We start from the raw sequence: 57,671 nt of genomic DNA on the forward strand, positions 1-57,671 counted from the left end.
GCAGGCTTTTTGGCGCATTTGCGATATCTTTCATGCAAAAGATGCCGCATTTTTCGAGCTTTAGCCTAGTTTGCTTACCGATACGCCAAAAGTCACTTAGCGGTTGATGTGTCCAGAGCTGCTTTTTGTAAAGCTCTTCGTCAAGATAGGCGATGCCGTCATCTTGGTGCTTTGCTAGTATATCAAGCGCGATCTTTGCGAGGTATAAATTTGTCCCCATGCCGCAAGTCGCCGTCACGCCAGTCGTTTTTAAGATCTCATCCATCATCATCTTCGCCATCTCTTTTGCGCCAAGAGCGTAAAATTTCAAGTAAGAAGTGAGGTCTATGAAGCACTCATCGATCGAATAGACGTAGATGTCCTCTTTGGAGACATATTTTAGATAAATTTCATAGATCCTTGCGGCGTAGTCGATGTAAAACTGCATCCTAGGCGGCGCGATGATAAATTTGATATCCCTTGGTATCTCAAAGAGCCTGCAGCGGTTTTTCACCCCTTTTGCACGAAGCGCAGGGCTAACAGCTAAGCAGATGCCGCCACTGCCACGACTAGCGTCAGCCACGACTAGATCAGCCTTAAATGGATCAAGCCCATGCTCTACGCACTCAACCGAGGCGTAAAAGGACTTTAGGTCGATAACGGCGTAAATTTTCTCTTGTAAATTTTCGTTTTTCATGAGAGGATTATAGATGAAATTTGGTAAAAGTTAGTTTGCAAATTTTGTTTGAAATGGTTTGAAATTTTTTAGAAAATAAAATAAAAAAGGCTAAATTTGAGTGCAAAAAACCACGCGCTAAAGATACCGCCTCCACTCTCAGCTAAGTAGCTTAGTGATCAGAAATTACGCTAAAGTATGCGCTAGAGAACCGATCGAATAAATGTAAATGAAGCTAAGCAAAAGGCATCGCAACTGGCGACGTGATGAGAGTATTTAAGATAGGGGAGAAATTTTAGTTGGTGCGCTAGTCACTCATCATCCCAGAGCACGTCATCACCATCTACGAAGGCGCATGGCATGATCCTGAGGTGTTAGGCGAGAAAAGCCTTTGCAAGCATGGCTGCGTCAATGTCCTAACTCGCAACAAAGACATATCTGGCACCACTCAAGGCAAGTGCGGACGCAGTGTCTTAGAAAATTTAGAAAAATATAAAAGCGAGGTCAAGCTGGTCGCTGCGTTTTCTAGGCCAAAATTTACGGCTGCTGTAAATTTCTAAATTTAGCCCTCGTTTTTTTGGGCTAAGTCAAATTTAGCCGTAAATTTTCTTTAAATTTTCAAGCTTTGTGCTTGCATTTAGTAGGAGCATATCAGCTAGAACTAGCCTTATCATTGCGGTTGCGACGACGCTGCCACGTATGCCTATGCAAGGATCATGCCTGCCTCGTAGTTCAAAATCCACCGCCTCGCCAGCTAAATTTAGCGTCTTTTGCTCTTTAAATATCGAAGGCGTTGGCTTAAAATGGCTCTTTAGCACTATTTCAGCGCCACTGCTTATGCCACCAAGTATGCCACCAGCGTTGTTGCTTAAAAAGCCAAGCTCGTCCATCTCGTCGTTGTTTGCTGAGCCAAGCATAGAGCTTACATTTACACCAGCGCCGATCTCTACGGCTTTTACTCCGTTTATGCCCATTAAGGCCGCCGCTAGAGCGCTATCAAGCCTATCATAAAGTGGCTCGCCAAGACCAGCTGGCACGCCTCTAGCTACGCTTAGAACCACAGCTCCCACGCTATCGTGCTCGCTTCTAGCTTTATTTACCGCCTCTTTCATCGCCTCTTCGTTGCCAAGGGCGTAAATTTGCGAATTTTTGGCAAAATCAAAATCAATCTTGTCGCTAATGGCCTTGCCAATGCCAAGCACGCCGCTTAAAACTTCTATCTTAAGCTCATTTAAAAGTAGCTGTGCAAATGCCCCACCAGCGACCCTAACTGCTGTCTCTCTGGCACTCGCACGCCCGCCGCCTCTGTGATCTCTGATGCCATATTTTTTAAAATATGTAAGATCAGCATGCCCAGGGCGGAAAATCTCACGTAAATTTTCATAGTCATTTGATTTTTGGTTGTTGTTAAAAATGGCAAAACCTATCGGCGCTCCAGTGCTTATGCCATCAAAAACGCCGCTAAAAATTTCTATCTTATCAGCCTCATCTCTTGCCGTTGTGAAGCTACTTTGCCCAGGGCGACGTTTGTCAAGCTCGCTTTGGATGAAATCCACATCGATCTTTAGCCCAGCAGGTAGGCCGTCTATCACGCCACCGATCGCCACCCCATGGCTCTCGCCAAAGCTAGTTAAGGTTAGTTTTTTGCCAAAAGTATTCAAAATTTATCCTATTTTTTGATTTTTTCTAGTGCGATTTTTGCTGCGAGCTGTTGGGCTTGCTTTTTGGAGCTTCCAACGGCACGTGAAATTTCTTTGCCATTTAGTAGCAAGGCTATCTCAAATTCTTTCTTGTGATCAGGGCCAAAAGAGCCAATGAGCTCGTATGTTGGTATGACGCCAAGGGTCGCTTGAGTGACCTCTTGAAGGGCTGTTTTGTAGTCCTTTTCAAGGTGCGCAAAGTCGATTTGCGGATAGCAAAGCTCAAGCAGGCTAATAGAAATTTCTCTTACTTTATCAAGTCCAGCCTCAAGATAGATAGCGCCCATCACAGCTTCAAATGCGTCACTTAAGATGCTATCTTTCTCGCGGCCGCCGTTGTTTTCTTCAGCTTGGCTAAGCCTTAAAAACTCGCCCATTTTTAGCCGCCTAGACATATTTGCAAAGCTTTTTTCATTGACAAGCGCGGCACGAAGTTTGCTCATATCGCCCTCTGCGATCTTGCTAAATTTCTTAAAAAGATACTCAGCCACGAGTAGATCCATCACCGCATCGCCCAAAAACTCGAGCCTCTCGTTATTTAACGCCTGCTTGGTGCTCTTGTGAGTTAGCGCCTCTTCTAAAAGCTCACTTTGTTTAAATTTATAGCCAAGATTACGTTCAAATTCTTCTAAATTTTTCATATCTTATTCTCATCTTTTATCTTTAATGCCTCGTCTCTTGCCATCTGGTCGCACTCCTCATTTTCAGGGTGCCCAGCGTGCCCCTTGACCCAGCTAGCTACGACTTTATGTGGCTTTGAAATTTCTAAATACTCCTGCCAAAGCTCGACATTTTTTACATTTTTGAAATTTCTCTTTTGCCAGTTTGCAAGCCACTCATTTATGCTATTTACCACGTATGAGCTATCGGTAAAAAGCCTTACCTCACAGGGCTCTTTTAGCGCTTTTAGCCCCATTATCGCAGCTTTTAGCTCCATTTGGTTATTTGTAGTATATGCCTCGCCGCCGCTTGCTTTTTTCTGCGCTTCGTTAAATCTCAATATATACGCCCAGCCACCAGCTCCAGGGTTTCCAAGGCATGAGCCGTCGCTAAAAAGTGTTACTATCTTCACTTGCTTTTTCTGTGATGTGGGATAAAATTTTGACACTTCCTAGCTCGTGACAGACCGGGCAGCGGTAAAAGTGCATAGGAAATGAGTTTTTACAGTTTTTGCAAACGTAGTTAAAGCTTAGCCCAGCTGCGTCAAATTTAGCGTCTTTTAGCCTTTTTATGACATTTAGCTCAAAGCCATAAATTTCACATGGACCTTCTATGTCGCCCTTTGCGTAAAAGAGGGATTTGTATTTTGCATCGTCTAAATTTATAGGCGTTTTTAGGTTGTAAAGTAGATCAAGCACATCTTCAAATTTGGCAAAATCTTTTAAATTTTCTAAATTTTCATTGTGCCTTATAAAAAGCGCTAAGATCATGCGCTTTAAAAGCTCAAAATTTTGGCTAAGGTGCGAGAGAATTTCTACCTTCTCGCTAAAGCTTAAATTTCTATCATCAAGCGTGCTGATCGCCTTTATATAGGCCTTTTGATCTTTTACATTTGTCCCTAGCTCTTCAAGAGAATTTAGCGCATAAAGCGCTTCTTTGTAGTTTTTAAGTTTCTCATCTATCATCGTTAAAAAGCGCAGTGCGAGGACATTTCTAGGGCTTAACTCAAGAGCTTTCTCAAAGATTTCACTAGCCTTTTTTAAAAATCCAGCCTTAAAATAGACCTCTCCAAGCTCGTTTAGGATAAATTCCTTCTCGTTTTTATCTTTTACCTTTTCAAGTGCGATGAGATAGACGCCGATTGACTTTTCAAAGTCGCCATTTTTAGCAAAGGTCTGACCTAGCATGCTAAGGCTTGGTATATCTACTTCTGGGCTTTTTAGCATCTGCTTGTGCTCGTCGCTTATGCCATCTTTACTGTCAAATTTCTTTATAAATTTTTCGATACGTTTTTTCTCATCTTTACTTGAAAATATGCCCCAAGCATAGCTTAAAGCAGCAATCATCAAGATGATACTAAATAGAATAATAAGGCTAAATATCGGATCTCTGTGTCCAATGAAAAAAATATCCACGCTAACACTTTGTAATAAAATTTTACTTTAATTATAACAAAGCAGTTGTATAATTTTGCTTATGATAGATCCAAAATCCATTGAAAAATTAAAAAACCAAATAGACATTGTTAATATCATCGAGCAGTATATCCCAGTTAAAAAGATGGGCTCAAGCTACAAGTGCGTCTGTCCGTTTCACGACGACAAAAACCCAAGCATGAGCATAAATCAAAACAAGCAGATGTATCACTGCTTTGCCTGCAAAGCTGGCGGAGATGCGGTTAAATTTGTGATGGATTATGAAAAACTAACCTACCCAGAGGCGATAGAAAAGATCGCTCAAATTTCAAATTTCAGCCTTGAATACACAAACGACAAGGTGCCAACGCAAAAAGAAAATAAGCACATTTTAGAAAAGGTAAATGCCTTTTATAGAAGCGAGTTTTACAAAAACGAAGCTGCCATTAGATATATCAAGTCGCGCGGCATAAATGACGCGATGATAGAGAAATTTGAGCTTGGCTGGGCTGGGGATAGTAAAAGCACCATTAGGCTTTTGCAAAATGAAAACATAGAGCCTAAAGAGGCGCTTGAAGTTGGCATCGTAAAGCAAAATGAAAAGGGAATTTACGCTAGTTTCATCGAGCGCGTAACATTTCCCATCTACTCGCACACTACAAGGCTAGTTGGCTTTGGCGGTAGAACGATCTCAGATCACCCTGCAAAATATGTAAATTCTCCTCAAAGTGCGCTCTTTGACAAGTCAAAGCTGCTCTATGGCTACCACCTAGCTAGACAAAGCATATTTGAAAAAAATCAGATAATAATAACTGAAGGCTATCTAGATGTCATCATGCTTCACTACGCTGGCTTTACAAACGCTGTTGCAGTGCTTGGCACAGCACTTACTATAAGTCACTTGCCGCTTTTAAAAAGGGGCGAGATAAGCGTGGTGCTTTGCTTTGACGGAGATGGCGCTGGTATAAATGCAGCCATAAAGTCAGCTCACCTGCTAAGCATAAATAAGATAGATACAAAAGTAGTCATCATAAGTAACGGCGCAGATCCTGCTGATATGGTCTTTGCAGGCAAGATAAAGGAGCTTAGTGAGCTCTTTGGCTCAGGCGAGGACGCGGTGAAATTTTATATAGAAAAGATCATGCAAAAGTATGACATCACGCGCTCAGTGCAAAGAGATAACTGCCTAAGCGAGATAAAAGCCTATATGGACGAGCTTGGAGAGGAGATAGCAAGCTCGTATGTGACAGAAGTAGCGGCAAGATTTAACCTCACTCCACAAAGCGTAGCAGATAGGTTTGGGCTAAAGCAGAAGCCAAAAAATGAAGCTAAATTTAAAAGAGAATTTAGAAAAAAAGATAAAGATGAATTTAGCAACTCTGTCATGGTAGATGAGGTGCCAGCTGTGATGAACAAAGACCCGCTTGAGTTTGCACTTTTTAAAACCATGCTAAACAACCCAAACTACAGAGATGAGATACTCTCAAAGCTTGGGGCTAGATACTTTATAAAGCATCCTGAGTATCTAAACGCCATCCTTTATAGATACGACGTGAGCGATGAGGAGATGGTTAGAGAAATTTTAATGGACGAAAAGATCCATGAGATTATCGATGCAACCACTTTGCAAAAGGCTATTTTAAATATGCAAATCGCATTTTACGAGAACGAACAGCAAATTTTAAAAGGCTCAGACAACCCAAATAAGATAGAAATTTTAGAAAAACTGCTATTTATCATCAAAGATCTCAAGACTCAGCTTTATAAAATTTAAGCAGAGCTTTTAACTAGCAACACAAAATCCTTGATACTCTGAAAGAAATGTAAAATAGCGTAAAACTGAGGGCATAGTAGAAGCTGACGAAACATTTGTGCCTATCTCGTGTAAATGTTGTCGCAAGGATTTTAATTTTCAACGCTCGGCAAAACATCGTGGCACAGCAAATACGAAGCGTGGATTATAAAAAGAATTAGTTTGTATGCCTTGCGTTGTTAATCTAAACGGCAAATCAGTAGCCAAAGTAGCAAATCTTGGTAAGCCAAATGTAAAGGCACTTAATAGCGTAATAGGTGGCAAAGTTGAGCGTGAAAGCGTATTTGTAACTGATAGCCTTAGAAGCTACCTAAGCTCTCAAATGAGATGAGCTTAAATCATATTAGAATACCACACAATAAATATTCTAATAGAAGTTTTAATATTCAAGTAGTTGATAACTATCATAGCTGTCTTAAATCAATCCTAGTGTATAATTTCAAAGATGTATCTAAAAAATATATTAATAATTATCTTGTTTATCACAACTTTGTAAATTTTGCAAAAGAAAGTAGAATGGATAAAGAGCAGATACTATTTAATCATATATTAAATACTGATTGTATTAGTAAGGTTGATAAACTAGGAGATAGACCAAGTGTGCCACTACTTGTGGTGTAATAAACCAAAAACATTTTAGAAAGGATATAAATGGCAAAAAATAAAAACTTACATCAGGCAAAAAATGCGAAAAAAGATGAGTTCTATACTCAACTTGGAGATATAGAAAACGAACTAAGACACTACGAAACACACTTTAAAGATAAAGTTGTCTTTTGTAACTGCGATGACCCCTATGAGAGCAATTTTTTTAGATATTTTGTCTTAAATTTCAACCGACTAGGGCTTAAAAAGCTAATTTGCACTTGCTATTATGATAGCCCTATATCTCAAACAAAAACAGGCAAAGACAAAGCACATAAAATAATAATCAATGAGATGAAAGATTTTGATAACAACGGAAGTATTGATTTAGACGATGCTAGGTTTATTATTGAAAAAGCCTTAAAAGATAGTGATGAAAATGTCTTATCGGTGCTAAAAGGCGATAAGACACAAACTAGCGACACTTCTCTCTCTCTCTCTCTCTCTCTCTCTCGCATAAGCCTGGCGACTTTCGCACTGCAGAGTGCATAGAACTACTAAAACAATCTGACATCGTAGTAACTAATCCCCCTTTTTCGCTCTTTCGCGAGTATGTTGCACAACTTATTGAATATAAAAAAGATTTTTTAATTATCGGCAATGTTAATGCAATAACTTATAAAGAGATTTTTAGTTTAATAAAACAAAATCGCCTTTGGATTGGCGCAAGTATTCATAGTGGTGATAGAAAATTTAATGTTCCTAATGATTATCCATTAAGTGCAGCAGGTTGTGGTATTGATGAAAAGGGAAATAAATTTATAAGAGTTAAAGGTGTTCGTTGGTTTACAAATTTAGATTATAAAAAACGCCATGAAAAATTTGAAACAATAGCAAGTTATCACAAAGACCCTAATCATTACCCAAAATACGACAACTACAATGCTATCAATGTGGATAAAACGATAGAAATTCCGCTTGATTATGACGGTGTTATGGGTGTGCCGATAACATTTTTAGACAAATACAACCCTGAGCAATTTGAGATTGTGGCTCTTGGAATTGTCGGCTCGGTCGATTTTACTTGCAATAAAAAAATGGAAATTTTAGATAAAAATGGCTTACCGACAGGCAAATTTACATTTAATGCCAAAGGAACACTTTATAGAAAATTTAATCCCAAAACAGACAAAACACCTGCATTTAAAGATTGTGAAACAGGCGAATTATATTCTAGTATTTACGCACGAATTTTAATAAAAAATAAAAACCCACAAAAAGGAAAAAAATGAAAATAGATTTGCAGCCTATAAAGGTAGTTGATTTAGTAAAGGATTATTTTCGTGATGATGAGAGTAGTCAAGTTAGCGGATATGGCGGCATACTAAATATCCGTCCAAAATATCAAAGAGAGTATGTCTACGATGATAAAAAGCGAAATGCGGTCATTGACACTGTTATAAAAGGCTTTCCGCTTAATACCATTTACTGGGCTAGACAAACAATGTCTAGCAATGAAGCAGAATTTGAAGTGCTAGATGGGCAACAAAGGACTATCTCAATTTGCGAATATGTAAAAGGAAGTTTTAGTATAGAAATAAATGGTCAGCCAAAACTATTTGATAATCTTACAAAAGACATACAAGAAAAAATCCTAAACTACAAACTAATGGTCTATATATGTGAGGGTAGCGATAGCGAAAAATTAGACTGGTTTAAGGTCATAAATATAGCAGGTGAGCAGCTAAAAGACCAAGAGTTAAGAAACGCTGTATATACAAGTGCGTGGCTGAGCGATGCAAAAGTGAAATTTTCAAAAAATAACTGCTTAGCGTATCAAAAGGGTTCAAAATACTTAACTGGTGCACCTATAAGACAAGAATACTTAGAAACTGCTATAAAGTGGATAACTGCTAAAAGCTACGATAAAGTAGGCGATGATAAAGATATATGCGAATATATGGCAAAAAATGCAAAAGATAGTAAAAACGCTGATGATTTATGGGGATATTTTAGTGGCGTAATAGACTGGGTAGAAATGAAATTCCCTAGATACCGTAAGGAAATGAAAGGATTGCCTTGGGGAGCCTACTATAATGAGTTTAAAAATAGCAATTTAGACAAAGATGAGTTAGAAACAATCATAAGTGAGCTAATGAAAGATAGTGATGTAGGAAGCAAGGGAGGAATTTATCCTTATTTATTGAGCGGCAATGAGAAGCATCTAAATATAAGGGCATTTGACAATAATCAAAAGCGTGAAGTCTATGAAAAGCAAAATGGAATTTGTGCGATATGTAAAAAGTATTTTGAGATAGAACAAATGGAAGCCGACCACATAATACCTTGGAGCGAGGGCGGAAAAACACAGCCTGATAATTGTCAAATGTTGTGTAAAAATTGTAACAGAACAAAATCAAATAAATAGCTATCTATCCAAAAGTGCCATTTTTGGCACTTTTGTTTTTTCCTTATCTAGCAATACTTTTAGCACACAGAGCCTAAAATTTAAAAACTCACACTTTTTCAGCTTCAAATCATAAAACAAAATGTAAAATGCTTAAAGTAATAAATCTTTTTAAGATTGGCTTTATATTTTAAGGATTTATGATGATAGACGCTAAAAGATTTGAGAGAAATTTTAACGCTATAAGCGAGTTTGGAGCGCTAAAAGGTGGAGGGCTAACAAGGCTAGCTTTTAGTAAAGAGGACCTTGAAGCAAGAAAATTTCTTATAAATTTGATAGAAAAAAATGGCTTTAAACTTAAAATTGACAATGTTGGCAATATCTTCGCTATCTATGATAATGGTTGCGAGGCGGACGCGAAGCCAGTTTGCGTGGGCTCTCACATAGATAGCGTGCCAAATGGTGGCTTTTATGACGGCACACTTGGCGTTATGGCTGGTCTTGAGGCACTAAGCTCTATAAAAGAGGCTGGTATCAAGCTAAAGCGCGCACTTTGGCTCATAAATTTTAGCTGTGAGGAGTCAAGCCGCTTTAAGACAGCCACTATCGGTAGCAAGATAATAAGCGGCAAACTAAGCCAGCAAAGGCTTCATGAGCTAAAAGATGAAGATGGCATCTCGCTTTTTGAGGCGATGAGTGCGGCTGGGTTTAAACCACAAAATTTAGACGAAGCCATCCTAAAAGAAAACTCCCTACACGCCTATCTTGAGCTTCACATCGAGCAAGGCCCAGTGCTTGAGCGAAGCGGCATAAGCGTTGGCGTGGTAAGCGGGATCGCAGCACCTATTAGATTTGAGATCACAATACAGGGCAAGGCCGATCACAGCGGCGCAACTCCGATGAATATGCGTAGTGACGCTCTGCTTGCCGCTTCACACATTATAATCGCTGCAAATAAATTTGCCAAAAACAAAAAAACAGCCGTCGCAACCGTTGGCTACGTGCATGCAAAACCAGGCGTTTTAAACGTCGTGCCAGGAGAGGCGAGGCTTGGCGTTGATCTAAGAGATATCGATAAGGCTAGCTTAGAGGAGTTAAATTTAGAGCTTAGAAATTTCGTAGACACGCTAAGCGATGAGCTTAAATTTAGCTACGAGATAAGAGAGCTAAGTAGCGACGAGCCAGTAAAACTAAGCGAGCACGCCATAAATTTACTTGAAGATGAAGCCAAAAAGCTTGGCGTAAAAACGCTTACTTTGCCAAGTGGGGCAGGGCATGATGCGATGAATTTAACAAAGCTTGCAAGCAGTGTTGGCATGCTCTTTATCCCTTGCGTGGATGGCATCAGCCACAACATTGCAGAGGCGATAAATTTCAAAGATGCAGTAGCCGCAACTAAAATTTTAACAAACGCACTAATAAGACTTTCAAACGAGGAGTAGTCATGGACAAAATAGCAAATTTAGCACTATCTTTAAAAGAGGACATGATCAAAGATCGCAGATACTTTCACTCGCACCCAGAAACTGGCTGGTTTACCTTTTTTACGACCGCAGTTTTGGCAAAAAGGCTTAGCGAGCTAGGATATGAGGTGAAGCTTGGCGAAGAGGTCGTAAAGAGCGATGCAAGGCTTGGAGTTGGCAGTAAAGAGCAGTGTCAAAAGGCTATCGAGCGGGCAAAAAGTCTTTTAAATCCTGACGAGGCAAAATACCTTGAATGCATGAAAGATGGCCTAACTGGGCTGACAGCCTTCATCGACACAAAAAGACCTGGTAAATTTAGCGCATTTAGATTTGACATCGATAGCGTTGATGTGACAGAGAGCGCAGAGGCTGCTCATAGACCTTGCAAAGAGGGCTTTGGCTCAGATATCGCTGGTATCACGCACGCTTGTGGGCACGATGGACACATGGCGATGGGTCTAGCGCTTGCAAAACTGATCGCTAAAAATTTAGATGATTTTAACGGTAAATTTAAATTTATATTTCAAACCGCAGAAGAGGGTACAAGAGGCGCTGTGGCTATGGAGGCTGCTGGGGTGCTTGATGGGGTTGAGTATCTACTTGGCGGACACATCGGCTTTCAAGCAGAAACAAATGGGGGCATAGTTTGTGGCACAAACAAACTGCTTGCAACTTCTAAATTTGACGTGCATATCACTGGCCGCTCAGCTCACGCAGCAGGAGCTCCAGAAGAGGGAGCAAATGCCCTTTTAGCCGCTGCTCAAATGGCTCTAAACATGCATGGCATCACAAGGCACGCAAAGGGTGTGACTAGGATAAATGTAGGCGTTTTAAGAGCTGGCGAGGGCAGAAATGTCATAGCACCAAACGGCTATCTAGCCTGCGAAACAAGGGGCGAGGATACAAATTTAAATGAGTTTATGTATAAAAAATGCATGGATATCGTAAAAGGTGTGAGTGAAATTTATGATGTGGAGAGTAAGGTCGTGATGACTGGTGGCACAAGCGGGGCAAACAGCGACAAAGAGGTGACTGAAATTTTCTATGAAGCAGCAAAACAAAGCCCATTTATAGATGATGATAAGATCGTTAAAGAGCTTGACTTTGGCGCTTGCGAGGACTTCGCTCACTTTATGAGAGCTTTGCAAGATAGGGGCGCAAAGAGCGGATATATGATGATCGGTACAAATTTAAAAGCAGGCCATCACAACAGCAAATTTGACTTTGACGAGGATTGTTTGGTCGCTGGGGTTGATATCTATCTAAGGGCTGCTTACAAACTAAATGGAGTGAAAAAATGAAAAATGCTTTACTAATCAGCGCTTCAAGCTACCAAGATACTGGCTACTTGAGACACTGCAAAAACTGGGTCAAGGACTTCTTGGGTGAGAGTGGTAAGGAGGAGATTTTATTTATCCCTTATGCTGGAGTTAGACGAAGTAATGACGAATACGAGCAAAAGGTGATCGACCGCCTAAAAAATAAAAATATAAAGTCGATCCACCACTACGAGGATAAAATTTCAGCTATCAAAAACGCTAACAGTATCGCAGTTGGCGGTGGCAATACCTTTATGCTTCTTTACACGCTTTATAAGCTAAATTTGATTGAGCCTATAAAAGAGGCTGTGGCAAACGGCGCAAAATACTTTGGCTGGTCAGCTGGCGCAAATATCGCTGGCAAGACGATGATGACGACAAATGATATGCCTATCATCATGCCAAAGTCCTTTGATAGCCTAAATATCTTCCCATATCAGATCAATCCGCACTTTATAAGTGGCAAACTAGCAGGTCATAACGGCGAGAGCAGGGAGGAGAGATTGGAGGAATTTTTAATAGCAAATCCAAAAGAGACTATCTACGCTTTGCCTGAGGGCACGGCTTTGCTTATAGGAGGCAATGAGGCTGAGGTCATAGGACACAGCGAAATTTTAAAATTTGAGTATCAAAAAGAGATAGAAAAAATAGAAGTTGGAACTAAATTTAAAATCTAAACAAGGAGAGAGGTATGGAATCATTCAAGCTAATTGCTGCCATTCTTGGCATCGTTGCAGTTGTAGCACTTCTAGTCTTAAAAAAAGAGACAAGAACGGTGCTAATAGGTGTTGGTTTGGTGCTTTGTATAATCGCACTAAAACCGATGGGGGCACTAAGTGCTTTTACTGACTATATGACTAAAGCAGGACTTATAAAGGCTATATGTGCTAGTATGGGTTTTGCCTTTGTTATGAAATACACAATGTGCGATAAGCACCTTGTTGCGCTTCTTACAAAGCCACTTAAAAACGTGGGATTTATCTTGATCCCTGCAACAACCGTGCTAACTTACTTTATAAATATCGCTATCCCTTCAGCTGCTGGCTGCTCGGCTGCTGTTGGTGCGACGCTTATACCGCTTCTAATGGCATCAGGCATTCGCCCTGCGATGGCTGGTGCGGCTGTTTTTGCTGGTACATTTGGCTCAGTCCTAAGCCCAGGCTCTGCGCACAACATATATGTGGCTGACCTTGTTAAAAAGACAGTTGAGGGATATACAGTTCAAGACATCATAAAAGTGCAAATTCCTAGCGCATTTACAGCTCTTGCTATCGTAGTTGTTATGCTAACTATTGTTGCAATATTATTTAAAGACTATCAAAAAGGTACAAATTTCACTCTTGAAAATGGCGCAGCTAGCGAGGAGAAGTCAGCGTTTAAAGTAAATTTGATCTACGCTCTTATGCCACTTGTCCCACTTGTTATCTTAGTTATCGGCGGAACTAGCCTTGCAAAAGACTACAGCTTTTTGGCATGGACAAAGATGGGCGTTGCTGAAGCGATGATACTTGGCGCTATCATAGCTATCTTCGCTACTCTTACAAACCCACAAAAGATCACAAAAGAGTTCTTTAACGGAATGGGTCACGCTTATGCTGATGTTATCGGTATCATCATCGCAGCTGGCGTTTTTGTCGCTGGCTTAAAGGCGTGCGGAGCCGTTGATGTGGTCATCGCATGGCTAAAAACTGATCAAAGCTACGTTAAATTTGGCGGAACATTTGTACCATTTATCATGGGTATAGTTACAGGCTCAGGCGACGCTGCTACATTTGCATTTAATGAAGCTGTCACAACAAACGCTGCTGCTCTTGGCTTTGAGCAAGATAAGCTTGGTATGGCTGCGGCAATCGCAGGCTCACTTGGACGTTCAGCTTCTCCGATCGCTGGAGCTGCTATCGTTTGTGCTGGTATCGCTATGGTTAGCCCAGTCGAGCTTGCAAAAAGAACGTTTTTAGGTATGTTTCTCTCTGTTGTGGCGATCGCATTTTTCGTCATCTAAGGATGAAAGATGGATATCGTAGAGAGATTTATAAACTATACGAAATTTAACACCACGACAAATAAAGAGAATGGATTAAAAGGCATTATGCCTTCTAATCCAACCGAGTACGAGCTGGCTCTTTTTATAAAAGATGAGCTTAGTTCGCTTGGTATAAAAGATATCATCTTGCAAGATAGTGCCATCTTGATAGCAAAGATCCCAGCAAACTGCGAAAATGCTCCAAGTATCGCCTTTTTTGCGCACTTAGATACAAGTAGCGAGCAAAAAAACGACACAAAAGCGAAGATAGTAAGATACACAGGCGGCGACATCTGCCTAAACGAAGAGCAGGGCATCTATCTTAAATTTAGCGACAACCCAGAGCTTAAGAAGTACGAGGGCGACGACATAGTCGTGACTGACGGCACTAGCTTGCTTGGCGCTGACGATAAGGCTGCGATCGCTAGTATCGTAAATATGGCTAGCTTTTTTATGCAAAATCCTGATGTAAAGCACGGCAAGATCGTGATCTGCTTCGTGCCTGATGAGGAGCAGGGCTTGCTTGGTGCAAAGGCACTTGATGTAAATTTACTGGGAGCCAACTTTGGTTACTGCTTAGACTGCTGCGAGATAGGCGAGCTAATATATGAAAACTGGAACGCGGCTGACTGCACGATGGTTTTTAAAGGCGTTTCGGCTCACCCGATGAATGCAAAGGGCAAGCTTGTAAATTCGCTACTTCTTGCGCATAAATTTATCTCTCTTTTGCCAGGTGGCGAAGTGCCAGAGTGCACCGAGGGTAAAGAGGGCTATTTTTGGGTGAAAGAGCTTAGCGGAAACAGCGCAAAAACGACGCTCAAGATCGACATTAGAGAATTTGATGAGGCGAAATTTCAAAAAAGGCTTGAGTTTTTAAGTGAGATGGCAAATTCTTTTAATAAAATTTATGGAGATCGTTGCGAGATCACGCTAAAAACACGCTATGAAAATGTCTTTAAGTTCTTAAAAGATGAAAACTCACTGCCTATAAAACTAGCAAAAGATGCCTTTAGTCAGCTAAATATCACGCCAAACATAAAGCCGATGCGTGGCGGATATGACGGCGCTGCGATCTCTGCAAAGGGCGTGCCAACGCTAAATTTATTCACAGGCGGAAACAACTTTCACTCTATATACGAGTACTTGCCAGTTAGCAGCCTAAAAGCTTCAAGCGAAGTCATTAAAAAAATCGTAATTAACGCTGCTAAATAAACTTCATAAAAGCCTAGATTTAGTAAATTTAGGCTTTAAATTTTACTTTCAGGACAAAAATGAAGGCTTTAGCTTTGTTTAGCGGAGGGCTTGATAGCATGCTCTCTATGAAAATAATAAGCGATCAAAATATCGAAGTGGTCGCACTTTATATGGATACTGGATTTGGCGTGGATGAGGAGAAGCACGAAGTTTTAAGGCGCCGTGCAGCCTTGGCTGGGGCTAGCTTAAAAGTGGTTGATATGAGAAACGAGTATCTTCGCGACGTGCTTTTTAACCCAAAATACGGCTACGGCAAGCAGTTTAACCCTTGCATCGACTGCCACGGATATATGTTTAAAACCGCTCTTAATATGCTAAAAAGCGAAAATGCAAATTTTATAATCACAGGCGAAGTCGTAGGACAAAGGCCGATGAGCCAGCGCAGAGACGCGCTCTTTCAGGTTAAGCGCCTAGCTGATGACGAGGATGATCTAGTGCTTCGTCCGATGTGTGCTAAGCTCTTGCCGCCAACTAAGCCAGAGCGCGAGGGCTGGGTCGATAGAGAGAAACTACTTGACATAAGCGGGCGCGATAGAAAGCCGCAACTTACTTTGGCAAAGAAATTTGGCTTTGAGGACTTTGCAACGCCTGGAGGTGGCTGTTTGCTAACGATTGAGAGCTTTGCTGTAAAGATAAAAGACTACTTGAAATTTGATAAAGAGATGCGAGATATCGATGTTACGTGGCTAAAGCTTGGTAGGCATCTACGCTTACCAGATGGCGCAAAAATGATAATAGGACGTGATGAGAGCGACAATAACGCACTTTTGGCTCATCCAAATGATAAATTTGAGCAGGTTAAATTTAAAGAGAGCGATGACATCGTGGGAGCTGTTAGCTTCATAAGCAAAAACGCAAGCTTTGCTGACAAAGAGCTTGCTGCAAGGCTCGCGCTAGCATATACAAGAGCCAGCAAAGATAGTAAATTTGACGTTTTTGTAGATGGTGAGAAATTTAATATCACGAGAGAAGATAAAGAATTAGCACAAAAGTTTTTTGTAAAATAAATCCAAATTTGCAAAGGAATTTGATATAAATTTCTTTGCAATATCTAAAATTTTATAACTATTTCAAACCCCCACAAAATCTAAATTTACAAAATTCCCAGTCATAAATATGTCACAACTGTACCAAAGTACAATGGTTTGATTTTAATAAAACCGTTAAATTTAGGAAAAATTTAAAAAGGGAGACACATGTCAAAGGAAATAGGCGTAGTAAAAAATGTAACGCAAGGAAGCGTAAAAGCTGTAAGCCTAACAGGCGAAAGCAGAGAATTAAAAGTAGGTGACATAGTATATCAAGGAGAAAAGATAGTCACTGAATCAACTGACGCAAAAGTAGTAATAGCAAAAGCAGATGGAAAAGAGATAAGCTTAATAGGCAAAGACTCAATAAATTTAGACCAAAGTGTTGGCGAAAATTCTCAAACAACAGCAGATATCACTTCACTTCAAAAAGCGATCTTAAGTGGTGAGGGTCTAGCTGGTTTAGAAGAGACTGCAGCTGGTGGAAACCAAGCAGGTGGAAACGCTGGCGGTGACGGAGTAAGTCTTGGTGCTGCTAGCTTTGCTCAGGGTGGGCACTACTAAAATATAAATGCGAATTTTAACAACCTCTCATCTCAAGCAAGCGCAAATTCCCCAGTTCAAACAGGTGTAGGTGGTGCAGTTACACTTGACAACCTTGCAGCTGCTATTGATGCGATATATCCAACCAGCAATGTTCCAACTCCAGCAATCACAACAATAATAGATGGCAAGTATGGTGGCAAATGGAATGCTGATGTAATAGGTGATCTATCAAATGACAATAGACCATTTATTAAAGGAACAGCAGAAGCTGGATCAATAGTTGAAATCTATGACAATGGCAATAAGATAGATGAAACAAGAGCCTATGATGATGGCACTTGGGAGTATGTAGTGCAAAATGACCTTCCTGATGGAAAGCACACTATCACAACTGTGGCTGTTGTAGATGGCGAGAGAAGCCTTAGCAGCAAAGGGGCTGAGGTTACTATTGATGCAACTAGGCCAACAGTAGAGTGGACGGATTTGCCACATAACATTATAAGAAAAAATGTAATTTCTATGAGCGATAGTGATCCTGAGCCATCAATGAGTGGTAAGACTGAGCCAAATTCTGAAATAAATGTAAAAATAGGCAAAATAGAAGATAGTGGAACTCATACAGTTTTTGAAGGCAAGGTAACAGCTGATGATAATGGCAACTTCACAGTAGATAAATCTACAATGGGTGATGGTTTTCCTGAGCACTTTGTACCTGGTGAGTACTCTTTCACAACACGGGTGTTTGATCCTGCTGGTAATTCAAGTTTTACAAATTTGCCTAAAAACTATACGCCAAAAAATGGTGCATTCTCAATAGAGCGCATATATGATGATGAATTTAGTGATCTAACAGAAGTGCAAGGCGATTATAGTCCTGTTTATAGACCTGTTGATGGGGATAGAAAGCCAACATTTGAGGGCACAGCAGAAGCAAATGCTGAGATAACATTAGTTGTTAAACATCATGGCTTTGACTTTATGACTAATCAAAGAATTCCAGTTGATATACAGGAAGTTTTAACAACAAGAGCTGACGAGAATGGTAGATGGAGCGTAGAGGCAAAAGTTGATTATAAAGACTCTATGCTTGACTACCACACAGTAGAGGCAAAAGCTACCAATCCATCAGGTGAGACACTTGATCTTACTCCAACTACATTCTTTATGCCAACAACTGCACCTGAAGATCACCTATAATCAATTATGCGAAGAGTTTTTCTCTTCGCTATTTCTTATTATTTAAAAAATTATTATTTGACACAAATTTAGATTTATATAAATGGCGAAAAACCAGTAAAAGTAAGCCTAGATGAGCTATGAGTTAGAATTTCTACTAGGTGCTTTAAAAGAGTGGCAAAAGCTAGATAAAAAATTTAAAATATATACTATTTAAATTTACAACTACGTCGCAAATCCAAAAAATTTTTAAAACTATTTCCTATTAAATTTTTTATCATAAATCACATGATCGCTTTCTTTGCCTATTTAAGATACTTTATAGCAACTTTATCACAATTGTGATCAGTTAGCTCTAGTAGTATCTATATTGCTGTTTTATTTAGATCTATGATGATAGTGTTATAGAGATGGTTGGAGTGATGAAAGAAGAAGAAAGAGTCAATACCTAAAAACATAATCCATTTTTTAGCCTGAGATTCTCGCAATTAAATTAATTGCTTTTCAAAAATTTAATTAGAGATTGACCTATTATATAAGTTCTTTTGTCGCCAGTTATACTAAAAAGAGAAGCTAATATACATAATCCCCCCACATTATTTAGTTTCTATAAAATTATCTTTTATGCCTTATAAACTTAAGCCAACACTTTGTTTAACAAATTTATAATAAGTCTTTTTTATCTTAATCTTAAAGGAACAAACATGAAAGGAACTGTATTAGCTCCTGGCATAATATTAAATGCTGATGAACAGCGTTTTACTTATCTACAAGAAGACGTAGCGTCTGTAGCAAAAGACGGAGCTGCCATAGTTTTAAAACAAGGCGATGAGGTTGATTTTATCGCAGATGGACAAACTGCAAAACAAATCTATCTCACAAAAGCAAAATCTATGAATCTAAATTTAGATAACATAAATTTTGATATCAAAAGCAATGATTTATCTACCATTAGAACGCTGGGATTAGCAGGTTCTGCATTACCTATTTTGGGCATTATCCCATTCATTGGATTTATCTTTTTTATTGCTGGATTTTTATGTATGTTGTTTGCCATATTTAAGCTATCAGATAAAGTCGGTAGTCCTACACTAAAGAAAAACTATATCTTATATCTAGTTGTCGCGGTAGCATCGACTATCCTGATCTCGATCGGCGCGATAACGGGAGCATTAGGCTTTGCTGGTATGGGCTCTGGCTATGCGAATGCTGGTGGGACAGGTGCTATTTTTGGCGTCATTTTAGGCTTAGTGGGCGTTGTGGGTATGATTTATGCATTTTTCAAAGAATTTCAAGTCTATAACGAGCTTTCAAGCATATCTGGCGATAAATTTTTCCTCTACTATTTTATAGGTTCGGTTGTTGGAACTATTACTTTATTTATAATCATTGGTTACATCTTGTTGATTGTGGCATTTGTTTTACAAATCGTCGCATGGTATAGACTACAAGAGGTTAAAGCAGCTTAAATTTAATCATAAATCGGAGAGGAATTTTCTGCTCCGATTTTTTTTCTTTATACAACATAAAACTTGTATTTAATTGCCTTATGTATAGTAAGTTTGCATAAACATTACGCTAAGCCCATTAACGCTAACACGCTAAAGGTTAAAGTAGAGATGGTATCGTATGAAAATGAGTAAGAGTAAATTTTTCAGCTATGAAAAATGGTAGAGATAATAGAATATTATCATTTAAGTAAAACAGTAGATACTGCTTTAACAAGTGGTGAAAAACTAGTAAAAGTAAGTCTAGATAAGATATGAGTTAGAATTTTGCTAAGCGTAAAAAAGAGGACTTTATAAAAAATTTAAAATATTTGCTATCTAATCTTTTAATAATAAAAAAATTAACAATAAGCAAAAGAGTAAATTTACTGAAATCATTTTGCAAAAATTTAAAAAACTGTACCATACTTTTAGGAAATTTTAAAGAAAGGGAAAGAACAAAATCATCACTGCTAGTGCCTAAAATAGTGTGTTTTGGTGTCAAAGGGGAGACTTGAACTCCCGACCTCCGGCTTATGAGACCAGCGCTCTAACCAGCTGAGCTACTTTGACAACTTAAAATAAGTTTTGGATTATACAACCTAAGAACTTATTTTTAGCTAAAATTTATCTCACTCAAATTTTATAGATAAAAAAGTAAATTTGACTGCAAAAGCAGCCAAATTTAGTTAAGCTTTTTTAGTGAAAAATCCGACGTAAATAGCGTAGATAAAGCCTATCACTACGGCATACGGGGCAAAAGGTGTGATGCCAGCTCCTGAGCTTGCTAAGATAAAGTTGTGGCTTATCGCAGCTCCAGCTCCCATGCCTAAAACAAATACAGCTGAGCTTAAATTTCCAGCTCCCATCTGCACTAGGTGTTTGCCAGGGCAGCCATAACTTAGGCTAAAGCAAAGGCCAGCGAGCGTCATACCTAAGAAATTCCAAAGCATATCATTGTGAGCGATAGGCTGAGCTTCAAAACCAAATTTGTATTGATTTAGCACTAAATTTGTGATGCTTGCAAAAAGAACGATAGAGACTATGCCATAAAACATCGAAAAGTCACGCTCAAAAATTTTGCTGATAGCTCCCACTGAGCAAAATTTACTTCTTTGCATAAATGCACCGATGATAATGGCACAAATAAGCGAGATAAATAAATTTGCATGCTGTGAGCCTGGGCCTTTTTCTGAGCTAAATAATGCGCCATTTTCGCCAAGTTTTAGGCCAAAGATAAGTGCTATCAAAAGCAAAATAGCAATAATTAGTGGCAAAAATCCGATAGCTTTTGCAGTGGTTTCGCTCTCAGGCAAAATGTAGCCATTTTTCTTAAAAGTTCGTCCCACAAATACGCCAGCAAACAAGCCAACAACGCCAGCAATAGCGGTCATGTCCCCGCCTCCAAGACGCAAAAACGCTCTCCAAGGGCAGCCTAAAAATATGAGGCAGCCTATCATCGCAAACACTCCTAAGAAAAACCTAGAAAATGCCGCACTACCAGATACTGGAGTGAAATTTCTGCTCCAAAGCATGCTGGCTAGAAAGCCTCCGATGATAAGCCCTAAAATTTCAGGCCTTAGATACTGCACGACTTTGGCCTGGTGAAAGCCAAGCGCACCCATGCTATCTCTTAAAAAGCAAGCCGCACAAACGCCCATGTTTGCTGGGTTGCCAAAATGAACGAGCACCGGACCAAGTATGCCAAGGCTCGCACCTGCGATGATGTAAAGTAGTGTTTTGTTCATGTAAATTCCTGTGTAAGGGTAAAACCAGACCGGTTTCTTAAACGATATTTTAATAATCATTAAATAAAACAAAGATTAATTTTTTGTAAAACAGAAGTGGCTAAAATATGCAAAAATTTCATAAAAAGGACAAAAAATGAAAGATTTTATGAGCTATGCAGATAGCCTGAAAATTCTAAAAGATACGATAAATGCGTGGGAGAAGGTCGAAAAAGTAGCCATCACAGATGCGCTTGATAGAAATATCGCCTATGATGTGAAAGCCGCTGAAAACTACCCAGCAAAGCCAGTTTCGGCGATGGACGGCTACGCTTTTGCCTTTAAAGATGGCCTAAGCGAGCTTGAGCTCATCACAGACCTTCCAGCAGGTAGTGACAAAGGGCTGCATGTGGAGGGCAGCAAATGCGTCAAAACCTTCACCGGCTCGCTAATGAGCGAAGGCACCGATACTCTTGTGCCAGTTGAAAATGTCGAGGTTAGTGGCTCAAAAATTATCATCAAAAAGAGCGTGCCAAAGGGCTTTGCCGTGCGAGCAGTGGGTGAGAGCTATAAAAAAGGCGAAATTTTAATAAAAAAAGGCACACGTCTAACTTACGCTGAGATCGCGCTTCTTGCCGAGCTTGGCGTCTTTCACGTAAGCGTCTTCATCCGCCCAAGAGTGGCGATACTTGCAACTGGCAGCGAGATAAAAGACCTTGGCGAGCCTCTTGATAGTCCAGCGCAAATTCACAGCTCAAACCACGTAGGTATTGCTATGCAGATACGTAAAATGGGCGCGGAGCCGATCCTTTGCGAGATCGTAAGAGATAAGGCCGAGCTTGTCGAAAAAGCGATCATAAATGCGCTAAAATCAGCCGATATCTTGGTGACGACTGGTGGCATCAGCATGGGAGACTATGACTTTGTAAAGGGCGCTTTAAATGAAAACTTTAAGCTCATCATCGAGGGCGCTGCGATAAAACCAGGCCGCCACATCAGAGTGGCAAAATCAGGCGACAAATATATCTTTGCGCTGCCTGGATTTCCGTATTCGGCGATGGTTATGTGCGTGCTTTACGTAAGAGTGCTTATAAACACTTGGTTTAGCCAAGAAGAGCCAAAGATCACGGCGATAATGGACGAAGACTACAAAAAACGCTCGCCATTTTTGGAATTTACAGCGGTAAATTTAGAAAACAGAGATGGCAAGATCTTTGTAAATTTAAACGGCAAAAAGCTAGGTAGCTCAGCGATCGTAAATAACCTAACAAATGAAGCTGCACTGCTTATCATCCCTAAAGAGACAGAATTTATCGCAAAAGGTGAAGTGGTAGAAGTTTTAAAGATGCCTTGCTAAGGGTAAAATTAAATTTGCCAGAGTTACTTTGGCAAATTTAGAGTAAAAAGCAGGGAGAGCTCCCTGCTGTGATTATTTCTCTTCGTTTGTTTTGATGTAAGCGTAGTCAGAAATTTTAGTCCACTCTCTTGCTTTTTTGAGGAAAGCTCTTTGAGACTCGACGATCTCTTTAAATAGTGGATCTTTTGCGCTCTCTTCATCAAGTAGCTCATTTGTAGCCTTTTTAAGAGCTGCGATGACCTCTGGTGGGAAAGATTTTACTTGGATGTCTGGATACTCAGCCTTCATCTTGTCCCAGTACTCTACGTTTGCGTAAAATACCTTAGTATTCACATCTCTTGCCACCTCAGCAGCAGCCGCTTCAAAGATCGCTTTTAGATCATCTGGAAGTTTTTCATACGCATTTTTGTTGAAGAAAAACTGAGTTTCACCGTTTGGCTCTTGCCAGCCTGTGTAGTAGTATTTTGCCACTTTGTGAAAGCCAAGTGCCATGTCATAAGCTGGGCTTACCCACTCGACTGAGTCGATCGTTCCCATCTCAAGCGCCATGTAAAGCTCGCCAGTTGGGATAGTGTTGATGTTTGCGCCAAGTTTAGCGTAAATTTCACCGCCAAAGCCCGGAATTCTAATCTTTAAGCCTTTGATATCATCAACTGACTTGATCTCTTTTTTAAACCAGCCGCCCATTTGCATGCCAGTGTTGCCAGCTCTAAAAATTTTGATGTTATATGGGTCAAAAACTTTCGCCTCTAGCTCTTTACCGCCGCCAAATTCATACCAAGCTGTTTGCTCGTCGGTATTCATCATAAATGGTGTCGCTGTAAAGAACATAGTCTTAGGGTCTTTGCCCTTGTAGTAGTAGCTAGCTGTGTAGCCGATGTCGTACTGACCGCTCTTTGCAAAGTCAAGCATCGCAAAAGGCGACTTGTGCTTTGACGGGTAGTCGATCCTGATCTCGATGCGGCCGTTACTCATCTTTTCGACCTTCTCTTTTAGCTCTTTTGGCACGTCACCAAGCACTGGCATAGTGCTCTCCCATGAGGTTGCAAGCTTGAGCTTATAGACTTTGTCATCTCCCATGGCAGCGCAAGCAAGAGCTGCTAGGCCAAGAGACGCTAATAAAAATTTATTCATACTCTCTCCTTTAAAAATTTTGCATATTATACAAAAAATTTACATTATTAAAATGTGTTATAATCGCAAAAATCAAATTACAGGGCATAAAAATGATAAAAAAGACGAAAATTGTAGCGACTTTAGGGCCAGCAAGTGACAACGAAGAGACGATGGAAGCGATGGTTAAAGCAGGGGTTAATGTTTTTCGTTTAAATTTTAGCCACGGAACACACGAATACCACAAATCAAACATCGACAAGATCAGAAACATCGAAAAAAGACTAAACAAACGCATAGGCATCTTGCAAGATATCTGCGGTCCAAAGATCAGAGTTGGTAAGCTTAGCGAGCCATTTTACTTAAAAGCTGGCGACGAGCTTAGCATCTACGCAGAGGATATCGTGGGCGAAAAGATCGAAAAGGGCGTTTATAGGGTGAGCCTAAATCAGCCTCAAATTTTACCTATGCTAAAGGCTGGCGAGTACGTCTATCTCTACGATGGCTCGATCAGAGCAAGAGTTACAGGTGAGGGCAAAGATGTGGTAAAAACCATCATCGAAAATGACGGAATTTTAAACTCAAACAAAGGCGTAAATTTCCCAAACACCGCCCTTGGCATCGACATCATCACGCCAAAAGATAAAGAAGATATGGAATTTGGCGCAAAGCAGGGCGTAAATTTCGTTGCCATTAGCTTCGTGCAAGATGCAAATGACGTGATAAAAGCAAGAAATATCTTAAAAGAATTTGGCTCCAAAGCGGCTATCTTATCTAAGATCGAGAAATTTGACGCGGTTGAAAACATAGACGACATCATCGCAAAGAGTGATGGCATCATGGTAGCTCGTGGCGACCTTGGCATAGAGGTGCCATTTTACAGGGTGCCAACGATACAAAAGCTCATCATCAAAAAGGCAAATGCAGCCAGCAAGCCAGTCATCACAGCAACGCAGATGATGCTAAGCATGGCTGAGCATGAAACTGCTACAAGAGCGGAGATCAGCGACGTGGCAAATGCCGTGCTAGACGGCACTGACGCAGTTATGCTAAGCGAAGAGAGCGCGATCGGCAAAAACCCAGTCGCAGTCGTAGAGGCGATGAGCAAAACGATCATCCAAACGCAAAGCATCTATCCATATAATAAATTTGACGAATTTGACTTTTTTGACGAGACTGACATGGTCGCAAATAGCGCAGCTTCGCTAGCTGTTCGCATTAAAGCAAATGCGATACTCTCTATCACAGGCTCAGGCAAATCAGCCATAAAGCTAGCTAGAAACCGCACGAATATCGACATCATCGCTATCGCGCACGACGAGCAAACAGCTCACATGCTTACCCTTGCTTGGGGCGTGACGCCAGCGCTTGTGCTTGAAAAGACAAAGCTAAACGTCCTTCTCGCAAATGTCATCAAAAAGGCTTATGACGCAGGATACGTTGAGCATGAAAAGACCTATCTCGTCACAGCTGGTCACCCAACAGGCGTAGAGGGCAGCACAAACCTCATACGTATCATCAGACGCGACCAGCTTGATTATTACTTAGACCTTGCAACTGAGTAAATTTATGGATTTAGTGCCTGATATTTTGGGCACTAAAATTTCTTTTAAATTTATGTGCTTTTATGTACTCGCCTTAATTTATATTTCTACGTTTTTGCCACCAAATTTTGAAGTGTGATATGCTGGCTCATGAAATTTTAAAATTCGTTATAAATTCTCTCACATAAAACGCATGCGGTGCTTTAGCGCCATTGCATGCACCTCTAATGTTGTCGGGCTTTACTTCGACTTCGTCTCGTAATTGCAAGCAGACAGGGGATTGTTAAGGGGGAAGGGAGCGACTTCGTAATTCAAGCCTCTTCCCCCTTAACAAAGAAGTAAATATTTAAATTTCTAAAAAACTATTTTCAAATTTTAAAATTCCATTCACTCGCAAGAATTGACTACTAAAATTTGACTTCGCTTACTGCTTAGCTCAAATTTTGAATTTTAAACCTTAAATTTACTTAGATCCTTCTCAAGTGTTATTGAAGCATTTTTTAAATTTTCAACGACTTGCATAAGACTATTTGAAATTTCTTCATTTCTATCAGAAAGTGTCACAAGGCTATCCATTTCGTCTAATAGTTTTTCTAGACTTTCACCTATCTCGATAGCTTTATGCTCAACATCGTTTGACATTTCTATAGATTTTAGTGTCCGTTCTTTAGTGCTTTCGGCTTTACTCATTAGGTTGTTTGCATCAGTGTTTAACGTTACGATACTAGTCGCATTAGCATTTAAATCTTTACTAAGCTCGTTTATGCTTTCCACTATTTTTTTAGTGATAGAGCCTATCTCATCAAGAGATTTTTCTGACTTCTCTGCTAGAATGCGTATCTCTTCTGCTACTACAGCAAAGCCACGCCCATTCTCTCCTGCTCGTGCAGCTTCTATACCTGCATTTAAAGCAAGGAGATTTGTTTGGTCTGATACATCTTGTATCATCTCCAAAACTTTACGTATCTCTTCTGTTTGAGTTACTACTGATTTTATACCATAAACCATCTCTTGTTCTTTTGAACTTGCGGTATTTACTTTTGAAACCACGTCTTTTAGATTTGTTATCATCTCTTCAAGCTCAATATAAGATTCTTTATTTGATGACGATGCTTGTATTGAGATATTCTTTGATATTTCTAGAGTTTTACCAACACTTTTTGTCAATTCATTTGAGATTTTAGCCTGTTTTTTATCTTCTTTTGAAGATTCAAATAGATTTTTAGCACTTTGTCCTAGGTCTTTAGTCTGCATTTCTACATTATGTGCTATGTCCTTGACTGTTTTTATAGTATTTTGGGTCTTTTTGATAAATTTATTTACATCGTGGCATACTTGTCCGATTTCGTCATTACTTTTTACTTGTATCCTCGCGGTTAGATCACCCTCGCCCTGTGATAGATCTTTTGTCTTTTTGGACAGTTCAGAAATAGGCTTACCTACTATGCTTCGAAGCATTAAGAGCACAACTACGGTAGTGATTAGCAAAGCAAGGACAAATGTGGCTATAAATATATTTCTTTTTTCACTAAGATCTTCATCTATCCATTGGTAAGAATACGTTAAATCCATTACTCCCAATACATCACCTTCTTTAGCATTTGCATGGCAAGTAATGCATTCGTTTTTGGCTTTAAATGGCCTAATTAGTCGTAAAAAATGTCCCTTATCATTTTCGATATTTAAATTTAAATCTTTTGGGTTATTGAATTGATCAGCTATAATTTGATCTTTTATATTTAATTGTTCTAAGCCAAATATCTCACTAACACTATTAGCGCGGTAGATGTCTATTGTATTTACACCATTTATTTTAGCTGCTTCTTGTATGGATTTATTTATCATCGCAGAATCGCCAGAGTTCATCGTAGCTTGGATAGTTTGAGCTATTGATAGGCTTAACATATTTAAATTTTCTTCACTTAAATTTAAAGTAGTATCTTTGAACTCTTTGCTTATTATGGACTGTATTATGGCAAAGCTGACAAATAAGACTAAAATCATACTTATAGCTATTTTTTTGCTGACCGTATTTTTCTTCATAATTCCTCCTATTACATTATGATTAAGACTATTAAATAATTGAAAAGTGTGATTATAACTTATTAAATTAAGTTATAGAATTATTAACGCTTTATATACAAAATTATTTGTTATTTATGTTTAAATTTGTGACGCCAAATTTAGCGTCACAAATCTAAATTTATTTTTTCTTTTTGCCTTTTGGCTCGTCGCCTTTAAACCAGCCTTTTATCTTGTCAAAGACGCTCTCATCGGTGCTTGATTTGCCTGAAACTATGCCAAAGCTAGCTTGAAGCTTGTTTAAAAGCTCTTTTTGCTCGTCGCTTAGCTTATCAGGCGTTTGGATAGAAATTTGAGCTACAAGTCTGCCTTTTTTGCGTGAATTTACGCCCTTGATGCCCTCATTTTCAAAGATAAATTGCTGCTTATCTTTCGCGCCAACTGGCAGTTTTAGCTCGGCTTCACCGCGAAGTGTTGGGATTTTTATGCTCTCGCCAAGAACGGCTTGGGTGAAAAATACTGGAATTTCTATATAAACATCGTCATTGTGGCGGATGAAGTGCTTGTCCTCTTTTACATTTATGCTCACGTAAAGATCGCCTTGAACGCCGTTTGCACCGATGTTGCCTTTGCCAGCGACCCTCATCCTCATGCCACTATCAACGCCCTCTGGGATGGTGATCTTGACGCTTTGTTGCTGGATTTTATAGGCTTTTGCGTTGCAGTCAGGACATGGCTCGCTTATCACTTCGCCAGATCCGTGGCAGTATGGGCACTCTTGAACGATATTCATAAAGCCATTTCCACGTGTGATCCTGCCGCTTCCTCCGCAGTGCTGACAAGTTTTGTTTTTGCCGTCTTTGCTGCCTGTTGCGTTGCATGTTGGGCAAGGCACTTTTTGATCAAATTTGATCTCTTTTTCACAGCCAAAAACAGCTTCGTTAAACTCTAAATTTATAGGAATTTCAAGGTCGGCTGAGTATTTTTCGCTTCGTCTTTTTCTCTGTCTAGAGCCACCGCCAAAACCGCCTCCAAAAAACGAGTCAAAAATGTCTGAGAGGTCAAAATCAGCGCTAAAGCCACCGCCACTGCCAAATCTACCTTCAAGCCCTTCTTTGCCGTATCTGTCGTATATTGAGCGCTTTTGCTCATCGCTTAAGACCTGATAGGCTTCGTTGATCTGTTTAAATTTCTGCTCAGCTTCTTTGTCGCCAGCATTTCTGTCTGGATGGTATTTTAAAGCGAGCTTTCTAAAGGCTTTTTTTATCTCGTCGCCACTTGCATTTCTTGAAATTTCAAGGATCTCGTAATAATCAAACTCCACATTTTTCCTTGTTTATTAAGCTTATTTTAAATGTGAGATTTTATCCAAAAAAGTTTAAATTTAAAAAAAAATTTACATTTTTGCCGTATAATCTCTACTATTTTTCAATGAAAAGGATGATTTATGATTAACGTTTTAATGATAGAAGACGATCCAGAATTTGCACAAATTTTATCTGAATATCTTGATAGTTTTAATATAAAAGTGACTAACTTTGAAGACCCATATTTAGGACTAAGCGCAGGGATAAAAAACTACGACCTGCTCATACTTGACCTTACATTACCTGGCATTGATGGTCTTGAAGTTTGTAAAGAAATTCGTCAAAAATATGACATCCCTATCATCATAAGCTCAGCTCGCAGTGACATCAGTGACAAGGTCGTTGGACTTCAGCTTGGAGCGGATGATTATTTGCCAAAGCCATACGATCCAAAAGAGATGTATGCTCGTATCACAAGTCTTATTAGAAGATATAAAAAGACAAATGAAGTTCAAGAAGAGGTCGTTGATAGCGCATTTAGGATAGACGACAAGCGCCATGAAATTTATTTTAATAATGAAGCCCTTGCTCTTACACCAGCTGAGTATGAAATTTTAACCTATCTCATCAAACAGCACAGCTTTTCAGTATCTCGCGAGCAGCTAGTTTATAACTGCAAGAGCCTAAAAGATAAGGACTCAAAGAGCCTAGATGTCATCATCGGACGCCTTAGAACAAAGATCGGCGACAGCTCAAAAGCGCCAAAACATATATTTTCAGTTAGAGGCATAGGATATAAGCTTATCGGATGAAATACTCCATAACCACCAAGATAACTATCATCTTTGCCATCGCTTTCTCGCTGATGTGCTTGCTTTTTGTGACATTTGCAAACATTCAGCAAGAAAGTGCCCTTGAAAAGCTAAAAGACAAACAAATAAGCGCTATGAACTATCTTGTGGCGCTTTACGAGCGTGGCAATCCCCCAAGAGATTTGGAGCACTACTTTAAAAATTTCAACCTAGAATATGTCGGCAACAAAAATTTAGCCACCTCAGTTACTACAAGCGGAAACGCCATTTTTACGCAGCACACGCCTCTTGGCATGATGCAGTCTGTTAATTACAAAGGCGATTTATATCTACTCATCAAAAATCCATCTTTTCAGCTGCTACTTGAGAGCAACGATGCAAGACACGTAAATGACCCACTTTGGGTGGCTTTTTTGATCATCTCGGCTCTGCTTATCTCGCTTTATGTCTCGGTGCTTAGAAGCCTTTTGCCGCTTAGAAGACTTAGCAAAGATATCAGAAAATTTGCCAGCGGAAACATGGAGATGGCGATGACTGCTAGGCTAAATGAAAACGAACAAGACGAGATCGGGCAGGTCGCAGTTGAATTTGACAACGCCGTTTGCAAGATCAGAGAGCTCATCCGCTCAAGGCAGTTATTTTTACGTGCGATCATGCACGAGCTAAAGACGCCTATTGGCAAGGGTAGGATCGTCTCTGAGATGGTTGCAAACGACACTCAAAAGATGAGGCTCATAAACGTTTTTGAGCGCCTTGAGATGCTGATAAATGAATTTAGTAAGGTCGAGCAGCTCCTTTCAAAAAGCTACGCACTAAACTATCAAGAGTGCCATTTCTCGCTCATTTTGGAGCAGGTGCAAGATATGCTCATGCTTGATAAATTTGAGGAGCGAGTGAGCTGTGATATCAGAGATGACGTCTTGTTAAGAGTGGATTTTCAGCTTTTTAGTTTGGCGATTAAAAATTTGATAGACAATGCCCTAAAATACGCGGAGGACAAGAAAGCCATCTTGATCTGCGATAGCGAATTTATAGCGGTTAAAAATTTAGGCAAAAAGCTAAATCACCCGATTGACTACTACAAACAAGCCTTCGTGCGCGGCGATAAAGTGAGTGCGGGGAGCGGCATGGGGCTTGGACTTTACATCATCGAGCAAATTTGCCAGATGCAAAAATTTGAGCTTGCTTATGACTACGAGGGCGGCTATCACGTCTTTAAAATTTTACTTCGTGCAAAGGCAAAACGCGCATGAAAAGGGGCTTAGAGAAATTTAACGAGCTAACTGAGTCTTTTGCCAAGCTTCCAGGTGTGGGTAAAAAATCAGCCGCGAGATTTGCCTACTTTGTCTGCATGCAAGATAGCTTTGCAGGGCTAAGGCTCGCGCAAAATATCGAAGATGCGGTGAGATTTATCAAGCGTTGTGAGCGTTGTGGTGGGCTAAGCGAAAATGAAATTTGTGACATTTGCAGCGACGAGAGCAGGGACAGCGAGGTCATCTTGCTAGTTGAGAGCCCAAAAGATATCTTAGTCTTTGAGCAAAATGGTATCTACAATGGCCTTTACTTCGTGCTTGACGAGATCGACGAGGAGGCCATAGAGAGACTGCGAAGTGCTATCACGCAAAATGGCTCAAAAGAGGTCGTCTTTGCCTTTACGCCGGGGCTAAATTCAGACGCGCTCATGCTTTACGTCGAGGACAAGCTTGGCATGAGTGAAATTTCATTTAGCAAGATCGCTCAAGGCGTGCCAACTGGCGTAAATTTAGAAAACGTCGATATGCTCTCGCTTTTAAAAGCCTACGAGAGCCGCACAAAAGCCTAATTAAAATTTCTTTTAGTTATAATCTCACTTAAATTTATAATATTTAGTCCGCGTAGCCGCCGCTAAATTTAAAAGGATAGAGATTGATTTTACTTATAGATAACTACGATAGTTTTGTCTTCAACGTCGAGCAGTACGTAAAAGAGCTCACTAGCGAAGAGGTTAGATGCGTTAGAAACGACAAGATAACGCTTGAAGAGATCAAAAAACTAAACCCAAGTAAGATCATCCTAAGCCCAGGTCCAAAGCACCCAAAAGATAGCGGAGTTTGCCTAGAAATTTTGCAGGCCGACCTTGGCGTGCCAGTACTTGGAATTTGCCTTGGACACCAAGCCATAGGGCTTAGTTTCGGCGCAAAGATAAAAAGACTAGATGACCCGCTTCACGGCAAAACCTCGTTTATCGACGTGAAAAACAAAGAGCCACTTTTTGCAGGGCTGCCTGAGCGATTTGAGGTTATGCGCTACCACTCGCTTTATGTCGATGAGCTCCCAGCTAGCTTAAGCGCTGATGCGGTGAGTGATGATGGCGTAGTTATGGCGCTTAGCGTAAAAGATAAGCCGATATTTGGCATCCAGTTTCACCCTGAAAGCTACTTCACGCAATACGGCAAAAAAATAGTTGAAAATTTTGTAAATTTCAAAGCAAAAGATGAGGTAAAAGAGCCTAAAATCCGCTCGCTTAAGCCTTATCTTATCAAGCTTCAAGAGAGCATACCGCTTGATGATAGCGACTTTGAGCAAATTTGCGAGATAATAGCCAGCAAAGAGTACGAGATCGTGCAGCTTTCGGCGCTTTTGGTACTAATTAGCGAAAAGAGCTTATACCCAAAAAGCCTCGCTGCGCTTGCAAAAAATATCCTAAAATACTCGCAAACTTACCGCGACGATACGCCTATGATCGATCTTTGCGGCACTGGAGGCGATGGCTTTAAGACGATAAATATCTCAACCACGGTTGCTTTTATCCTTGCAAGTCTTGGCATAAAGGTCGCAAAACACGGCAACAAGGCAGTTTCAAGCAAGTCAGGCAGCTCTGATGTGCTTGAAATTTTAGGCGTAAAAAGTGAAAAATCACTAGCAAAACAGCGTGAAAATTTAGCTAGTAAAAATTTAGCCTTTTTTCATGCGCCATTTTTCCATCCGCTAGTTGGTGAGGTGAGAGAAGTGCGTCAAAGACTTGGCATAAGAACCGTATTTAACGTGCTTGGACCGCTTTTAAATCCAAATTTAAACCTTACAAATCAGCTAGTTGGCGTCTATCACAAACCAGTGCTAAAACTCTATGCTCAGACGCTTAAGATACTTGGCAGAAAGCACGCTTTGGTCGTCCGCGGCGATGACGGACTAGATGAGATCACGCTTTGTAGTGAAACAAGCGTTGTGGAGCTAAAAAATGGCGAAATTTTTGAATACAGCATCACGCCAGAGCAGTTTGGCTTTAAAAGAGCGCTTCACAGCGACATAGAAGGCGGCACACCTGAAGAAAACGCCAAAACTTTGATCCGCACGCTAAAAGGCGAGGAGCAGGGGGCGAAATTTGACATCGTGGTCTTTAACGCGATGTTTGCCCTCTACGCAGCTGATGGCGCAAAGAGCCCAGACGAGGCCAAAAAAATAGTGCTTGAGGCGATAAAAAGCGGCAAGGCGTATAAATTTTATGAAGAGTTTATAAGGGATGTCATTTGAAAAATTCTGAAAACCCTGCTTTTTTAAAGGAACAATTGATTAGTTATCTTGGGAACAAACGTTCAATAATAAATGAAATTTTAAAAGTCATTTGTGAAATAAAAAACGAACTCAAAAGGGATAAAATAAGCTTTGTAGATGTTTTTAGCGGTTCAGGTGTGGTTGCAAGAGCAGCCAAGGCACATTCAAATTTAGTTATTGCAAATGATCTAGAGTCTTACTCTCGTATTATAAATTTATGCTATTTATCGAATTTTTCAGATGAACTTAGGGGTCAAATAGATCAAAATTTTAAGATGATTTTATCTAATTTTAATCCATGTGAAAGCTTTATTAGCGAGCTTTATGCTCCAAAAAATGATGAGAATATTAGTAAAGGAGAAAGAGTTTTTTTCACCCGCAAAAATGCACTTATAATTGGTGGTTTACGTAAATCTATAGAAAAAATAGACCTAAAATTTCAACATTTTTTTATAGCACCACTTCTTAGTGAGGCAAGCATTCATTCAAATACCGGAGGCGTTTTTAAAGGCTTTTATAAGGATAAAAATGGAATTGGTAAATTTGGTGGAAACGGAGAAAATGCTCTGACTAGGATTTTAGGTGAAATTTCACTAAAAAAACCTATTTTTTCAAAATTTAAAAGTGATTTTGAGGTATATCAGGAAGATGCTTTAAAATTAGCTAGTCATCTGTCTGTAACAGATATAGCATATTTTGATCCGCCATATAATCAACATCCTTATGGGTCAAACTATTTTATGTTAAATTTAATAGCAAATTTTAAAGCACCAAAAATTGAAACTATTAGTGAAGTATCTGGTATACCAAATGATTGGAATCGTTCAAATTTTAATAAAAAATCAAAGGCTGCAGAGGAATTTTTTACATTACTAACAAACTTTCCATCTAAATATTTGATTATTTCTTTTAATTCGGAAGGATTTATTAGTGAAAATGAATTTTTGTTAAATTTGTCTAAAATAGGTAAAGTTATAAAACATGAAATTAAGTATCCAACCTATCGTGCTAGTAGAAATTTAAGCAACCGCTCCTTATATGTAACAGAATATCTTTATATTGTAAAAAAGGTTTAATATGGCAAGTAGTAATGACCTAAGAAAAAACAAAAATCAGCACAAACCAAAAAATACTAAGTCTAAACTTGATGATAAAAATATAGCCCAGTCTATGAAAAAAACGATTAGCTATATAGAAGAAAGATTTAGTGATATAACTAATTTCAATGGGTTCTATATAGAATTTAGTTCAAAACTATCTCTTGATGAAATGATGGCTAATATAAAAAATGGAGGTATCAGAAAGCAATTCGATACATCTTGGAAAAGTAATGCAATTAAGCCAGATGGTGGTTTTTTAATATTAAAAAAACGAGATGATGATAATTATCAGAAACTTATTTTGGCAGCTGAGGTTAAACGACAAGGAACAAATGATAAGAGAGAAGAAGAAGGTCTTAAAAGACAAGCAAGAGGCAATGCTATAGAACGTTTAGGAAAAAATTTGATTGGCATAAGGGCTATGATGAATCACGAAGACATAACTCCTTTTGTTTGTTTCGGAAGTGGTGATGATTTTAACGAGAAAGATATTAGTACTAAAAATATGTTTTCAAAATTAAGCACTATGAATGAATTTTATTACCTTAATAAAACATATATTTTTAAATTAGATGGTAACAGCGAACATAATAAATTTTCTCCAGTTAGCATGTATTTTAGAAAACATGAATGGAGTATAGATGAAATGTTCGAAATAATGAAAGAAATCGCCGAAACAAGTTTGCGATATTATATTTTTTAGGTCAAAAATGAAATCTCTAGTTAAAATTTGTGGCATCAAGACGCTGGATGAGGCAAGTGCGGTTTGCGCTTTGGATGTTGATTTTATCGGGCTAATATTTGCCAAAAGCAAAAGAAGGGTCGAGCTAAATTTAGCTAGGCAGATAGCGAAATTTGCTCACAGCAAGGGCAAAAAAGTAGTTGGTGTTTTTGCGGAGCAAAGTGATTGCGAGATAATGGAAATTTGCCAGTTTGCAGGGCTTGACGTGGCTCAGGTGCATGGAGCGATCAGTGAAAATTTGCATGCAAATTTGAAAGACATGGGGCTTGAGATTTGGCAGGTTTTTAGCGTCAAAGATAGCTTGCCAGAGGTTGATTTTAAGCATTTTGACATGGCACTTTTTGACTGCAAGGGCGAAAATGCCGGCGGAAATGGCACCAGCTTTGAGTGGGAAATTTTAAAAGAGGTTAAATTTAAATTTGGCATGGCTGGGGGCATAGGCGAGCACAACATAAAAGAGGCGCTCAAATTTAGGCCATACCTAGTCGATATCAACTCAAAAGTCGAGGACGAAAACGGCATAAAAGATGCGCAAAAGATAGAGAGAATTTTAAAGATCATAGGTGAGGTAGAAGATGAACACTAAAGCATATTTTGGAAAATTTGGCGGGCAGTTCGTGCCTGAGACGGTGATGTTTGCCCTTGATGAGCTAGAAAATGCTTATGAGAGCATCGCAAAGACAAAAGAGTTTAAAGATGAGCTTGATGATCTTTTGAAAAACTACGTTGGCAGACCTAGTCCGCTCTTTTTCGCAAAGCGCTTAAGCGAGCACTACGGACATGAAATTTACCTAAAAAGAGAGGATCTAAACCACACGGGCGCGCATAAGATAAACAACGCCCTAGCTCAAGCGCTACTTGCTAAAAAAATGGGTAAAAAGAAAATTTTAGCTGAGACTGGAGCTGGTCAGCACGGCGTGGCAACAGCGACTGCAGCGGCACTTTTGGGCTTGGAGTGCGATGTGTATATGGGCGCGACGGATGTTGCCAGGCAGCAGCTAAATGCCTTTCGCATGCAGCTTCTTGGTGCAAAGGTGGTGAGCGTAGAAGATGGCTTAAAAACGCTAAAAGAGGCGACTACGGCGGCCATACAAGCGTGGGTAAATGAGATAGAGAGCGCATTTTACGTTATCGGCTCAGCCGTTGGCCCACACCCATATCCAAAGATCGTGCGTGACTTTCAAAGCATCATCGGCACAGAGGCCAAAGCCCAGCTTGCAGACTACGGCAAAAAGGCCGACTATGTCATCGCCTGCGTTGGCGGTGGCAGTAATGCTATTGGCATTTTTAGCGCGTTTTTAGAGGACGAGAGCGTAAATTTAATTGGTATCGAGGCTGGCGGCCTTGGCATAGATACGCCTTATCACGCAGCTACGCTTAGCAAAGGCAAAACTGGCATCATCCACGGCATGAAAACGACGGTCTTACAAGATGAATACGGCATGATCTCGCCAGTGCATAGCATCTCAGCAGGCCTTGACTACCCAGGCATCGGCCCAGAGCACGCCCACTTAAACGACATCAAAAGGGTAAAATACGAAGCCGTGACCGACGATGAGTGCATAAATGCCTTGTATTTTTTAAGTAAGATGGAGGGCATCATCCCAGCCATCGAGAGCGCGCACGCACTGGCGTATCTGGAGAAACTCTGCCCAAAACTTGATAAAAAAAGCGTCATCGTCGTAAATATCTCAGGCAGGGGTGATAAGGACATAAACACAGTTATCGGCTACGAAAAAGGAAAAATTTATGGATAAGGTAAGAAGCGCATTTAACGGCAAAAAGGCAAACATCGGCTACATCGTGGCTGGATATCCAAGCCTAGAAAAAACGAAGGAATTTTTAGAAAATTTAGATGAGAGCACGCTTGATCTAGTCGAGATCGGCATCCCTTACTCTGACCCACTGGCTGATGGTAAGCTCATCGCGCAAGCTAGCTTTGAGACAGCTCAAAGTGGCGTAAATACCGACGTTGTCTTTGATATGCTTGAAGGCTGCAAGGCAAAAGTGACAAAGCCACTTGTTTTTCTAGTTTATTACAACATCATCTTTGCTTATGGCGTGGATAAATTTCTAAAAAGATCATGTGAAGCTGGAGTGAGCGGCTTTATCGTGCCAGATCTACCTTGTGAGGAGTGCGAGGAGTTTGTTCTAAAGTGCAAGGAGCTAAATTTGTGCCTTGTGCCACTTATCAGCGTCACTTCTGGGGGCAGAGCGGATGAGATATTAAAATTTGGCTCAGGATTTATCTACGTACTAGGTGCTATCGGCGTTAGCGGCTCAAAAAGAGCTGATGAAGATAGGATAAAAAATTTAGTCCTAGAGCTTAAGAAAAAGAGCGATCTACCAGTGGCTGTGGGCTTTGGTATCAAAAACAAAGATGATGTTAGTGAAGTGAAAAAATATGCTGACGCTGCGATCATAGGCACGCAAATAGTCAAGCTTTGTGCTAAATTTAGCGCAAAAGAGCTGGTTAAAGAGGTCGATAAACTCTTTTAAAATGCTTAATAAATTTATAGCTAATTTAGTAAAGCCAAAGTATAATTAACGCGCATTTCAAGTCTTAAGGAAGAGATATGAGAAAAGTTATAGATGAAGCCACAAGCTATCTTTGCAAGGATACTTTGGGGTTGGATTTAGAGTTTGGCAAGAGCCTTGGTAAAGGATTTTACGGGGCTAGCATACCAGTTTATAAGGGCAAAAGTGAGTATCAGTTTTATCTATTTTTTAAAAAAGATACTTTAAAAATTTTCATGAATGCCTTTTTTGGTCACGAAGATGTTGATGGTGGTGATCTGGACGATCTTTGCAAAGAGATAGCCAATCAGATCATCGGCAAGGCTAAAAATCTGCTAAATGAAAAAGAGCCAAATGCTTATAAACTCGGAACGCCTGAATTTTTGGGCGAGGTTGAGAATTTTGGCATAAAGCTAAAAGAGAAATTTATATATAAGATAAAAAATAGAACATTTCAAATAGGCTACAAGATACAATGAACGACGAAGGTGCGATAGAGACACTAGAACAGCTAGGGCTTTTTAAGAGCTATGACGAGCTTATGGATATAAGCGTTGATTTTATAGCTGAGCTAGGAACTACCACAGTTAGCATAAATGAGCTTTTGAAATTTGAAGCTGGCTCGGTCATAGACCTCGAAAAACCAGCTGGCGAGAGCGTGGAGCTATATATAAATAATAGAATTTTTGGAAAAGGCGAAGTAATGGTTTATGAGAAAAATTTAGCCATCAGGATAAATGAAATTTTGGACTCAAAGTCAGTTATTCAGTACTTCAAAAAAGAACTTTTATGAAATTTATACTATTTTTTGTGCTTTTTGCTACGCAGATCTTTGCCTCAAACTTGCTAACATACAACATCTATGAGCGCACCGACAGGATCGATATCATGCTTAGCTTTGATGCGCCTTACGAGGGCAACATCTTTCAAAAGCGAGAAAAAGATACGACCTCTTTGATACTAAATTCACTAAGCTACGATCAAAGCGCGAGCAAGGACATAAATTCAAAGATCATTCAAGAGCTAGATATTGAGCCAAAGCAAAACTCTTTGGTCTTAAATTTACGCTCAAACGATGCAATCATCGTAAATGCTTCAAAGACAACTGATAGCTTCGGGCTTCGCATCCGCGTAACACTAAAAAACACAAAAACGCAGGTGCAAAATATGCCACAAGCTAGCGCAAAGATAGAAACTGCTAGCACGCCAAAGACAGAAAATGAACCTATGGTAAATATAGACTCAAGATACTTCATTGTCCTAAGTGTGCTCATCGCGCTTCTTATATTTTTGTATGTTTTTAAAAGATATATCACTTCAAAAAGTAGTGACTTTAGTGGATTTAAAACGCCACAAAATCAGCCACAAAACGACACAAAGTCGATGAACTGGCTGCTTAAAAACCAAAATAGTGGCGTCAATATCATCTATGAAAAATATCTTGACCGCACAAACAAGCTAATGCTTCTAAGCTATGAAAATAGGCGCTATCTAGTGATAGTTGGCAGCTCAAACGTCATGCTTGATAGCTTTGGCGAGGATAAGATTCAAAACGAGCAGGACTTTGCTGTTTTCTTTGAAGAAAATAAGAAAAAACTTGGTTCTTTTTTACAAGAGCGCCAAAATAGCCTAAATAACTACAAAGACAAAATGAGCGGGGAATTTTAACTCCGCTTTTTGCACTACTAAATTTTTAAAGTTTTTGCATAAAGCGCATGCAGTGCGCATACACCATTGCATGCCACTTCTAACGTTGTCGGAGTTAGGGGATCGTTAAGGGGGAAGAGAGCTTCTTTGCTTCGTTAGCTCGCAACTGCAAGTAGACCGTAATTCAAGCCTATTCCCTCTTATTTTAAAATCCCACTCACTCGCAAGAGTTGGCTACTGATTTTAGGTCTCGCAAAGCTTGCCACTAAAATCAGAGCCGAAATTACTCGTTTATGAAATTTTAAAATTAAAGATAAGCTTTTTAGGATAACCCGCATGCTGTGCGCTAGCACCTTTGCATGCACCTTGAACGTGCGAGGGGATTGGAGGATTAAAAAGGGGGATAATGGGACGGATTTCTAGTGTCTGCCACGTAGTTGCGAGCCTACAAATTTTAAAATTCCATTCACTCGCAAGAATTGACTACTAAAATTTGGCTTCGCTTACAGCTTAGCTCAAATTTTAGATCCGAAATTACTCGTTCATGAAATTTTAAAATCTTACTCACTCGCCTTAGCAGACTACTAAATTTAGGCTGCACTTCGTTTAGCACTAAATTTAGAGCCGTGATATGCTCGCTCATAAATTTGAAAATTTACTAGAATTTCAATAAACCGCATGCAGTGCTTTAGCACTATTGCATGCCCCTTTGAATGTGCGAGGGGTTTTTACTTCGACTTCGTCTCGTAACTGCAAGCAGACAGGGGATTTAAAAAGGGGGATAAGGGGACGGCTTCGTAATTCAAGTCCCCTTGTCTCCCTTTTGAATAAAAAGAAATTTACAAATTTAGTCAAGCTGTCTTTGCAAATTTTAAAATTTCACTCACTCACAAGAATTGACTACTAAAATTTGGCTTCGCTTACCGCTTAGCTCAAATTTTAGAGCCGAAATTACTCGTTCATGAAATTTTAAAATTTGTTTGACACACTAAAAACATGGCTCTCTGGCACTATTGCATACTTTGAACGTGTGCTGAAGGATAAAAAGAGTGGGTAAGGCGTACGAACTTCGTATTTGACTTGCATTGCAAGCCTACAAAGCAAAATAGAAGCCTTTACCCACCTCCTATTTTTAGAAAATAAATTTATAAATTTGACCGCTAACTTTTTGACTTATACAAACGAAATGGCAAAAATTTCAGGTTTTGCGATCTTTTTTATCTCTTCTTTTGCCATGGCAAATTCTTTTGCGCCCTCTATTTTTAGTGTGTGGCCGCTAAACTCAAAGCTTAAATTTATCTTCTCACAGGTTATATCAAGTGCCTTGGCTAGCGCAAGGATGAAGCTTAGCCACCTTACACATTCAGCCTTTGGTAATAAATTTTTATACTTTTCAAACTCATAAATATTTTTCTTGCCATTTGTGCCGATGACCGCGGCTATTAGTGCCTTTTGCTCGTGTGAGAAGCCGTAGTTTAGGGCATTTAGTATGATATAGGCTGAGTTTTTGTGATCGCCGTAAAAGCCTATCTCTTGACCGACGTTGTGAAGCTTTGCAGCAATTAGCAGTGTCTCAAGATAGCTCTCGTTTAGCCCATGAAGCTTTTTAAGCGCCACAAAAATATCCTTTGCATATCTTGCCACGGCTTTGTTGCAAGAGAGGATGAAGCGGTCTTGCAGGCTTTTGACGCTTGGGTTAAAATTTTCTGGAAATTTAAGACTTGGACGCAAAAAGTCTTTTAAAAAGACCCCTTCTCTTACGCCAACGCCACTTGTGATGACATTTTTGGCATTTAGCGCCTTGGCAAGGGCTAAAAATATATGTGCGCCCTCTCTGATGGTGTCATATCTATCTTTTTTTATAGGGAATTTATTTAGTTCAAGCACGCTAACGTTTGCGATGCTTTCGATGTAGGCTTGCTCGTCGCTAAGCTTGTAGCAAAAGCCATGCAGTGATGAGAGCGGATATAAATTTTTACTCATTATGGCCGATGATATCGCTCTTAAAGAGCCGCCGATCGCTATTAAATTTGGACACTTAAATCGCTCATCTATCTGCGCCGTGATCTGCGATAAAAATTTTGGTAGTTTGTTTAAATTTTTCTTATCAAAAAATAGCTCTTTTAGCCTCACTGTGCCTATATCAAGCGAGAGGACATCGACTATTTTGCCGTTGCTTATCCTAGCAAGCTCGGTCGAGCCTCCACCGATATCGATAGTGACGCACTCGGCTAGATTGTGAAGCAAATTTTTAGCCGCTATCGCTCCAAAAGTAGCCTCTTCTTTGCCGTCAATCACTTTTAAATTTATGCCAAGTTTTTTTCTTAAAAGAGAGATCAAAACGCCTGAGTTTGGGGCATCTCTAAGCGCTGAAGTGCCGACACATAGGACTTTGGAGCATTTATAGCTTTTTATGATGTTGTCAAATTCGCCAAAAGCTTTGATCGCTTTTTGCATTGAAGCTTCTGAAATTTCGTTGTTTGAGCCGTATCCACCTTCGCCCAGTCGCACTTTGGTTTTGTATTCAGCTAGTATAAAAAATGCTAAGCGTGACGTGCGCTCAAATATCGCCATACGCATAGAATTTGAGCCAAGATCGATCACTGCGGTTCTCTTTGCCATTTTTTATCCTTTTAAATTTAAAACGAGGCTTGCAACTGCTCCGTTTGTGTTCTCTCTATTTTTGATAGATATCTCAGCGCCAAGTGCTTGTGCTGCGCCTTTTGCGAGAAATAGTCCAAGTCCAGCACCACCTTTGTTGCCGTATCTTTTAAATGGAGCAAACAGATCCTTGCTCTCGTCTATGCCTACGCCTTCGTCGACAACCTCGATGATAAATTTGCTCTTTTCAAGCCTTGAGCTAATCGTAATCGTGCTATTTTTTGGAGAAAATTTGATAGCATTTTGGACGAAATTTTGCACGATGTGAGTTAGTAGGCTGGTTTGGATATTTAGGTTAAAAATTTCAGGTTTTAGATCGAGTGCGAGATGTTTCTCGTCGCCTTTTGCCAGCACTTCGTAGTTTTTGCCTAGTTTTTTCAAAAATGCGATCACGTCGGTATTTTCAGGCTCTTCAAACTGCGCGCCCTCCTGACGACCGATCTCAAGGACTGAGCCTATCATAGCGTTCATGCCGTTGATCGCTTCGTTGTTTGATTTTAGCGCTTCTATGTACTTTTCGCTATCTCTTGGTTTTAAAAGTGTCACTTCGTTTTTGGTTTTCATAACGGCAAGCGGCGTCTTTAGCTCATGTGCAACGCCCACAAAGAGCTCTTTTTGGTATAAGACAAAGGTTTGTATGCGAGAAATTAGTCTATTTATGCTATTACCAAGTGGCAAAAACTCATCTGGCAAGCTTTTGATATCGATCTCTTTTAGAAATTTCTCATCTAAATTTGTAAGCTTGTGACTTAAAATTTTTATAGGTATTAAAAGCATTCTTGATAAAAATAGTGCATAAAAAAGCACCAAAAGTATCGCTGTGACGTTTACGATTATAATATCTATAAAAATTTCTTCGACTATCTGGCTTTGAAGCGTCGTCTCTTTTTCTAGGACTAAGTAGCTACTGTCATCTAGTCTTGTTGTTAGAGTGGTTATGCTCTTATCTTTTATCTTTTGCATCACAAGGTAGGGCTTTTCGCCTTTAAGCTCGCCCGCTTTTACAGTGGCTAGAGTTTTGTTTGGGATTTCTATAGTAAAAGTTTTTAGATCGTCTGGGTTGAAACTTTGCGGGTTGTTTATGTAGGCTGTGGCTTGCTGGTTTAGCTCGCTAACTACGCTTTGAAAAACGGTGACTCTTATGTAGTGATAGAGCATCACCGAAACAACGGCAATTAGCATCATCGCACCAGATGCTAATTGCAGTATAAATCTATTTCTTAAGCTTTTTTGGGAAAGCAAAATCTATATCCGCGTCTTCTGACAGTTTCTATTGTCGAAATATTTAGCGGTTTGTCCATTTTTTGGCGAATTTGGTTAATAGCAACCTCGATAACATTTGGGGTTACGAGCTCTGGCTCTTCCCAGATAGCGTCAAGTAGTTGCTCTTTAGATACGATCTGGTCTGAGTGTCTTGCAAGGTGAGTAAGTACCTCAAATGGCTTACCTTTTAGCTCGATGTCGCGGCCAAGATATGTGATCTTCTCTTCGTCAGGGTTGATGATAAGCTCGTCTATTTTGATGATATTTGTGCCACCAAAGCGTAGTCTAGCCTCTAGTCTAGCTACTAAAATATCAAAATCAAATGGTTTTTTGATGTAGTCATCAGCGCCAGCTCTAAGTGCTTTTATCTCGCTCTCTTTGTCGTCTTTTGCAGAAAGAACTACAACTGAGGTGCGTGGAGATTTATGTTTTATGATGTTTATAAGATCAACGCCGTCACCATCTTGAAGCATCCAGTCGGTTAAAACTAAGTCGTAGTTTCTGATGCCGATGTAGTACTCAGCGTCTTTGAAATTTTCAGAGCTATCTGTCTGATAACCAAACTCTTGCAACCCCTCAGCAATCGTCTTATTTAGCGTTACTTCGTCTTCTACTATTAAAATACGCATTTCTTTTCCTTAAACTAAAATTTATGGTCGATTGTATCATAAATTAAGAAATATTTCAAGATACTTTAATAAATTTTTAAAAAACAGTGCTGATTTTTGCACCGACAATTGCATTTGGTAAAATCTCGGTTTTTAAAATCTCCATATCCAAACTAGTAAGCGAGTTAAACCTCTCTTTTAGCGCTTTGCAGGTTGCTTCCAGTGACTCTTCTACGCTTTGAAATTTCATCTCATTGTAAAATTCTTTTATAAAATCCGCCACCAAAACATAATCAATCAAGCTAGTTGAGCGAAATTCTAAGCTTACTTTTACCTCTTGCTTTGCAACTCGCTCAAAGTCAAACATCCCTATGACGGTTTGAAATTTATAATCCTTAATGATCGTTGTTATTTCACTTTTCATACGACTTTTTGCTCCTTGCCTGAAAGCAGGCGAACGATATTTGGTATGTGCTTATAAACTACCAAAAATGCGATGATGAGGATCGGCGCGTGAGTGTAAATTTCATCAAGCTCTGGGTGGATGATAAAGCTTGATGCGATGAGAGCTATCAGCGCGCATAGCGAGGCTAGAGAGCTTATCTTTAAAAATTTACCGACCAAAAACCAAACGACAAGAGCGATTATGATCTCAACTGGCAAGAAAAATGCGAGCACGCCAGCCCCAGTTGCCACGCCTTTGCCACCTTGAAAGCCTAAAAATATAGAAAAACAATGCCCCGCAACGCTTAAAACTGCCATCGTCCAAAGCACGCTTTGGCTAGCTCCAAGCAAAGAGGCTATGATGAGTGGCAAAACGCCCTTAAGCACGTCACAAACTACGGTTAAAATGGCTAGCTTTTTGGCGAGTTTTGGGTTTGTTTGCTTTAAAACCCTTAAAACATTTGTCGCACCTATGCTTTTGCTGCCCTCTTTTTTTATATCAACATGTCCAAAAATTTTTGCTAGTATGAGCCCTGATGGGATGCTGCCAAGCAGGTAGCTAACGGCATAAAGTATTAAATTTTGCATATTTTACCTTTTAAATTTAAAGAGAAATGATAATAAAAAAATACTAATTTTTTTATAAATCATCTCCACAAAAGCACGATTTTTTCGTCGTAGATGTCGCTTTTCTTTGGCGAAATTTGCGTTTCATTTATCGTGATGTTCTTAACATCATTTGCCTCTTTTAGTGTGTCACACTCTTGTGCAAATTTCTCTTCGAGCTCGCTTATGGCTAAGCTTATATCATTTACGCTTTGCTCGCTAAGCTTAACGTCGCTTCGCTCTTTTAAGACCTTGTTTGCGCTTCTAGCACTTGATGCGATCTTGCCCGCGTTTTGGCGAGACAAGAGCTTATTGCCAAATATCGCTCCAAATATGCTTGCGCCTATATTTATAGCAGCGTCAAGGCCGCTTGTGGTCATCTCTTTTTGCTCTTTATCAAGCTTTGCAAGGGCTTTGTTTAGCTTATCTTGCAAGCTTTTTTGCTCTTTTTCAAATTTAGCCGTGAGTTTTGCGGTTTGCTCCTCTAAAATTTCATTGCACTTGTCCTGAAGCCTTATAAAAAACTCCTCTTTTGACTCGTTTTCTTTTGAGTAAATTCCCATAGCTTCAAAGGTGTTAAATTTGAAATTTCTATACAAAAACTCTTTAAAATCTTTCTCTAAAGCGTCAAAATTTTTAGCGCTCGTTATGAAATTTGGCACAGCAGCAAAGCTTGCGCCGCTTGGCTCATTTTCGCTCGCATCAACGTGCATGCCTTCGCTAGCCTCGCTCCAGTTTGGCTCTTTGTCGTTTTCACTAAGCTCGTAAAGATAGCTCACCTCGCAAACGCTGTCTATGCCCTTTTTAGCGTCGTAAATTCTCACTTTTGCGCTTGCTAGCAAATTTGGTGTAAGGCTTTTTGAGTTAGCATAAAGCTGTGTGATCGCACTTGAGATGATAGGCTTTGCGCTAAATTTCATCTCACTTTTATCTACGTCTTGGCTTCTTAAATTTTCTTTTTTATCTTTCATTAAATTTGAAATTTGCTCGCGGCTTAGCGGGCCTTTTAGATAGCTAAGTGCCCAGCGCGTGGAGATGACGTTTAAGCCGTCCTCGTTTATATTTTTGAGTAAGAAATTTCTTTTGGCTAAATTTGATATGAGATTTTCAAGTGAAGCTTTGTCTAAGCTTGAGCCTGTGATGCCGCTTAGTCCGTCGATCACGCGGGCTTTGTCCTGCGCTGTTTGGAGACGACCGATGAACCAAGTGCCGATGTTGCTAAGGCCTTTGTAGTCAAGATCGACTGGGTTTTGCGTGCTTAAAACGCAGCCCAAACCAAATGCACGGGCTTGTTTTAAGAGTGTGAGCATAGGCGTTTTTGACGGCGGATTTGCGTTTGGCGGAAAGAAGCCAAAAATTTCATCCATATATAGGATCGCTCTAAGTGAGCTAGTGCCCTCTGTGCCGCGCATCCACGCGATGATCTCGTTTAGTAAAAGGGTGACAAAAAACATCCTTTCAGCGTCATTTAGGTGTGAGATCGTAAAGATATTGCACTTTGCTTTGCCGTTTTCGTCAAAAAGCATCTTTGAAATTTCTAGTCTAACGCCCTGCGTCCAGCCCTTAAAGTTTGGACTTGCGATGAGTGCGTTTATCTTCATGGCAAGCTTTAGACGCTCACTGCTTGGATAGAAGGTATCCACGTCAAAAACGCCTATCTTTTTAAACGGCGGATTTGCTATGAAATTTATAAGCTCTTCGATAGTGACGTCTTTTTGTTCTTTAAATTTGCTCTCAAATATAGTGGAGATAAGCAGCTGCTCTTTTGAGCTCATATCCTCTGAATTCATGCCAATAAGCGATAGCACCGACGCTGCGAGTGAGTTTATATAGTTGCTAAAAATTTCTTCGTCACTAATATTTGGGCAAGCAAAGTCGCTAAGTAGCGCCACACCTATGCCAGCTGAGCTTTTTGGCGTATAGATATTAAAGCTAGCACTATCTTTTAAAATTTTTACCCGCTCAAGGTCTTGAAAGCTCGACTCTATGCCGTTTCTCCAAAGCTCAGCCTGAGCGGCGGCAAATTCCTCTACGCTTTGACCTTTGTTTGCCGCTTCTGCTTCATCGACATAAGGTAAAAAATCCTCCGCTCTCATCTGCGGAAAGGTGAGGGCTAAATTTGTGATATCGCCCTTTGGATCGATGATGATAGAGGGGATGTTGTCTATGCAGGCCTCTTCTAAAAGCGTGATACCAAGGCCTGTTTTGCCGCTACCAGTCATACCAATGATGGCTGCGTGGGTGGTTAGGTCCTTATTTTTATAAAAAAATGGCTCTTTATCTTTTAGTCCGATGTAAAAAAGTTTTAAATTCTCTTGTATGGTTTTCACTAATTGCCTTATTCGTATAAATTTATGCGTGAGCGAAGCTCGTCGAGTGTCTCTTTGACGCGCTTTTGGGTAAATTCCTCGATGGTTTTGTTGTTATTGATAAAGCGCATGCAGTATCTTATGTAGCCCTTGTAGGCTAGCTCCGTGACAAGTTTTAGCTTTAAAGATACGCTTTTTACTTCGTTTTGTGAAAATAAAAGATCAAAATTAGCTTCTAACTCCTCGCCATCTCTAAAATTTGCAGTTTGTTGGCTTAATACGCTAAGCCCATCTTCAGAAATATCATAAAGACTGCCCTCTAACTTGCCTTGGCCGCCTTGAAGTGAGATTTTAGTAAAGCGGTTTGGCAAGACGCGCTGAAATTGTCTTTTATTTGCGTGCATGGTCGCTGTGCGTGAGAAATTTGAAAGTATGACGCTTTTATCGGCGATATTGTAGTCTACGATATCAGCGCGAAGCTGCTTTGATAAAAAGCTATTTGGCAGGATAAAGCCCTTGCCATCTTGCTTCATGGCTAAAATTTGCATCATATCTACGCGAAAAACGACGCTATCTTCTTTAACCTCTAAAATTTCGGCTTCGTATTTTATATTTAGTCCGTCGTATAAATTTAAAAACTCAGGGCGAACCTTGGCATTTTTCATGCGTGTAAATGTATTGATCGGATCTTCGTAAAAAAATGAGCCAGTATCGATCATCGTTTTTACAGTCGCCTCTTGATGATCCTGTGTGTTATATAAAATTTCTTTCATCCTTGAGACGGCATTTACAAAATAACCCACATATACTGCATCGTCGCAGGCGTGACTAAAATTTAGTGTCAAATTTAAGAGCAAGAAATTTACTAGCTCATCTTTTGCATTTAGTTTTGGTATTAGGCTGTTTAAGTCGTCGCGAATTTGTGTGGCATTTGGCTTTTGGATGAGTAGCGCGTCAAAGATACTCTCAAGGCAAATTTTCATCTGCTCGTGTGGCACTACAAGGGTTAGTTGTCTGCAAAATTTGATACCCTCATCTATAAATTTAGCTCTTAAATCAAGTATGCATTCCTCGCAATTTTCGACAAGTTCTTGCCTGCCCTTAAACTCCATGGGGTCTCCAAAAAAGGTTATTTATTAAAACATCGCTATCATATATAAAGTTATATTAAAAAAATATTTAAATTTGTATAGAGAGAGAATTTCTAGGCAAAGCTGCCTAGAAATTTGAATAATTATAGTTTGCTTTCGTTGTGTGAAAGGTAGTCAGCAACACCTTCAGTGCTTGGTTTCATACCAGAGTCACCTTTGTGCCAGCCAGCTGGGCAAACTTCGCCGTGCTCATTTGTAAATAGCATAGTATCTACCATCCTGATCATCTCGTCAATGTTTCTGCCAAGTGGTAGGTCGTTTATAACTGCGTGGCGAACTGTGCCATCTTTGTCAAGTAGGAATGATCCGCGAAGTGCTACGCCAGCGTCTTCTAGAAGTACGTCAAAGCCGCGAGCGATTGATTTTGTCATGTCAGCTACGATCGGGAAGCGAACTTTGCCGATACCGCCTTTATTTACTGGAGTCTCTTTCCATGCAAAGTGTGAGAACTGGTTGTCGCAAGAAACCGCGATAACTTCGATACCACGTGACTTGAACTCGTCATATCTTTTATCAAACGCGATGATCTCGCTTGGGCAAACGAATGTAAAGTCCATTGGGTAGAAGAATACAACAGCGCCTTTTTCGCCGATGTTTTTGTAAAGGTTGAAATCATTTACAATTTGATTGTTTCCTAAAACTGCTGCAGCTGTAAAGTCAGGTGCTTTTTTTGTTACTAACATTTTTTCTCCTTAATAATAAATTTTATTGATTGCGAAATTATATCCATAAAAATTTAAATTCTAATTAAATAGATCTGAAAATTTTAATCATTGTAATTTTAATATGCATTTGAAAATGAATGGAAATTTTTAAAAATTCATAGAGGATGTTGTAGAAATTTTATTAAATTTAGAGTTTTGGGTATAGAAGCGGTTAATTACAGATCGCTAAAATTTCTACCGCCAAATTTTAGTATCGCTGAACCCCAAGTAAAGCCACCACCAAATGCATCAAGAAGCAAAACTGAACCATTTTTGATGCGTCCATCCTCGTAAGCATCATTTATCGCCATTGGGATCGAAGCAGAGCTTGTGTTGCCATATTTTGCAACTGTCAAAACGCACTGCTCGTCAGTGAAATTTAGCCTATTTTTTACGGCGTCTATTATCCTGATATTTGCTTGATGAGGTATGAAAAAGTCGATATCTTCGCTTTGCATTTTATTTTCGTGTAAAATTTCTATCACGCTTTTGCTAAGCGTTTGAACCGCTATCTTAAAGACCTCATTTCCGCTCATGTGGATGAAATTCAGCCTATTTTTTAGCGTCTCATCGCTAGCTGGAAATGCACTACCACATCCTGGAGTTATCAAAAGCTCAGCCTGTCTGCCATCGCTTGCAGTGTGGATGTCGATGATCTCGTTTTCTTCGCTAGCGCTTATCACAGCAGCGCCAGCTCCGTCGCCAAAAAGAATGCAAGTGCTTCTGTCAGTGTAATCAACCATCGAGCTTAGTTTTTCGGCTCCTATGATCAAGACATTTTTCTTAGCACCGCTTGTAACAAGGGAATTTGCAAGCTCCAAAAGATAGATAAATCCCGTGCAAGCCGCACTTATATCAAAAGCTGTAATGCCAAAATTTAAACCTAAATTTACAGCTATTTTGCAAGCAGTTGAAGGCATGCAAAGATGATCTGGAGATATCGTAGCGCATATCACTGCATCGATTTGTGATTTTTCAAGGCCTGAGCGTTTTATAGCTAGCTCGGCAGCTTTTGTGCCAAGGTCGCTTGTTATCTCAGTCGTTGCAATGTGTCTTTGCTCTATGCCAGTTCGCTTTACTATCCACTCATCGCTCGTATCGACCATTTTTTCAAAATCAAAATTTGTTAAAATTTTTTCCGGGACATATGACGCAATGGAGATCAATGAAGCTTTTGGCATATTTTACCTTGCAAAGTGTGAAAGTTCTTCTTCTATAACTTTATTTATATTCGAATTAGCAAATTTAATTGCTTGAAAGATTGCATTTTTTATAGCTTTTGAGTTGCTTTTGCCGTGACTTATGATGACGCAGCCATTTACACCAAGAAGCGGAGCGCCGCCATACTCATCGTAGCTGACTTGTTTTTTTAGAGTTTTGAAAACTTTTCTCATAAGCACCGATCCAGCCATAGCAAGGGGTGATTTTTTGACTTGCTTTTTGATGATTTTGCCTATGGCATCAGCGACGCCTTCGCTCGTTTTTAGTAGGATATTTCCCATAAAACCGTCGCAAACCATGACATCAATGCTACCATCAAAAATTTGATTGCCCTCTGCATTGCCAACAAAGCTATCAAGCCTAGAAACTAGTTTAAAGGCCTCTTTGCTGACTTCATTGCCTTTGCTTTCCTCTTCGCCGTTTGACAAAAGACCTACTTTTGGCTCTTTTCTGCCTAAAATTTCTTTTGCATAGGCTTCGCCCATTATGGCAAATTGAAACAAGTGTTCGCTTCTGCAATCAACATTTGCACCAACGTCCAAAACCAAAGTAGCTGTCTCTTTTGAATTAGGCATAAGTGTTGCGATCGCTGGACGAGATACATTTTTTAATCTACCAACTCTTAATGTAGCTAAGCTCATAGTAGCACCGCTGTGACCAGCAGAAACGACAGCATCAACATTTTTGTCTTTTAAAAGCTCAACAGCTTTGTAGATCGTGCTATCTTTTCTTTTTAGCGCGTCTGTTGCTCCGTCAGCCATAGAGATAACTTCTGTAGCTTCTATAAATTCTATATTTTTTAAATAGGGTTGTGGGATGAGTGGTTTTATGGCATTGCTATCGCCAACTAATACAGCTTTAAATTCTGCCTCTTTCAGTGCTTCGATAACGCCATATATTATAGGCTCTGCACCAAAATCACCACCCATAGCATCAATAGCAATGCGAATCATATTTTAGTATTCACCTGTTGTTTTGTTTATGCGGTGAGGCATTTTCCAAGAACCATCTTTGTCTTTTACAGGCACTGGAAGTGTAACTTTGTAATGTGTTCTACGTTTTGCTGCACGAGAATGACTCACTCTTCGCTTTGGTACTGCCATTTTACTCTCCTTTATAAATTTTTACATTTTTCACAATAAAAATAATCGCTCTTAAAAGCTTCTAATTCACTTTCAAAAACTTCTTTTAAATCAATATTGCCATCAAAAAATTCAACCGTATCGCTAAGCTCATTTTCTCTGTCTTTATAGACACCATCACTTAAATTTAGCTCTACGTCCTGATCGATAGGCAACATAAATTCATCACCGCATCGATCGCAAATATATTTTATCTCGCCCTTTATAGTGCCTTGGCATTTTACTAAAAAAGGGTCTTTTCTTTTTAAAATTCCACTAAAAACTAGATCATTGTTTCTTACTAGCTCAAAGTTTATCTCTTTGTTTGCTATTTTAGAAAACGGAATAATCAAATTTTAGTCCAAAATTAGCAAATTTCTCTTGAAGCAAAGAAGAAATTTATCTCATTTATAGCGTTTTCTAGGCTGTCGCTTCCGTGAACTGCGTTTGCGTCAATGCTATCAGCAAAATCAGCTCTAATAGTGCCAGGTGCTGCTTCTTTTGGGTTAGTTGCACCCATTAGCTCGCGGTTTTTAGCAACTGCATTTTCGCCCTCTAAAACCATAACTACAACTGGTCCGCTTACCATAAAATCAACTAGATCGTTGAAGAAAGGTCTATCTTTATGAACTGCATAAAATGCTTTTGCATCACATTTGCTAAGTTTAATTTTCTTTGCAGCTGCGATTCTTAAGCCATTGCTTTCAAATCTATCTATAATCTTTCCAACAACATTTTTCTTAACAGCGTCAGGCTTAATAATAGAAAGTGTTCTTTGCATAAATTTTCCTTAAAATTTAGGTTATTTAAATGAAGTTGGCAATTATATCAAATAAAGCTTAAAAATAAAATAGGCTCAAATTTGAGCCTAAATTTTGTAAATTTATTGGATAACTGGAGTGCTGCCAGTGCGAGCGTCAGCACCAATTTGATCACGTGAAGGTTGTCCTGCTACTACGGCATCCCAAACGATGCAACCATCAGTTGGACAGGCAGATGCACAGGCTGGCTCGTCGTTGTAGCCTACGCACTCAACGCATTTGTTTGAATAAACATAGTATGTATCTGCTCCAGTTGGGTTGTCGCTATCATCAACAATAGCTGAAACTGGGCACTCATCTATGCATGAGCCACAGCTTATGCATATATCGGTTATTTTTACAGACATTTTTTCTCCTTAAATAAAATTTTGGCGTAGAATATCAAAAAAAACTGAAAATGATATAAATATACTCTTAAATTTTCATAGCACGCTTAATTTCTCTAAACTACTTTATAAAGTTTTTATCACTTTTAGACTAAATTTACAGATTAAAATTTTAAAAAGGTCGTATAAATTTAATGAATGATACTATAAAAATTACCGGTGCAAGAGAGCACAATCTTAAAAATTTAAACCTTGAAATTCCTAAAAATAAATTAGTAGTTTTTACCGGTCTTAGCGGCAGCGGTAAGAGCACGCTAGCCTTTGACACGCTCTATGCTGAGGGGCAGCGCAGGTATATGGAGAGCCTTAGTAGCTACGCTAGGCAGTTTTTAGACCGTGTGGGCAAGCCTGATGTTGATAAGATCGAGGGCCTAACGCCTGCAATCGCGATCGATCAAAAGACAACTTCAAAAAACCCTCGCTCAACGGTTGGCACGATCACTGAAATTTATGATTATCTAAGGCTTTTATATGCAAGGGTTGGTGTGCAGCACTGCCATAAATGCGGCAAACCTATCTCAAAAATGAGTGCGAGCGACATCATAAATGAAATTTCAAAGCTCCCACTTGGCGCAAAAGTGATCATCTATGCGCCGCTAGTTCGTGAGAAAAAGGGCACATGGGCGGACTTGATCGAAAATTTACGTCAAAAAGGCTTTGTAAGGGCGCAGATAGATGGCGTGGTGGTGAGGCTTGACGAGGAGATCGAGCTTGCAAAAACGAAAAAACATACGATAAAGGTCATCGTTGATAGGATCGCTATCGACGAGCAAAATCACGAACGCCTTGCAAGCGACGTCGAAAAGGCGCTAAATGAGAGCTTTGGTGAGGTCGAGATAGAGATCGCAAATGCTGACGAGCTTGGCTTAAAAGAGAGTTTTATACACTACAGCGAGCACATGGCTTGTTTTGACTGCAAAATTTCATTTACGCCGCTTGAGCCGCTAAGCTTTAGCTTTAACTCACCAAAGGGCGCCTGCGAGCACTGCGACGGACTTGGTATAAGGTATAGCCTAGATATGAGCAAGATCATCGACGAGGAAAAGTCGATAGAAAACGGCGCGATCAAGCTACTTTACGGTTACAACATGAGCTATTACTATAAATTTTTGCTTGCCTTTTGTGAGCAAAACGGCATCGATATCAAAAAGCCATATTATGAGCTTAGCGAAGATGAAAAGAGGCTCGTTTTATATGGCAACGTCAAGGATGTTGAGTTTTTTTGGAAGCGAAATAAACTACTTAGAAAATTTGACGGAGTAGTTAAAATTTCACACGGACTTTTGAAGGATTATAAGGACTTTGACGAGTATATGAGTGAGAAAATTTGTGACGCTTGCAACGGTCATAGACTAAAACCTCAAAGTCTAGCAGTCAAGGTCGCTGGCCTTGGGCTTGGTGAAATTTTGGATATGAGCATAGAAAACTGCACTGCATTTTTCTCAAATGAGAAAAATTTTACCTATCTTAGCGACTACGACAAGGCGATCGCAAAGCCTATCTTAAAAGAGATCAACGAGAGGCTTTTCTTTTTATACGACGTGGGGCTTGGCTACTTGTCGCTTGGGCGCGATGCTAGGACGATCAGCGGCGGCGAGGCACAGCGCATCAGGATCGCAAGCCAGATAGGAAGTGGGCTCAGTGGCGTCATGTACGTGCTTGATGAGCCAAGTATCGGCCTTCACGAGCGAGATACGTTAAAACTCATAAAAACACTTAGAAATTTACAAGCCAAAGGCAACTCCGTAATCGTCGTCGAGCATGATAAAAAGACGATAGAAGAGGCTGACTATATCGTAGATATCGGCCCTGGAGCTGGTAAATTTGGCGGTAGTGTGGTCTTTGCAGGCACAGCAAAAGAACTTTTGGGTTCAGACACTCAGACTGCACAATACATAAATGGTAAGAAAAAGATCGACTATCAAAAAAATAGAAAAGCTGAGAAGTGGCTCGAAATTTCAAATGTAAATATCAATAATATCTCAAATTTAACCGCTAAATTTCCGCTTAGAAACCTTGTTGGCATCACTGGCGTTTCAGGATCTGGTAAGAGCTCGCTAGTGCTTCAGACCCTGCTTCCAGAGGCACAGGAGCAGCTAAATAGAGCTAAAAAAGTTAAAAAGATAGCTGGGGTAAATTTAAGCGGACTTGAAAATTTAGACAAGGTGATCTACCTAGATCAAAGCCCGATAGGCCGCACTCCACGCTCAAATCCAGCAACTTATACTGGCGTGATGGATGAGATAAGAAATTTATTTGCGCAGACTAAAGAGGCCAAGCTTAGAGGCTATAAAATAGGGCGCTTTAGCTTTAACGTCAAAGGTGGGCGCTGCGAGAAGTGCCAAGGCGAGGGTGAGATCACGATCGAGATGCACTTTTTGCCTGATATCAACGTGGTTTGTGACGTTTGTAATGGTGCTAGATATAACGCTCAGACCTTGGAAATTTTATACAAAGGCAAAAACATCGCCGAGGTGCTAAATATGAGCATAGATGAGGCGGTTGAGTTTTTTAAGGCTGTGCCAAAGATCGCTTCAAAGCTCACCACGCTGCAAGACGTGGGGCTTGGCTACATCACACTTGGACAAAATGCAGTCACACTTAGTGGCGGCGAGGCGCAACGCGTAAAGCTAGCAAAAGAGCTTAGTAGAAGCGACACTGGAAATACGCTTTACATACTTGATGAGCCAACGACAGGGCTTCATTTTGCTGACGTAGATAGGCTTGTAAAGGTGCTAAATCACCTAGTCGATCTTGGAAATTCAGTCTTTGTGATCGAGCATAATATGGATGTCATCAAAAACTGCGACTATATCGTAGATATTGGGCCAGAAGGCGGCGCAAAAGGCGGTAAAGTGATAGCGTGCGGCAGCGTCAAAGATGTAGCTAAAAACTATAAAAAAACTGGCAGCTACACAGGGGAATTCCTAGCGCAAGAGCTTGCTTTATTAAAAGCGAAATAAGATAAATTTATATGGTTTGGTATTTGTCTAAAATGCCAAGCTATATATAAAATTATGTAAGATAAATTAAATTTGTTAAATTTTTGAGTGGATTTAAAAAGAAAAAAGGGGCGAAGGCCCCTGGGATTATGCAGCTGGATAAACAGATACTTTTTTTCTGTTTTTATCAAGTCTTTCAAATTTTACAAAGCCATCGACTAATGCAAAAATAGTGTGATCTTTGCCAAGACCTACGTTGTTTCCAGCGTGAGTTGCTGTTCCTCTTTGGCGGATGATTATATTTCCAGCACGAACGAACTCGCCACCAAATTTCTTAACACCTAATCGGCGTCCGATACTATCACGGTTATTTTGGGTTGAACCTTGACCTTTTTTGTGTGCCATATCTTATCTCCTTAAGCTGCGATACTTACGACTTTTACACGTGTAAATTGTCTTCTAAAGCCGCGTTTTAGTTTTGAGTCTTTACGTCTGCGTTTTTTGTAGATAACTACTTTTTTGTCTTTGCCTTCATTAACGACCTCAAGAACAACTTTTGCACCCTTAACAAATGGCGCACCTACCTTTACTTCGCCGTCGTTTACAGCTAAAACTTCTGTAATCTCAACGGTTGATTTAGCTTCAGCACTAAAGTGATCTAGCTTAAGAAACTCGCCCTCGCTAACACGATATTGCTTACCGCCATGCTTAAATATAGCGTATTTTGACATACTCTACCTTTCTAAAATTTGGTAAGACCAAAAAGCACTTTTTTGCAAAAGATTTATGGAGCTTTATTGGTTGTAAGGTGTGAATATTAGCCAAAAGTTTATAAATTCTACTTTAATGCCCCTGATCTTGTGATCTCATCGGCTAAATTTCTTATCATAGATGTGTGATCTAAGAAAAATGTTTTATCACTTGGCAAATGTGGCTGATATACTAGCGTTTTAGCTACTGGTGCGCTTAAGATCACATTTATCAGTTTAAGCTCAGGCGGAAAAGTAAAATAAAGTTTTGGCTTAGGAATTTCATTTTGAAAGAGCCTCTTTGCGTAAAATTTACTGAAATTTTCATTTTTTGGTAGTTTTATCTCTTTAAAGAGTTCAAGCGGTAAAAAGTAACGCGCTAAGGCGTGAAGTCCGTGCGCGAAAATGTAGAGGCGTTTTTCAAATTTGGGTGAATCTGTCCTGCCAAAAGTGGAGCAAAATTTCTGCAAATGCTCGCTCATAGCGGCCGTATCTTTTTCATGCAGAGCTAGCACAAATTTAACCGCTTCTCTTTCATTTGCCGGCTTTTTAGACTCTGCAAAAGTGCGAGCCTTTTCTAGGGCAGGGGCGAGTAAATTTTCATCTTGCCAAAGCATCGCCGTTAGCAGATCATGCATAACGCATAGAAATTTATAGCCGTTTTTGCTAGGTGGCAGGCCTTTTGGAAAGATGCTTGCCATGCTATCTGTGTCGCCACAAGCGATAGCAAAAAATGCCGGTATGAGCTTCTCGCACTGATCATATCCACCGCTGCATCCTGGGAGTAAATTTAGCTTAGCGTATTGAAAAATGAGATCATTTAGTGCCTCGGCGTCGCCATCAACTAGGCACTTTTCAAGGCAAAAGTCGTAGCGTCTAGCTCTTGAAAAAGAGAGTAATCGTATGAGCTCACATAAAAAGTCGTATTCGTTTAAATTTTTCTCTTTTATTTCAGCGTAAATGCTTGCATACTCGTCTAAAAGTAGCTCTTCGTTGCTTTTTGGCGGTTTTTTAGCTTTAAAAATGTTAAACAAGCTTTCTAAAAATGACATTTTGCGTGCTCCTTAATTTTGCTAATTTTATCCAAAAACGCCTAAAACGGCTTAGTTTTTTTGAATTGCAAAATTTAAATTTAGCGGATAGTTTAACCGCATTTTGGCTATAATCGCCCAAATTTAAGCGAGCTTAGGACAAAGATGGCAGGCGAAGATCAGGAAAAAACCGAAGAAGCGACCCCCAAAAAGATAGAAGACGCCAAAAAGGACGGCAACGTCCCCAAAAGTCAGGATCTATCAGGCTTTGTGACCCTAGTTATTGCTATTGGCGTGCTGCTTGCGATGCTAAATTTTATGAAAGATCAGGTCATCTCGCTTTACATCTACTACTCTAAATTTATCGGTCAGCCACTGACTTTGCCAACGGTAAAAATGATCGTTGTAAATACCTTTGGCAGGGCGCTTTTGATGATATTGCCAGTTTGTATCTGCGTCGCGGTTGCTGGCATAATCGCAAATGTAATGCAGTTTGGTTTTATATTTACCACAAAGCCCATAACGCCAAATTTTGGCAAGATAAATCCGCTAAAAGGGCTAAAAAATTTATTTTCTATGAAAAAGGCGATCGAGAGCGTCAAGATCGTCGTTAAGGTAAGCATCGTCTTTGGCGTTGGATTTTACTTTTTCTTGCAGTTTATAAAAGAGCTTCCGCACACGCTCTTTTTTTCTATGTTTGACCA

At 39.8% G+C, this 57,671-nt stretch carries 54 protein-coding genes, 1 tRNA gene and 4 pseudogenes (1 of these 59 running past the window's edge); 31 read left to right on the forward strand and 28 right to left on the reverse strand.

Going from position 1 to position 57,671, the window contains the following annotated elements:
- Positions 1–676, reverse strand: a pseudogene (locus G6W41_RS05680) (DNA repair protein); the annotation flags it as partial.
- Between the two features lie 350 nt (positions 677–1,026).
- On the opposite strand from G6W41_RS05680, the gene G6W41_RS10150 reads away from it, so the two are divergent.
- Positions 1,027–1,215: a hypothetical protein gene (locus tag G6W41_RS10150; protein WP_242039916.1), complete on the forward strand. Its 189-nt coding sequence runs from the start codon at positions 1,027–1,029 to the stop codon at positions 1,213–1,215.
- A gap of 33 nt (positions 1,216–1,248) precedes the next feature.
- On the opposite strand, the gene aroC is transcribed toward G6W41_RS10150, so the two are convergent.
- Genes aroC through G6W41_RS05705 form a run of 4 tightly spaced genes read right to left on the reverse strand, consistent with a single transcriptional unit; the run spans position 1,249 to position 4,430 of the window.
- Entirely contained in the window at positions 1,249–2,316 is a 1,068-nt protein-coding gene (gene aroC, locus G6W41_RS05690; RefSeq protein ID WP_194170903.1) for a chorismate synthase, read from the reverse strand.
- 8 nt (positions 2,317–2,324) lie between these two features.
- The gene (rnc, locus tag G6W41_RS05695) at positions 2,325–2,996 is read right to left on the reverse strand and encodes a ribonuclease III (RefSeq protein ID WP_103616860.1); all 672 of its coding nucleotides are present in this window, start codon (positions 2,994–2,996) and stop codon (positions 2,325–2,327) included.
- Positions 2,993–3,427 (reverse strand): ribonuclease HI, encoded by a 435-nt coding sequence (gene rnhA, locus G6W41_RS05700; RefSeq protein ID WP_021084189.1) that lies wholly within the window; start codon positions 3,425–3,427, stop codon positions 2,993–2,995. The genes rnc and rnhA overlap by 4 nt, the downstream gene beginning before the upstream one ends.
- A complete protein-coding gene (locus G6W41_RS05705; RefSeq protein WP_107914762.1) occupies positions 3,405–4,430 on the reverse strand; it encodes a tetratricopeptide repeat protein in 1,026 nt (341 codons plus the stop codon). The genes rnhA and G6W41_RS05705 overlap by 23 nt, the downstream gene beginning before the upstream one ends.
- Positions 4,431–4,491: 61 nt before the next feature.
- Between G6W41_RS05705 and dnaG the strand changes: the two genes are divergently transcribed.
- The 14 genes and pseudogenes from dnaG (at position 4,492) to G6W41_RS05775 (ending at position 19,513) form a co-directional block, all read left to right on the forward strand.
- Positions 4,492–6,204, forward strand: a complete 1,713-nt coding sequence (dnaG, locus tag G6W41_RS05710; RefSeq protein WP_194170965.1) for a DNA primase — start codon at positions 4,492–4,494, stop codon at positions 6,202–6,204.
- A gap of 17 nt (positions 6,205–6,221) precedes the next feature.
- A pseudogene (locus G6W41_RS05715) lies at positions 6,222–6,864 on the forward strand (IS1595 family transposase); the annotation flags it as partial.
- Positions 6,865–6,894: 30 nt separating this feature from the next.
- Positions 6,895–7,380, forward strand: a complete 486-nt coding sequence (locus G6W41_RS10295; RefSeq protein ID WP_194170904.1) for an adenine-specific methyltransferase EcoRI family protein — start codon at positions 6,895–6,897, stop codon at positions 7,378–7,380.
- Positions 7,381–7,400: 20 nt separating this feature from the next.
- Positions 7,401–8,120 (forward strand): adenine-specific methyltransferase EcoRI family protein, encoded by a 720-nt coding sequence (locus G6W41_RS10300; RefSeq protein ID WP_223231403.1) that lies wholly within the window; start codon positions 7,401–7,403, stop codon positions 8,118–8,120.
- Entirely contained in the window at positions 8,117–9,256 is a 1,140-nt protein-coding gene (locus G6W41_RS05730; RefSeq protein WP_021092718.1) for an HNH endonuclease family protein, read from the forward strand. The genes G6W41_RS10300 and G6W41_RS05730 overlap by 4 nt, the downstream gene beginning before the upstream one ends.
- 182 nt (positions 9,257–9,438) lie before the next feature.
- The gene (locus G6W41_RS05735) at positions 9,439–10,677 is read left to right on the forward strand and encodes a M20 family metallo-hydrolase (RefSeq protein ID WP_194170905.1); all 1,239 of its coding nucleotides are present in this window, start codon (positions 9,439–9,441) and stop codon (positions 10,675–10,677) included.
- 2 nt (positions 10,678–10,679) lie between these two features.
- Positions 10,680–11,999: an amidohydrolase gene (locus G6W41_RS05740; RefSeq protein ID WP_194170906.1), complete on the forward strand. Its 1,320-nt coding sequence runs from the start codon at positions 10,680–10,682 to the stop codon at positions 11,997–11,999.
- Positions 11,996–12,694, forward strand: a complete 699-nt coding sequence (gene pepE, locus G6W41_RS05745; protein ID WP_103638928.1) for a dipeptidase PepE — start codon at positions 11,996–11,998, stop codon at positions 12,692–12,694. The genes G6W41_RS05740 and pepE overlap by 4 nt, the downstream gene beginning before the upstream one ends.
- A gap of 14 nt (positions 12,695–12,708) precedes the next feature.
- Complete coding sequence (dcuC, locus tag G6W41_RS05750; protein ID WP_103638929.1) at positions 12,709–14,019, forward strand: C4-dicarboxylate transporter DcuC; 1,311 nt, start codon at positions 12,709–12,711, stop codon at positions 14,017–14,019.
- A gap of 9 nt (positions 14,020–14,028) precedes the next feature.
- Entirely contained in the window at positions 14,029–15,252 is a 1,224-nt protein-coding gene (gene pepT / locus G6W41_RS05755; protein WP_194170907.1) for a peptidase T, read from the forward strand.
- 59 nt (positions 15,253–15,311) lie between these two features.
- On the forward strand, positions 15,312–16,301 hold the full coding sequence (locus G6W41_RS05760) for an argininosuccinate synthase domain-containing protein (protein WP_194170908.1): 990 nt from the start codon (positions 15,312–15,314) through the stop codon (positions 16,299–16,301).
- A 189-nt stretch (positions 16,302–16,490) separates the two neighbouring features.
- Positions 16,491–16,886 carry a retention module-containing protein gene (locus G6W41_RS05765; protein WP_194170909.1) on the forward strand — a complete coding sequence of 132 codons (396 nt, stop codon included), beginning with the start codon at positions 16,491–16,493 and terminating at the stop codon, positions 16,884–16,886.
- Positions 16,887–17,084: 198 nt separating this feature from the next.
- Positions 17,085–18,065, forward strand: coding sequence for an Ig-like domain-containing protein (locus G6W41_RS05770; protein ID WP_346010877.1), 981 nt, complete (start codon positions 17,085–17,087; stop codon positions 18,063–18,065).
- Positions 18,066–18,748: 683 nt separating this feature from the next.
- On the forward strand, positions 18,749–19,513 hold the full coding sequence (locus tag G6W41_RS05775) for a DUF996 domain-containing protein (RefSeq protein WP_194170911.1): 765 nt from the start codon (positions 18,749–18,751) through the stop codon (positions 19,511–19,513).
- Positions 19,514–20,027: 514 nt separating this feature from the next.
- Here G6W41_RS05775 and G6W41_RS05780 read toward each other — a convergent pair.
- Positions 20,028–20,104 (reverse strand) — tRNA-Met (locus G6W41_RS05780).
- 116 nt (positions 20,105–20,220) lie between these two features.
- A complete protein-coding gene (gene yedE, locus G6W41_RS05785; protein WP_194170912.1) occupies positions 20,221–21,279 on the reverse strand; it encodes a YedE family putative selenium transporter in 1,059 nt (352 codons plus the stop codon).
- Between the two features lie 136 nt (positions 21,280–21,415).
- Here yedE and G6W41_RS05790 point away from each other — a divergent pair, with 136 nt between their 5' ends.
- The gene (locus G6W41_RS05790; protein ID WP_103638288.1) at positions 21,416–22,615 is read left to right on the forward strand and encodes a molybdopterin molybdotransferase MoeA; all 1,200 of its coding nucleotides are present in this window, start codon (positions 21,416–21,418) and stop codon (positions 22,613–22,615) included.
- Between the two features lie 72 nt (positions 22,616–22,687).
- Here G6W41_RS05790 and G6W41_RS05795 read toward each other — a convergent pair whose 3' ends face one another.
- Positions 22,688–23,749 carry a TRAP transporter substrate-binding protein gene (locus G6W41_RS05795; RefSeq protein ID WP_103574330.1) on the reverse strand — a complete coding sequence of 354 codons (1,062 nt, stop codon included), beginning with the start codon at positions 23,747–23,749 and terminating at the stop codon, positions 22,688–22,690.
- 92 nt (positions 23,750–23,841) lie between these two features.
- Between G6W41_RS05795 and pyk the strand changes: the two genes are divergently transcribed.
- Positions 23,842–25,293, forward strand: a complete 1,452-nt coding sequence (pyk, locus tag G6W41_RS05800; protein WP_194170913.1) for a pyruvate kinase — start codon at positions 23,842–23,844, stop codon at positions 25,291–25,293.
- 429 nt (positions 25,294–25,722) lie between these two features.
- Here pyk and G6W41_RS10475 read toward each other — a convergent pair.
- The 3 genes and pseudogenes from G6W41_RS10475 to dnaJ all read right to left on the reverse strand — a co-directional run.
- Positions 25,723–26,232 (reverse strand): annotated as a pseudogene (locus G6W41_RS10475) (methyl-accepting chemotaxis protein); the annotation flags it as partial.
- A gap of 354 nt (positions 26,233–26,586) precedes the next feature.
- Positions 26,587–27,315: pseudogene (locus tag G6W41_RS10480) on the reverse strand (HAMP domain-containing protein); the annotation flags it as partial.
- A 160-nt stretch (positions 27,316–27,475) separates the two neighbouring features.
- Positions 27,476–28,618, reverse strand: a complete 1,143-nt coding sequence (dnaJ, locus tag G6W41_RS05810; RefSeq protein ID WP_194170915.1) for a molecular chaperone DnaJ — start codon at positions 28,616–28,618, stop codon at positions 27,476–27,478.
- Positions 28,619–28,741: 123 nt separating this feature from the next.
- Here dnaJ and G6W41_RS05815 point away from each other — a divergent pair, with 123 nt between their 5' ends.
- From G6W41_RS05815 to G6W41_RS05870, 12 genes are all read left to right on the forward strand, one after another.
- Positions 28,742–29,413 (forward strand): response regulator transcription factor, encoded by a 672-nt coding sequence (locus G6W41_RS05815; protein WP_009294394.1) that lies wholly within the window; start codon positions 28,742–28,744, stop codon positions 29,411–29,413.
- Entirely contained in the window at positions 29,410–30,666 is a 1,257-nt protein-coding gene (locus G6W41_RS05820; RefSeq protein WP_194170916.1) for an ArsS family sensor histidine kinase, read from the forward strand. Before G6W41_RS05815 ends, G6W41_RS05820 begins: the two co-directional genes overlap by 4 nt.
- On the forward strand, positions 30,663–31,235 hold the full coding sequence (gene recR / locus G6W41_RS05825) for a recombination mediator RecR (RefSeq protein WP_194170917.1): 573 nt from the start codon (positions 30,663–30,665) through the stop codon (positions 31,233–31,235). The genes G6W41_RS05820 and recR overlap by 4 nt, the downstream gene beginning before the upstream one ends.
- A gap of 83 nt (positions 31,236–31,318) precedes the next feature.
- The gene (trpD, locus tag G6W41_RS05830) at positions 31,319–32,923 is read left to right on the forward strand and encodes an anthranilate phosphoribosyltransferase (RefSeq protein ID WP_194170918.1); all 1,605 of its coding nucleotides are present in this window, start codon (positions 31,319–31,321) and stop codon (positions 32,921–32,923) included.
- On the forward strand, positions 32,920–34,020 hold the full coding sequence (locus G6W41_RS05835) for a DNA adenine methylase (protein WP_194170919.1): 1,101 nt from the start codon (positions 32,920–32,922) through the stop codon (positions 34,018–34,020). Before trpD ends, G6W41_RS05835 begins: the two co-directional genes overlap by 4 nt.
- Position 34,021: 1 nt before the next feature.
- Entirely contained in the window at positions 34,022–34,747 is a 726-nt protein-coding gene (locus tag G6W41_RS05840; protein WP_103606795.1) for an EcoRI family type II restriction endonuclease, read from the forward strand.
- 7 nt (positions 34,748–34,754) lie between these two features.
- Complete coding sequence (locus tag G6W41_RS05845; RefSeq protein WP_194170920.1) at positions 34,755–35,372, forward strand: phosphoribosylanthranilate isomerase; 618 nt, start codon at positions 34,755–34,757, stop codon at positions 35,370–35,372.
- Complete coding sequence (gene trpB, locus G6W41_RS05850; protein ID WP_194170921.1) at positions 35,362–36,543, forward strand: tryptophan synthase subunit beta; 1,182 nt, start codon at positions 35,362–35,364, stop codon at positions 36,541–36,543. The genes G6W41_RS05845 and trpB overlap by 11 nt, the downstream gene beginning before the upstream one ends.
- Complete coding sequence (gene trpA, locus G6W41_RS05855) at positions 36,536–37,285, forward strand: tryptophan synthase subunit alpha (protein WP_194170922.1); 750 nt, start codon at positions 36,536–36,538, stop codon at positions 37,283–37,285. Before trpB ends, trpA begins: the two co-directional genes overlap by 8 nt.
- A 77-nt stretch (positions 37,286–37,362) precedes the next feature.
- Positions 37,363–37,782, forward strand: a complete 420-nt coding sequence (locus tag G6W41_RS05860) for a chemotaxis protein CheX (RefSeq protein WP_002942548.1) — start codon at positions 37,363–37,365, stop codon at positions 37,780–37,782.
- Entirely contained in the window at positions 37,779–38,096 is a 318-nt protein-coding gene (gene fliN / locus G6W41_RS05865) for a flagellar motor switch protein FliN (protein ID WP_002942551.1), read from the forward strand. The genes G6W41_RS05860 and fliN overlap by 4 nt, the downstream gene beginning before the upstream one ends.
- Complete coding sequence (locus tag G6W41_RS05870) at positions 38,093–38,971, forward strand: excinuclease ABC subunit A (protein WP_194170923.1); 879 nt, start codon at positions 38,093–38,095, stop codon at positions 38,969–38,971. The genes fliN and G6W41_RS05870 overlap by 4 nt, the downstream gene beginning before the upstream one ends.
- Before the next feature lie 1,152 nt (positions 38,972–40,123).
- On the opposite strand, the gene G6W41_RS05875 is transcribed toward G6W41_RS05870, so the two are convergent.
- From G6W41_RS05875 to G6W41_RS05940, 14 genes are all read right to left on the reverse strand, one after another.
- Complete coding sequence (locus G6W41_RS05875) at positions 40,124–41,572, reverse strand: Ppx/GppA phosphatase family protein (protein ID WP_194170924.1); 1,449 nt, start codon at positions 41,570–41,572, stop codon at positions 40,124–40,126.
- 3 nt (positions 41,573–41,575) lie between these two features.
- Positions 41,576–42,793: a sensor histidine kinase gene (locus G6W41_RS05880; RefSeq protein WP_194170966.1), complete on the reverse strand. Its 1,218-nt coding sequence runs from the start codon at positions 42,791–42,793 to the stop codon at positions 41,576–41,578.
- Positions 42,794–42,831: 38 nt separating this feature from the next.
- Entirely contained in the window at positions 42,832–43,503 is a 672-nt protein-coding gene (hsrA, locus tag G6W41_RS05885; RefSeq protein ID WP_002942555.1) for a homeostatic response regulator transcription factor HsrA, read from the reverse strand.
- Between the two features lie 76 nt (positions 43,504–43,579).
- Positions 43,580–43,906: a dihydroneopterin aldolase gene (locus G6W41_RS05890; protein WP_194170925.1), complete on the reverse strand. Its 327-nt coding sequence runs from the start codon at positions 43,904–43,906 to the stop codon at positions 43,580–43,582.
- On the reverse strand, positions 43,903–44,514 hold the full coding sequence (plsY, locus tag G6W41_RS05895) for a glycerol-3-phosphate 1-O-acyltransferase PlsY (protein ID WP_021089007.1): 612 nt from the start codon (positions 44,512–44,514) through the stop codon (positions 43,903–43,905). Before plsY ends, G6W41_RS05890 begins: the two co-directional genes overlap by 4 nt.
- Positions 44,515–44,573: 59 nt before the next feature.
- Positions 44,574–46,862, reverse strand: coding sequence for an ATP-binding protein (locus G6W41_RS05900; RefSeq protein WP_194170926.1), 2,289 nt, complete (start codon positions 46,860–46,862; stop codon positions 44,574–44,576).
- A gap of 8 nt (positions 46,863–46,870) precedes the next feature.
- Positions 46,871–47,953 (reverse strand): PilZ domain-containing protein, encoded by a 1,083-nt coding sequence (locus tag G6W41_RS05905; RefSeq protein ID WP_194170927.1) that lies wholly within the window; start codon positions 47,951–47,953, stop codon positions 46,871–46,873.
- A 122-nt stretch (positions 47,954–48,075) separates the two neighbouring features.
- Positions 48,076–48,675 (reverse strand): peroxiredoxin, encoded by a 600-nt coding sequence (locus G6W41_RS05910; protein ID WP_021086863.1) that lies wholly within the window; start codon positions 48,673–48,675, stop codon positions 48,076–48,078.
- Between the two features lie 197 nt (positions 48,676–48,872).
- Entirely contained in the window at positions 48,873–49,877 is a 1,005-nt protein-coding gene (locus tag G6W41_RS05915; RefSeq protein ID WP_194170928.1) for a beta-ketoacyl-ACP synthase III, read from the reverse strand.
- A gap of 3 nt (positions 49,878–49,880) precedes the next feature.
- Positions 49,881–50,870 (reverse strand): phosphate acyltransferase PlsX, encoded by a 990-nt coding sequence (gene plsX / locus G6W41_RS05920; RefSeq protein WP_194170929.1) that lies wholly within the window; start codon positions 50,868–50,870, stop codon positions 49,881–49,883.
- Positions 50,871–50,873: 3 nt separating this feature from the next.
- Positions 50,874–51,020 carry a 50S ribosomal protein L32 gene (rpmF, locus tag G6W41_RS05925; RefSeq protein WP_002942540.1) on the reverse strand — a complete coding sequence of 49 codons (147 nt, stop codon included), beginning with the start codon at positions 51,018–51,020 and terminating at the stop codon, positions 50,874–50,876.
- Positions 51,021–51,031: 11 nt separating this feature from the next.
- On the reverse strand, positions 51,032–51,391 hold the full coding sequence (locus G6W41_RS05930) for a hypothetical protein (RefSeq protein ID WP_002942543.1): 360 nt from the start codon (positions 51,389–51,391) through the stop codon (positions 51,032–51,034).
- A 14-nt stretch (positions 51,392–51,405) separates the two neighbouring features.
- Positions 51,406–51,819, reverse strand: a complete 414-nt coding sequence (gene ndk / locus G6W41_RS05935; protein WP_194170930.1) for a nucleoside-diphosphate kinase — start codon at positions 51,817–51,819, stop codon at positions 51,406–51,408.
- Between the two features lie 102 nt (positions 51,820–51,921).
- On the reverse strand, positions 51,922–52,206 hold the full coding sequence (locus G6W41_RS05940) for an NADH-quinone oxidoreductase subunit I (protein ID WP_002942606.1): 285 nt from the start codon (positions 52,204–52,206) through the stop codon (positions 51,922–51,924).
- Between the two features lie 173 nt (positions 52,207–52,379).
- Here G6W41_RS05940 and uvrA point away from each other — a divergent pair, with 173 nt between their 5' ends.
- Entirely contained in the window at positions 52,380–55,208 is a 2,829-nt protein-coding gene (uvrA, locus tag G6W41_RS05945; protein ID WP_194170931.1) for an excinuclease ABC subunit UvrA, read from the forward strand.
- A gap of 126 nt (positions 55,209–55,334) precedes the next feature.
- Here the strand turns inward: uvrA and rpmA are convergent, their stop codons facing one another.
- The 3 genes from rpmA to G6W41_RS05960 form a co-directional block, all read right to left on the reverse strand.
- Positions 55,335–55,592 carry a 50S ribosomal protein L27 gene (gene rpmA, locus G6W41_RS05950; RefSeq protein WP_002942569.1) on the reverse strand — a complete coding sequence of 86 codons (258 nt, stop codon included), beginning with the start codon at positions 55,590–55,592 and terminating at the stop codon, positions 55,335–55,337.
- A gap of 11 nt (positions 55,593–55,603) precedes the next feature.
- Positions 55,604–55,918 carry a 50S ribosomal protein L21 gene (gene rplU / locus G6W41_RS05955; protein ID WP_002942523.1) on the reverse strand — a complete coding sequence of 105 codons (315 nt, stop codon included), beginning with the start codon at positions 55,916–55,918 and terminating at the stop codon, positions 55,604–55,606.
- 107 nt (positions 55,919–56,025) lie between these two features.
- Positions 56,026–56,988, reverse strand: coding sequence for a hypothetical protein (locus tag G6W41_RS05960; protein ID WP_194170932.1), 963 nt, complete (start codon positions 56,986–56,988; stop codon positions 56,026–56,028).
- Between the two features lie 144 nt (positions 56,989–57,132).
- On the opposite strand from G6W41_RS05960, the gene flhB reads away from it, so the two are divergent.
- Positions 57,133–57,671 carry the 5' portion of a flagellar biosynthesis protein FlhB gene (flhB, locus tag G6W41_RS05965; protein ID WP_002942594.1) on the forward strand. The gene runs 535 nt beyond the window's last position, so 539 of the gene's 1,074 nt are visible here — the first part of the coding sequence; the start codon lies at positions 57,133–57,135; the stop codon falls past the right edge of the window.

Source organism: Campylobacter concisus (assembly GCF_015230035.1).
GTDB lineage: Bacteria > Campylobacterota > Campylobacteria > Campylobacterales > Campylobacteraceae > Campylobacter_A > Campylobacter_A concisus_BK.

What these genes read in the sequence shown, in the direction of transcription:
- recR (WP_194170917.1), top strand. Translation starts at nt 30,663, where the DNA reads ATGAAAAGGGGCTTAGAGAAATTTAACGAGCTAACTGAGTCTTTTGCC.
- G6W41_RS05870 (WP_194170923.1), top strand. Translation starts at nt 38,093, where the DNA reads ATGAAATTTATACTATTTTTTGTGCTTTTTGCTACGCAGATCTTTGCC.
- G6W41_RS05790 (WP_103638288.1), top strand. Translation starts at nt 21,416, where the DNA reads ATGAAAGATTTTATGAGCTATGCAGATAGCCTGAAAATTCTAAAAGAT.
- dcuC (WP_103638929.1), top strand. Translation starts at nt 12,709, where the DNA reads ATGGAATCATTCAAGCTAATTGCTGCCATTCTTGGCATCGTTGCAGTT.
- G6W41_RS10295 (WP_194170904.1), top strand. Translation starts at nt 6,895, where the DNA reads ATGGCAAAAAATAAAAACTTACATCAGGCAAAAAATGCGAAAAAAGAT.
- G6W41_RS05795 (WP_103574330.1), bottom strand. Translation starts at nt 23,749, where the DNA reads ATGAATAAATTTTTATTAGCGTCTCTTGGCCTAGCAGCTCTTGCTTGC.
- G6W41_RS05860 (WP_002942548.1), top strand. Translation starts at nt 37,363, where the DNA reads ATGAGAAAAGTTATAGATGAAGCCACAAGCTATCTTTGCAAGGATACT.
- G6W41_RS05890 (WP_194170925.1), bottom strand. Translation starts at nt 43,906, where the DNA reads ATGAAAAGTGAAATAACAACGATCATTAAGGATTATAAATTTCAAACC.
- rpmA (WP_002942569.1), bottom strand. Translation starts at nt 55,592, where the DNA reads ATGGCACACAAAAAAGGTCAAGGTTCAACCCAAAATAACCGTGATAGT.
- G6W41_RS05760 (WP_194170908.1), top strand. Translation starts at nt 15,312, where the DNA reads ATGAAGGCTTTAGCTTTGTTTAGCGGAGGGCTTGATAGCATGCTCTCT.
- G6W41_RS05905 (WP_194170927.1), bottom strand. Translation starts at nt 47,953, where the DNA reads ATGGAGTTTAAGGGCAGGCAAGAACTTGTCGAAAATTGCGAGGAATGC.
- pepT (WP_194170907.1), top strand. Translation starts at nt 14,029, where the DNA reads ATGGATATCGTAGAGAGATTTATAAACTATACGAAATTTAACACCACG.
- G6W41_RS05960 (WP_194170932.1), bottom strand. Translation starts at nt 56,988, where the DNA reads ATGTCATTTTTAGAAAGCTTGTTTAACATTTTTAAAGCTAAAAAACCG.
- rnc (WP_103616860.1), bottom strand. Translation starts at nt 2,996, where the DNA reads ATGAAAAATTTAGAAGAATTTGAACGTAATCTTGGCTATAAATTTAAA.
- G6W41_RS05740 (WP_194170906.1), top strand. Translation starts at nt 10,680, where the DNA reads ATGGACAAAATAGCAAATTTAGCACTATCTTTAAAAGAGGACATGATC.
- hsrA (WP_002942555.1), bottom strand. Translation starts at nt 43,503, where the DNA reads ATGCGTATTTTAATAGTAGAAGACGAAGTAACGCTAAATAAGACGATT.
- trpB (WP_194170921.1), top strand. Translation starts at nt 35,362, where the DNA reads ATGAACACTAAAGCATATTTTGGAAAATTTGGCGGGCAGTTCGTGCCT.
- trpA (WP_194170922.1), top strand. Translation starts at nt 36,536, where the DNA reads ATGGATAAGGTAAGAAGCGCATTTAACGGCAAAAAGGCAAACATCGGC.
- rpmF (WP_002942540.1), bottom strand. Translation starts at nt 51,020, where the DNA reads ATGGCAGTACCAAAGCGAAGAGTGAGTCATTCTCGTGCAGCAAAACGT.
- rplU (WP_002942523.1), bottom strand. Translation starts at nt 55,918, where the DNA reads ATGTCAAAATACGCTATATTTAAGCATGGCGGTAAGCAATATCGTGTT.
- plsX (WP_194170929.1), bottom strand. Translation starts at nt 50,870, where the DNA reads ATGATTCGCATTGCTATTGATGCTATGGGTGGTGATTTTGGTGCAGAG.
- uvrA (WP_194170931.1), top strand. Translation starts at nt 52,380, where the DNA reads ATGAATGATACTATAAAAATTACCGGTGCAAGAGAGCACAATCTTAAA.
- G6W41_RS05735 (WP_194170905.1), top strand. Translation starts at nt 9,439, where the DNA reads ATGATAGACGCTAAAAGATTTGAGAGAAATTTTAACGCTATAAGCGAG.
- pepE (WP_103638928.1), top strand. Translation starts at nt 11,996, where the DNA reads ATGAAAAATGCTTTACTAATCAGCGCTTCAAGCTACCAAGATACTGGC.
- G6W41_RS05730 (WP_021092718.1), top strand. Translation starts at nt 8,117, where the DNA reads ATGAAAATAGATTTGCAGCCTATAAAGGTAGTTGATTTAGTAAAGGAT.
- G6W41_RS05875 (WP_194170924.1), bottom strand. Translation starts at nt 41,572, where the DNA reads ATGGCAAAGAGAACCGCAGTGATCGATCTTGGCTCAAATTCTATGCGT.
- pyk (WP_194170913.1), top strand. Translation starts at nt 23,842, where the DNA reads ATGATAAAAAAGACGAAAATTGTAGCGACTTTAGGGCCAGCAAGTGAC.
- G6W41_RS05840 (WP_103606795.1), top strand. Translation starts at nt 34,022, where the DNA reads ATGGCAAGTAGTAATGACCTAAGAAAAAACAAAAATCAGCACAAACCA.
- G6W41_RS05820 (WP_194170916.1), top strand. Translation starts at nt 29,410, where the DNA reads ATGAAATACTCCATAACCACCAAGATAACTATCATCTTTGCCATCGCT.
- dnaG (WP_194170965.1), top strand. Translation starts at nt 4,492, where the DNA reads ATGATAGATCCAAAATCCATTGAAAAATTAAAAAACCAAATAGACATT.
- G6W41_RS05910 (WP_021086863.1), bottom strand. Translation starts at nt 48,675, where the DNA reads ATGTTAGTAACAAAAAAAGCACCTGACTTTACAGCTGCAGCAGTTTTA.
- G6W41_RS05765 (WP_194170909.1), top strand. Translation starts at nt 16,491, where the DNA reads ATGTCAAAGGAAATAGGCGTAGTAAAAAATGTAACGCAAGGAAGCGTA.
- G6W41_RS05815 (WP_009294394.1), top strand. Translation starts at nt 28,742, where the DNA reads ATGATTAACGTTTTAATGATAGAAGACGATCCAGAATTTGCACAAATT.
- G6W41_RS05940 (WP_002942606.1), bottom strand. Translation starts at nt 52,206, where the DNA reads ATGTCTGTAAAAATAACCGATATATGCATAAGCTGTGGCTCATGCATA.
- G6W41_RS05915 (WP_194170928.1), bottom strand. Translation starts at nt 49,877, where the DNA reads ATGCCAAAAGCTTCATTGATCTCCATTGCGTCATATGTCCCGGAAAAA.
- yedE (WP_194170912.1), bottom strand. Translation starts at nt 21,279, where the DNA reads ATGAACAAAACACTACTTTACATCATCGCAGGTGCGAGCCTTGGCATA.
- G6W41_RS05880 (WP_194170966.1), bottom strand. Translation starts at nt 42,793, where the DNA reads ATGCTAATTGCCGTTGTTTCGGTGATGCTCTATCACTACATAAGAGTC.
- fliN (WP_002942551.1), top strand. Translation starts at nt 37,779, where the DNA reads ATGAACGACGAAGGTGCGATAGAGACACTAGAACAGCTAGGGCTTTTT.
- G6W41_RS05845 (WP_194170920.1), top strand. Translation starts at nt 34,755, where the DNA reads ATGAAATCTCTAGTTAAAATTTGTGGCATCAAGACGCTGGATGAGGCA.
- plsY (WP_021089007.1), bottom strand. Translation starts at nt 44,514, where the DNA reads ATGCAAAATTTAATACTTTATGCCGTTAGCTACCTGCTTGGCAGCATC.
- ndk (WP_194170930.1), bottom strand. Translation starts at nt 51,819, where the DNA reads ATGCAAAGAACACTTTCTATTATTAAGCCTGACGCTGTTAAGAAAAAT.
- G6W41_RS05775 (WP_194170911.1), top strand. Translation starts at nt 18,749, where the DNA reads ATGAAAGGAACTGTATTAGCTCCTGGCATAATATTAAATGCTGATGAA.